Source organism: Stenotrophomonas terrae, assembly GCF_001431465.1.
Classification (GTDB): Bacteria; Pseudomonadota; Gammaproteobacteria; order Xanthomonadales; family Xanthomonadaceae; genus Stenotrophomonas; species Stenotrophomonas terrae.
Map to the genome: position 1 here is coordinate 1 of NZ_LDJJ01000056.1, position 56,744 is coordinate 56,744.

Genomic DNA, 56,744 nt, shown 5'->3' on the forward strand with positions numbered 1-56,744 from the left:
TTACACTTCCGGCTTCGCGGTTCACGCCGACCCTACCCGGTCGGGTTTTCTGGTAGTGCCTCTGCCGAGCATGGCTCGGCACTACGGTTTGAAGTCCTTGCTCAGCAGTCCGTACATGGCGCTGTCGCAGATTTCGTCGAACGCGGGTGCGCGCGAAGAACGCCTACTTCAAATGCTATGCAGCTTTCGTCAATGCGCGGATCAAAATCCTGCGCAGCTACCGATCATCGTTCGGGAAGTCGGATTGAACGAGCAATTCGGATAGCAAGCAGACTCAATGTAGTGCCGAGCCATGCTCGGCAGGGGCTTGCCCAAAAAAACCGTATGTAGGAGCGGCGTCAGCCACGAAGCTGGCGCGAAGAAACCGGGCAAGACGCCTGCAATTGCAACGGGGTCAGGCTGCTTGGGCACTGTCGGCTTCGCGGCTTACGCCGCTCCTACACGCTTGGGTTTGCTGGTAATGCTTCTGCCGAGCATGGCTCGGCACTACGGTTTGAAGTCCTTGCTCAGCAGGCCGTACATGGCGCTGTCGCAGATTTCGTTGTTTACGTTCCAGCGTTCGCGAAACAGGCCTTCGTGGAGGAAACCCTGTCTTTCCACCAGACGACGGGAGGGCTGGTTGCGTGGGTCGATGTCGGCTTCGATGCGGCGCAGACCCAGTTCGTTGAACGCGTAAGCCAGGATCAGCCGTAGGGCCTCGCTGGCCAGGCCGCGGCCCTGCCAGTCGGGATGCAGGCTGTAACCAATTTCCGCGCGGCCCTGTGGGAGGTCGATGGCGAACAGCACTCCGCTGCCTATCAACAGGTCGGTGCTGGCATCGGCAATGGCCCAGATCAGGATGTCCAGCTCGCGACGCTGGCGCTGGATATCGGCAATCTTCTGCTCGGCCTGTTGCAATTCGGTCCAGGCCGGGTAGCTCCAGTAGCGCATTACCTGTGGGTCGCTGTGGATGGCAAACAGTGCCGGGGCATCGTCTGCACGGACTTCGCGCAGGTGCAGGCGGGGGCTGGAGAGCTCGGGTTGCGGCAGGCGTGGCGACATCCATTTCACCTTGGGTTTGCCCCGTTAGGCAGGGCGGGCGAGAATTACGGTTTCCCCATACTCGCGGAGCTGATCCTGCCATGTCCATCGTTCGCATGACCGACCTCGACCTTTCCGGCAAGCGCGTACTGATCCGCCAGGATCTGAACGTGCCGATCGATGAGAGCGGCAAGATCACCTCCGAGCAGCGCATCACCGCGTCGCTGCCGACCCTGAAGCTGGCGCTGGAGGCCGGTGCCGCCGTGCTGGTCACCTCGCACCTGGGCCGCCCCAAGGAAGGCGTGTGGAGCGAGGCTGATTCGCTGGCACCGGTGGCCAAGCGCCTGTCCGAGCTGCTGGGCGTGGACGTGCCGCTGGTCAAGGACTGGGTGGACGGCGTGGATGTGGCCCCGGGCCAGATCGTGCTGCTGGAAAACTGCCGCATGAACGAGGGCGAGGGCAAGGACGACGAGGCGCTGTCGAAGAAGTATGCGGCGCTGTGCGATGTGTTCGTGATGGATGCCTTCGGCACTGCGCACCGCGCCCAGGCCTCCACCCATGGCGTGATCCGCTTTGCCCCGGTCGCCGCCGGTGGCCCGCTGCTGATGGCCGAGCTGGACGCACTGGACAAGGCCCTGGCCAACCCGGCCCGGCCGCTGCTGGCCATCGTTGCCGGTTCCAAGGTCTCCACCAAGCTGGAGCTGCTGTCCAGCCTGGTCAGCAAGGTTGACCAGCTGATCGTCGGCGGTGGTATCGCCAACACCTTCATCGCTGCCGAAGGCCATGGCGTGGGCAAGTCGCTGGTGGAGAACGATCTGCTCGATACCGCACGCAAGATCGATGCCGATGCCAAGGCCCGCGGTGCTGAAATCCCGCTGCCGACCGATGTCGTCGTAGCCCCGGCGTTTGCTGCCGATGCACCGGCCACGGTCAAGGCTGTGGACGCGGTAACTGCCGACGACATGATCCTCGATATTGGCCCGCAGACCGCTGCGCAGTACGCCGAACTGATCGCCAAGGCCGGCACCGTGGTGTGGAACGGCCCGGTCGGCGTGTTCGAGTTCGACGCCTTCGGCAAGGGCACCGAAGCGCTGGCCAAGGCCATTGCCAGTTCCGATGCGTTCTCGATTGCCGGTGGCGGCGACACCCTGGCGGCAGTCGACAAGTACGGCATCGCCAAGCAGGTCAGCTACATCTCCACCGGCGGCGGCGCGTTCCTGGAGTTCCTGGAAGGCAAGACCTTGCCGGCGGTGGCTGCCCTGGAGGCTCGCGGCAAGTGAGAACGCCCTCACGAACCTGTTGCGCTCGACCTGTGCCCCGCGTGCGGTGCTCGCAATGCTCACGTATTCAACATACGTTGCGCTTGCTCCGCTCCACCACGGGGCACAGCTCATCGCTCACGACGGATCGTGAGGACGTTGCATGAGCTGCGATGTCTTCTTCTTCGATCTCGACGGCACGTTGATTGATTCGGCCGTCGGCATCACCCGCTGCGTTGCCTACGCGTTGGAAAAGATGGATCAGCCAGTGCCGGGCGATGCCGAGCTGCGCAAGTGGATCGGCCCGGCGCTGCGTACCAGCTTCACCCCGGTATTCGGCGACGCACAGCGGGTAGAGCAGGCGGTGGAGCTGTACCGTGAGCGTTTCGACGTGCTGGGCTGGCAGGAGCACGAGATCTATGCCGGTATCGGCGAGGTCGTGCAGGGTCTGCACGCGGCCGGTCATCGGCTGGCGGTGGTCACCGCCAAGAACGAGCCACATGCGCGCCGCATCGTTGCCCATCTGCCGTTTGGTGAATGCTTCGAGGACATCATCGGCGCAACACCGGATGGATCGCGCAGCCACAAGCCCGAACTGATCGCCGAGGCCTTACAGCGCTTGTCGCTGCAACCGGCGCCGTGCTGGATGATCGGCGACCGGCGCATGGACATCGAAGGCGCCCGCCACCACGGCATGCGCAATGTCGGTGTGTTGTGGGGCTTTGGTGGCCGCGAAGAGTTGCAGGCTGCCGGGGCGGGTGCCCTGGCAGCGACACCGGAGGAATTGGCCGTGGTGTTGCGCGGCTGATTCGAGTTTTGTTGGGTGTCGTGGCTGCCGATACCGGAGCCACGACACGGTACGACCTTCGGAGAAATCCATTCGTCATCGTCGCCTGCGGGGCAATGACGATCCGCCTTACTTGCCGATGAACTCGCCGGTCTCGGTGGCTTTTGTAATGCCTGTCATCTGATGTCCCGGGCGTGTCTCATTGGCCGCCTGTCTTTGTTGCGGAGCAGCATGGGCTTCCGCTTGAGCTGGCACGCAATCGCAACGCAGCTGTGCTGAGCTATCTCGTCTACTTATTGACCTATGCAAGTCAGCTATAGGTCTTGCGTTGTCATACCGTACGGTATGTCCAGACAGCCTGTCTGGCCTGTCTTTGGGACAGTGCAGAAAGTGTCGTATGAAATCGTATGCGACATCGTTGTCATGCAATAGATATGCTACTTTCGGCGGTCTATTAGGGAGACCACGCACAATGATTGAACGTCAGCGCCGCACCAAGATCCTCGCCACCCTCGGGCCGGCAACTGACGCGCCGGGCGTGCTGGACGATCTGTTCCGCGCCGGCGTCAATGTTGTGCGTTTGAACTTCTCCCACGGTGATCCGTCCGGCCAGGCCAAGCGCGCCGCCGACGTACGTGCCGCCGCGCAGCGTGTCGGTGTGGAAGTGGGCATTCTGGCTGACCTGCCGGGCCCGAAGATCCGCATCGAGCGCTTTGCCGAAGGCAAGATCAAGCTCAAGGCCGGTGATCGTTTCGACCTGATCGCCAGCACCTCGGCGCCGGCTGGCGACACCAACCAGGTGGGCGTGAGCTACCTGGGCCTGCCGCAGGACGTGGCACCGGGTGATGTGTTGCTGCTCGACGACGGCCTGATGCAGCTGCAGGTTGTGGAAGTGCAAGGCGAGCGTATCATCAATACCGTGCTCAACGACGGCGTGCTGTCCGACCGCAAGGGTTTGAACAAGCAGGGCGGTGGTCTGTCGCTGGGCGCGTTGACCGAGCGCGACAAGGAACTGATCGGCATCGTCGCCAAGATCGGCGTCGACTTCATTGCCGTCTCGTTCTGCCGTAATGCGCAGGACATGAACGACGCGCGCGAAATCGCCGAGTCGCACGGTTGCTACGCCGCGCTGGTGTCCAAGATCGAACGCACCGAAGCCATCGAGAACCTGGAAGAGATCGTCGACGCCAGCGATGTGGTGATGGTGGCGCGTGGCGACCTGGGCGTGGAAATCGGCGATGCCGAACTGCCGGGCCTGCAGAAGAAGATCATCAAGGCCTCGCTGGCGCAGAACAAGGTGGTGATCACCGCCACGCAGATGCTGCAATCCATGGTCGAAAGCCCGATCCCGACCCGCGCCGAAGTGCTGGACGTGGCCAACTCGGTCATCGACGGTACCGATGCGGTGATGCTGTCGGCGGAAACCGCTGCCGGCATGTATCCGGTCAAGGCGGTCGAGGCGATGGCCCGCATCTGTCTGGGTGCCGAACGCCAGTTCCAGACCGAGACTGATTTCAACGCCTCGCCGCGTAATCTGGAGCGTGCTGACCAGGCTATCGCCATGGCCACCATGTTCCTGGCCCAGCACGTGGGTGTGCGCGCCATCGTGGCGATGACCGAGTCCGGTGGTACCGCCCGTTACCTGTCGCGCTTCCGTGCCAAGTCGCCGATCTACGCGGTCACCCGTCATGACGGCGCGCGCCGGCAGATGGCGTTGATGCGTGATGTGTTCCCGATCAACTTCGACAGCCGCGGCTTCACCCCGCGTGAAGCGGCGCGTGGCAGCATCCGTCTGCTGGTCGAGTCCAATCTGCTGGAAGCCGGTGACCGCGTGGTGTTCACCAGCGGTGAGCACATGGAAACCCATGGCGCCACCAATACCCTGCGTCTGCTGGAAGTGGGCAACGACGGCCGCGCCAGCGGTCTGGGCGACCTCTAAGCAGCGCCAGCGGCAAGCCAGCGCTCCGGTCATGAACTGATCGGAGCGGACAGGCTTTGTCCTGACATGACAGCCTGAAACCGGTTCCAGACCTTGCGGGCAGCCAGCCGGTGAGCGTGCCGGGCTATAATCCGGGTTTTCCCGCACGCTGTCACAGGAACCTCATGAGCATCGAACTGCTGGCTGAAACCGCACAGGCCATGGTCGCCCCGGGTAAGGGCATCATCGCCATTGACGAATCCACCGGTACGATCGCCAAGCGCTTCGCAAGCGTCGGCATCGAGAACACGGAAGAAAACCGTCGTGCCTACCGCGAACTGCTGCTGACCACGCCGCGTCTGAACGAGCACATCTCCGGCGCGATCCTGTACGACGAAACCATCCGCCAGTCGACCAAGGACGGCGTGCCGTTCGCCAAGTACATGGCCGACAACGGCATGATCCCGGGCATCAAGGTCGACAAGGGTGCACACCCGTTGGCCGGCTGCCCCGGTGAGCTGGTGACCGAAGGCCTGGACGGCCTGCGCGAGCGCCTGCAGGAGTACTACAAGCTGGGTGCGCGTTTCGCCAAGTGGCGTGCGGTGATCAACATCGGCGACAACATGCCGTCGGGTACCTGCATCGAGTCCAACGCCCATGCGCTGGCCCGCTATGCCGCGCTGTGCCAGGAATGCGGCCTGGTGCCGATGGTCGAGCCGGAAGTGATCATGGACGGCGACCACGACATCGAGACCTGCTACGAAGTTACCGAAGCCACCCTGCGCTCGCTGTTTGATGCGCTGTACCAGCAGAACGTGGTGCTGGAAGGCACCATCCTGAAGGCCTCGATGGTCATCCCGGGCAAGACCTGCGACGAGCAGGTGGATGTCGAGGAAGTGGCCGAGTCCACCGTGATGTGCCTGAAGTCGACCGTGCCGGCGATCATGCCGGGCGTGGTGTTCCTGTCCGGCGGCCAGAGCGATGAGCAGTCCACCGCTCACCTCAACGCCATGAACCAGATGGGCAACCTGCCGTGGCCGCTGAGCTTCTCCTACGGCCGCGCCATGCAGCAGGCTGCACTGAAGCTGTGGGCCAAGGACATGAAGGGCAACTACGCTGCCGCACAGAAGACCGTGTTCGAGCGTGCCAAGGAAAACGGCCAGGCTGCACAGGGCAAGTGGGAAGGCTGATAAGCCACCCCGCGTGAGTTGAACGAAACGCCGGCCAACAGCCGGCGTTTTTGTTTTTGTTTTTGTTTTTTTTTTGTGGGAGCGGCGTCAGCCGCGAAGCTGGCAATGCAGCAGCTGTGCAGTTGCAGCCATGCTGGCGGTTTGTTTGCCACCAGCTTCGCGGCTCACACCGCTCCCACAACAACCAACCCCGGTACTCCCCCTACAATCGGCCTTTGTGTCTGGGAGTGAGCAAATGCATCGCAGTATCACGCTTGGGCTGTTTGCATCGACGATGGCGGTATCGGCTCTCGCTGCGGAACCACGTGGTTTTGATGTACAGCACTACGCAACCACTCTGGATCTGGATATCGCAGCCGCTCAGCTGCGCGGCGAAACCCTGGTGCGCTTCAATGCAACGGCGCCGCTGAGCCAGCTGGTTCTCGATAGCGGCGAGCTGGTCATTGACGCGGCCACGCACGCGGGTGAGCCGCTGCGCTTTCAGCAGGCCGATGGAAAGCTGACCGTCGACCTCGCGCAGCCCCTGGCTGCCGGTGAGCACGCCAGCGTGCAGCTGCGTTACCACGGCAAGCCGCGCTTCGGCCTGGAGTTCGCGCCGGCGCGCAACGAGGTTTACACCGTCTTTTCCACCGACCAGTGGATGCCATCGATCAATGCGCCGGACGAGCGCGCCACCTTGCTGTTGGCGCTGCGCCTGCCCCAGGGGCTGCGGACAGCCGCCGTCGGTGATGCCTTGCCGTCACGGCAGTTGCCCGATGGCCGTATCGAACACCGCTGGCAGCTGCGCACGCCCATGCCCGGCTATGTCTACGGCTTCGCAGCGGCGCCTTATCGGCATGTGCAGCAGCCGCATGGCACCGGCATGCTGCATTACTACGCGCTGGACCGTTCCGAGGCGGAGCTGAGCCAGTTGTTTGCCGCCACCGGCGAGATGCTCGACTTCTTCGCCGAACGGGCCGGGTTGGCCTATCAAGGTGACTATCGCCAGGCGTTGGTGGAACGCACCATCGGCCAGGAGATGGCGGGGCTGTCCTTGATGTCGGAGGCCTATGGAAAGCAGGTGCTTGCCGATGCCAGCCAGACCGGCTTGATCGCGCACGAGGCTGCACATCAATGGTGGGGTAACCGTGTCACCTGCGCCGGTTGGGAACACTTCTGGCTCAATGAAGGTTTCGCCAACTTCATGACGGCTGCATGGCTGCAGCACAGCCAAGGCGAGGCGGCCTATCAAGAAATGGTGCAGGGCTGGGAGCAGCGCTTGCGGGCGTTGCGCGAGAAAGGAGCCGATAGGCCATTGCAGTACCCGGACTGGAACAAGCCCAGTGTCGATGATCGCGCGGTGGTCTACAAGAAGGGTGCCTATGTGCTGCACCGGCTGCGCCTGGAGTTGGGCGAAGAGGTGTTCTGGCGCGGGCTGCGCCAGTACACGCAGGCCAATGATGGAAAGTCGGTGGTGACAGCGGACTTCCAGCAGGCAATGGAAGCGGCGGCAGGGCGCTCGCTGCAGGCGTTCTTTGCTGCCTGGGTTTATGGCGTGGGGGGTGAGCTGGGGTGATGGGCTTGCTGCTGCGAAGAGCTACCCCTCCCCAACCCTCCCCTTGCCTGCGGCAAAGGGAGGGGGCTGTTCATGCAGGTCGGGTCGATCGCGGGTAGCCGCTCTCACTCCCTCCCTTTCGCGCAGCGAAGGGGAGGGTTGGGGAGGGGGAGGTTTTGATTTTTGCTCGGCCAGAACAGCCAAAAACCTCAATGCGCAGCCGCAAACCCGCCGCCAAATGACGCCAGCACCGGTGTCGCCTGCTCTGGCGCAGGGCCGGCGTTAGCTAGGGCCTGCTGATAGATCTTGAACGCCGCAGCGTTGTAAGCAACCAGCACAATCCGCGAAGGCCGCGCATGGCTCTTCTGCCAGGTCATGGTCTCTGTCGCCGCAATCACTGCCGCCTGATGCAGCGGGTAGCCGTACACGCCACAACTGATTGCCGGGAACGCAATCGATTCCAGGCCCATCTGCTCGGCCAGGCGCAGCGATTGCCAATAGCAATTGGCCAGGAGTGCGGCTTCATCGTGGCGGCCATCGCGCCAGACCGGGCCGACGGTGTGGAAGACATGCCGCGCCGGCAGATCATGGCCGCCGGTGGCACGCACTTCGCCAGTGGGGCAGCGTACGCCGGGGCGCAGCTCCGGTAGCTGCTCGCATTCGCGCAACAGGCCGGGGCCGGCAGCGCGGTGGATGGCGCCGTCCACACCGCCGCCGCCGAGCAGGGTTTCATTGGCTGCGTTGACGATGACGTCAACCGCCAGTTCGGTGATATCGCCCTGCCAAACTTCAATGTTCATGGACGTGATCTTCCGTTGCGATACATGAGAAAAATGTGACGGCTACCGCCGCGCCGGGCACAGCTGCAGTGTGCGCGCATGCCGTCTCACCTGGCGCGATTCACAGGCACAGAAAAGCACAAAGGCCGCATCGGCGGCCTTCGCGTTGCTGACGGGTTAAGTAACGAAGGTTACGGAAGGCCGGCCAACCAGTCGTCGTCCGAGCCATCGTTGACGTCGGCGAACAGCGGCGTGGAGAAGTAGCGCTCGCCGGTGTCGGGCAGCATCGCCAGGATCACCGAGCCAGCCTCGGCCTTGGCAGCCACATCCAGCGCGCTGGCGACGGTGGCGCCGGAGGAGATGCCGACGAAGATACCTTCCTCGGCGGCCAGCCGGCGTGCGGTTTCAATCGCGCGTTCGTCCTGGATGGACAGCAGCTGGTCGTAGACCTGGCGGTTGAGCACTTCCGGAATGAAATCCGGGGTCCAGCCCTGGATCTTGTGCGGGCTGAAATCCTTGCCGGCCAGCAGCGCGGCGCCAGCCGGTTCGGTGGCGATGATGCGGGTGTCAGGCCGGGCCAGCTTGAGTACCTCGCCGACGCCGGTCAGGGTGCCACCCGTACCCCAGCCGCTGACAAAATAGTCCAGGCGCTTGCCGGCGAAGTCGCGCAGGATCTCGGCGGCGGTGGTCTGGCGGTGATAGGCCGGGTTGGCCGGGTTGGCGAACTGGCTGGCCAGGAACCAGCCGTGCTGCTGGGCCAGTTCCTTGGCCTTGCGCACCATGCCGGTGCCGCGCTCGGCGGCCGGGGTCAGGATCACCTTGGCGCCATAGGCACGCATCAGCTTGCGGCGTTCGATGGAGAAGGTTTCCACCATGGTTGCGACGAACTTGTAGCCGCGCGCGGCGGCCACCATCGCCAGGGCGACGCCGGTATTGCCGGAGGTGGCTTCCACGATGGTATCGCCGGGCTTGATCAGGCCCTTTTTCTCGGCGTCGAGGATGATGGCCAGGGCCAGCCGGTCCTTGACCGAGCCGGCCGGGTTGAACGACTCGACCTTGACGTAGATGTCCACGCCGGCCGGCGCCAGACGGTTGAGCTTGACCACCGGGGTATTGCCGATGGTGTCCAGGATGCTGTTGTACAGGGCCATTGAAATCTCCGGGAAGGTGGTCAGGCGGCGTCGGCCAGTGTGGGCGGTGCCGTCTTTGCGGAAAGTGAGGAAACAGTAGGCGTTGCGTGCAGCGGTGCGGCGCCGAACCAGTGCAGTTCGTCGGCCAGTGCCGCCACGTCGCCGAGGATCAGCAGTGCCGGCGACTGCACCTGGTGCTGTGCGGCGGCATCGGGCAGTTGCCGCAGTTGCCCGCTGATCACGCGCTGGTTGGCGCGTGAGCCGTTTTCGATCAGTGCGAAGGGCGTGCTGGCGGCCAGCCCGGCGCCCAGCAGGTGGCTGCGGATCTGCGCCAGCGCGGCCACTCCCATGTAGAACACCAGCGTCTGCCGCGGCTGTGCCAGTGCCGGCCAATCCAGCGTGTCCAGCGAATCCTTGCAGTGCGCGGTGACCAGGCGCAGCTGCTGGGCGTGGTCGCGGTGGGTCAGCGGAATGCCGGCATAGGCAGCGCAGGCCAGCGCCGCGGTGATACCGGGCACCACTTCAAAAGCGATGCCGTGGGAGCGCAGGAACTGCAGTTCCTCGCCGCCGCGGCCGAAGACGAAGGCATCGCCGCCCTTGAGCCGCACCACGCGCTTGCCCGCACGCGCGTGCTCAAGCATCAGCGCATGGATATGTTCCTGCGCGGTGCTGTGGCCCTGCGCGGATTTGCCGACTTCGATGAAGTCCGCATCGCGGCGCGCAAGCTGCAATACATCGGCGCTGACCAGACGGTCATGCAGGATCACATCGGCCTGGTTGAGTGCGCGCAAGGCGTTGAGCGTGAGCAGGCCCGGGTCGCCGGAGCCGGCGCCTACCAGTACCACCGAACCGGCATGCGCAGGTGCTTCGGCGGCCATGTCCAGCAGCAGCTGGGTTTCGGCTGCGATCGACTGGCGTGCGCGTAGCAGTCCTAGCAGCGGGCCTTCGATCAGACGGTCGAAGAAGCGGCGGCGTGCCGCCAGTTCGGGAAAGCGCTCGCGTATCAGTCCGCGCTTGCGGCTTACCAGCTGTGCCAGCTGGCCCCAGGCCTGGTCGAACAGTTCTTCAATCTGCCGGCGCACATGGCGGGCCACCATCGGCGCACCACCGCCACTGGAAATGGCGATCTGCAGCGGCCCACGTTCGACCACCGCCGGCACATGGAAGCCGGACAGCGCCGCATCGTCCACCACGTTGACGAACAGGCGCCTCGCCTCGGCGGCCTCGGCGACGCTGCGGTTGATGGCGTTGTCGTCGGTGGCGGCGATCACCAACCACACAGCCTGGTCCAGCCATGCCGGATCAAACTGGCCGTTGAGCCATTGGATATGGTCGGCGTCGGCCAGCTGTTGCAGGCCTGGGCTCAGGGCGGGGGCGCCAACCCGGGGCAGGGCACCGGCACGCAGCAGCGCCTCGGTTTTGCGTTCGGCCACCGCGCCCCCACCGACGACCAGCACGGCCCGACCTTTGAGGTCGGCAAACAGAGGGAACAAGGGGCTGTCCAAGGCGATGGCGGAGGCTGTCGTAGTAAGGACGATGACCGTAGCGCCGGCCCTGCAGGCCCGGAAATGAAAAGCGGCCCCTATCAGATAACTTTAGGTTATAAGTATCGGGAGCGTTTTGGCCTACATTCTTCACAGTTCCTTACTGAAGATCTCTGCTTACCACTGCGATGACACTTACCCAACTGCGTTACCTCGTTGCTATTGCCGATGCCGAGCTGAACATCACGCTCGCCGCGACACGGGTGCATGCCACCCAGCCGGGGTTGTCGAAACAGCTCAAACAGCTTGAAGACGAGTTGGGGTTCTTATTGTTCGTGCGAAAAGGGCGCAGCCTGGAATCGGTGACGCCGGCAGGTGAGGAAGTCATCAGCCGTGCGCGCTCGGTACTGGCCGAGGCCAACAACATCCGCACCTACGCGGCCAACCAGCGCCGCGAAAGCCATGGCCAGCTGATTCTGACCACCACCCACACGCAGGCGCGCTTCGTGCTGCCGCCGGCCGTGGCGCGGATCAAACTGGCCTATCCGCAGGTCAGCGTGCATCTGCAACAAGCCGCTGAAAGTGACGCGCTGGATTTGTTGAGTCAGGGTGATGCGGATATCGCCATCATCAGTACTGCCGGTGGCGAGCCCAGCACCGGTATCGCTGTGCCTTTGTACCGCTGGCGCCGGCTGGTGCTGGTGCCCAAGGGGCATCCACTGGATCGCGCCAATACGGCGCCGGACATGGCCGCATTGGCCAGCCACCCGCTGATCAGCTACGAATCCTCCACCCGCACCAGTTCCTCGCTGCGCCGCGCCTTTGCCGCGCTGGATCTGGAGCCGGACCTGACCTTGACCGCATTGGATGCGGATCTGATCAAGACCTATGTACGCACGGGCCTGGGTGTGGGCCTGCTGGCGGAAATGGCGGTGAGCGCCAACGACACCGACCTGCGCGCCTGGCCGGCGCCGGCATCGATCCCCGAGTGCATTGCCTGGGCGGTATTGCCACGTGATCGTGTATTGCGTGACTACGCCTTGGAATTGGTGCACGTGCTTGCCCCGCAGATCGACAAACGCGACCTGCGCCGCGTGCTGGATGGCAACCAGCAAGCCGATTGGCCAGTGCCGCCGACCTGGGAATCGTTGACGCAGACGATTACGGTTTAAACGCGGCAGATCATCGGTAGAGCGGAGCCATGCTCCGCTGGGGCGTTACCGATAAATCTTCACCGATCTTGTGGGAGCGGTGTAAGCCGCGAAGCTGATGGTGCATCGGCGCACAGGAATTTTTGTAGCTTCATTGAATCCAGCTTCGCGGCTAACGCCGCTCCCACAATTCGTGGGTGCTGATGTGGTGCCGGGGAAGCCCCTTGCCGAGCATGGCTCGGCACTACCGTGAATGGGGTGTGCGGCAAACGGTCGCACCGTGCGTGAGGGCTTCAGCATTTGCCTGCCGATAAACTGTGCGGGTCATGCGTTCGCTTCGCTTCCAATCCTTCGTGCTTCTGCTGGCCTTTGCCGCTGCCTTGCTGATGGCGGTGGCGCCGGTGGTCAGTCGCTGGCTGCAATCGCAGCAGCTGCCGAACCAGGGAATGGATCATGCTGCGCACGAGATCGCGATGCAGATGCCGGTGGAAGGGCATCCGGGTCATCACGGCATGCAACACACGTCGCACGCAGGGCATGAGGCAGTAGCGGCCGGCGAAAAGTCGGCGCCCGCGCAGGCCGATCCGCACGCCGCCCACGGCGAGGCCTGCGACTACTGCACCATGGCCTCGCGTCTATTGCCATGGCTGGCGGTGATGCTGGTGCTGGCACCGCTGCTGTATCGGCTTGCCCCACAATCACCGCGTAAAACCCATCGCCCTGCCAGCCTGCGCTGGCCGGCGCATCCGCCGCGCGGGCCGCCAGCTCTCTCCAGCTAACGTCACCTTTCTTGTTTGCCGCGCGCAGCTCTGGGCAGCGCGTGGTCGTGTCGTATTGGAGAACTGCATGAAATCCCTTTCCCGTATGCCGGGTGCACCGGCATGCCTGTCTGTCTGTGTCTGTATCGCCTTGTTTCCGCAGCTGGCGCACGCCGCCGAGCGTGATCTGACCAGAACCCTGGATACCCTGGTGGTCACCGCCGCAGCGCCGTCCTCGCCGCTGCAATGGGTGACCGATCCACGCGTGCCACGGCAACCGGTGCCGGCCAGTGACGGCGCCGATTATCTGAAAACCGTGCCCGGCTTCTCGGCCATCCGCAACGGCGGCACCAATGGTGATCCGGTGCTGCGTGGCCTGTCCGGCTCTCGACTGAACATCCTCAGCAATGACGGCAATCTCATCGGTGCTTGCCCGGCGCGGATGGACAACCCGCTGTCGTATATCGCACCGGAGACCTACGACCGTTTGACCGTCATCAAGGGCCCGCAGAGCGTGCGTTGGGGGCCGGGTGCGTCTGCCGGTACGGTGCGTTTCGAGCGCGAGACACCGCGCTTCGACAGCCCCGGCATGGAGCTGAAAGCCAGCGCGCTGGGTGGTTCCAACAACCGCAACGACCAGATGCTGGACGCCAGCTTTGGCAGCACGCCGGGCTATGTGCGGGTCAATGGCAACCGCTCCGAGTCCGACGACTACCGCGACGGCAATGGCGATGTGGTGCCCTCGCGTTGGCGCAAGTGGAATGCCGATGCCGCCATTGGCTGGACGCCGGACGCGGATACGGTGCTTGAGCTCAGCGCCGGCCGCGGCGACGCCATCGCCCGTTATGCCGGCCGCGGCATGGATGGCGCCGCGTTCAAGCGTGACAGCTACGGGCTGCGTTTCGAGCGCGACAACCTGCCCGGTGCATGGGACAAGCTGCAGGCCAATCTGTACTACAACAACGCCGATCACCTGATGGACAACTACACGCTGCGCACGCCCAACCCGGCCAGCAGCATGCCGATGGCCTCGAACGTGGAGCGGCGCACCACCGGCGGCCGCGTCAGCAGTGAATGGCGTTGGCAGGATGTGGCCATCGTTGCCGGTGTGGACGCGCAGGACAGCCGCCACCGCAGCCGTAACGGCATGGGACGCAACACCTGGCGGCAATCGCCCTGGAAGCGAGATGCCGACTTCAGCAGCCAGGGGCTTTTCAGCGAGCTGACCCTGGGTGAAGGCACCGCGCAGCGTTGGATAGGGGGGCTGCGTGTGGACAAGGCGCAGGCCAAGGACAGGCGTGCCACCACCGGCATGATGAACATGCCCAATCCCACCGCCGGGCAGAAGCGCAAGGAGAATCTTGGCAGTGGCTTCCTGCGCTACGAGCGGGATCATGGCCAGGCCTGGACCTGGTATGCCGGTGTCGGTCACAGCGAGCGCATGCCCGACTACTGGGAGTTGTTCTCGGCCAATGCGGGCCCGGCTGGCAGCGTCAATGCCTTCACCGGGGTCAAGCCGGAGAAAACCACCCAGCTCGATCTGGGCATGCAGTTCCGCAGTGAAAAGCTCGATGCCTGGGTATCGGCGTATGCCGGGCGGCTGCAGGATTACATCCTGTTCCAGTACCGCAGCGGCGGCATGATGGGCAGCAGCACCCAGGCGCGCAATGTTGATGCGCGCATTGCCGGGGCCGAGGCCGGCCTGGAGTGGCGTCCGGCGCAGGCGTGGAAGCTTGGCAGCACCCTGGCTTACGCGTGGGGCGAGAACCGCAGCGAGAACCGTCCGCTGCCGCAGATTCCGCCGTTGGAAGGGCGTTTCTCTGCGGCCTATGAGCAGGCGCGTTGGTCTGCCGCCGCCTTGTTGCGCGTGGTCAGCCGGCAAAGCCGGGTGGCGCAGGATGAGGGCAACGTGGTGGCGCGTGATCTGGGGCCGAGTGCGGGTTTTGCCACGTTGTCACTCAATGGCGCGTATCGGATCAATGATGGGCTGCGCGCCAGCGTGGGCGTGGACAATCTGTTTGATCGTGCCTACGCCGAGCATCTGAATCTGGCCGGTAGTGCGGATTTTGGTTTTCCTGCCGATCCGGTCCGCATCAATGAGCCGGGGCGCACGTTCTGGTTGAAGCTGGATTACCGGTATTGAGGCAACGACGCCCGCCTCGGTGAGGCGGGCGTCGAGATTGCCGTAGTGCTGTTGTGGGAGCGGCGTGAGCCGCGAAGCCATTGCTGCATCCAGTCGTGCGTGCAATTCGATCTGGATGGTCAGCTTCGCGGCTCACGCCGCTCCCACACAAGCCGGCGGGTTCCGCAGCGCTTGCTCAAATCTCTTCGTGCAGGCCGCATTCGCGTTTCAGGCCGAAGAAGCGGGTGTCTTCCTCGCGCATGCCCGGTTCCCAGCGGCGGGTGGTGTGGAAGTCGCCGATCGATACGTAACCCTGCTCCCATAGCGGGTGATAGGGCAGCTGATGCTGCTGCAGGTAGTTCCACACGTCGCGGTCGTTCCAGTCGGCAATCGGGTTGACCTTGTAGCGTTCGCCGCGCCGCTGCAGCACCGGTGTATTGGCGCGGCTGGCGGACTGGCTGCGGCGCAGGCCGGTGAACCAGGTGCCTACCTGCAGGTCGTCGAGGGCGCGCTTCATCGGTTCGACCTTGCGCAGGTTGTTGTACTGCTCGATGCCGACCACGCCCTGTTCCCACAGGCGGCCATGACGGGCTTCCATCCATGCGCGGCTGACCTGCGGGCGGTACACCTTGAGGTTGAGCTTGAGCCGGTCGGTCAGCTCGTCGGCGAAGCGGTAGGTTTCCGGGAACAGATAGCCGGTATCGACCAGGATCACCGGAATGTCGGGGCGCTGGCTGCTGAGCAGGTGCAGGGTTACTGCCGACTGTGCGCCAAAGCTCGATGACAGCACGTGCGCGCCGGGGGCGTTTTCCAGCGCCCATGCCACGCGCTGCTGCGCATCCATGGATTCGAGCAGCGTATTGAGCGGGCCCAGGTCCTCCGGCAGGGTGGCCGGGGCGGTGTTCGATGTCTTGGGCAGGGCGCTCATGCTTGCAGTTCCACGGAAATCTGGCGGTGGGTGGGGTAGGGCGGCAGGGCTACGATGCCGCTGCGGTGCAGGAAGTCACCGAAGCCTTCGTCGGCATCGCGCTCGCCTGCGTAACGGGCGAACAGCGGTTCCAGTGCAGCCAGGATGTCCGGCTCAGCGATGTTTTCGCGGTACAGCGTGTTCAAGCGCTGGCCGCGATGGTCGGCGCCAAGCATCAGGTTGTAGCGGCCCGGTGCCTTGCCGACCAGGGCGATCTCGCCTAGATACGGACGCGAGCAGCCATTCGGGCAGCCGGAGATGCGCAGCAGGATCGGCGCTTCAGCCAGGCCGTGCTGCTCCAGCAGCGGCTGCAGCTTGGCGCTGAACTCGGGCAGGTAACGCTCGGCCTCGGCCATCGCCAGCCCGCAGGTCGGCAGCGCCACGCAGGCCATGGCCGCGCGGGCCAGTGCGGTCGGTGCGCGGTTGCCCACGTCCAGGCCTGCGCCCTGCACGATGGCATCGATCTGCGCGCGCTGTGCGGCGGGCACGCCGGCGATGACCAGGTTCTGGTTGCCGGTCATGCGGAACTCGCCTTCAAGGATGCGGGCGATCTCGCGCAGGGCGGTGAGGTGCGGCGCGCCGGGCAGGTCGGCGATGCGGCCGGCCTGCAGTGACAGGGTCAGGTGCCAGCGGCCATCGTCGCCCTCGACCCAGCCGTAGCGGTCGCCGTTGTGGGCAAAGGCAGCCGCGCGTGCAGGCGCGAAACGGATGCCGGCGCGACGTTCGATCTCGGCAACCACCGTGTCCAGGCCATGGTCGTCGATGGTGTACTTGAAGCGGGCGCGCTTGCGCAGCTCGCGGTTGCCCAGGTCGCGCTGGGTGGTGACCACTGCGGTGGCCACATCCAGCAGCGCGTCGCGTGCAATGAAGCCGACGCTGTTGGCAATGCGCGGGTAGGTTTCGGCATCGCCATGGGTGGCGCCCATGCCGCCGCCGATCGTCACGTCATAGCCGAGCAGTTCGCCGGCAGCATCGAGCACGCCGATGAAACCCAGGTCATTGGCATAGACGTCCACGTCATTGAGCGGCGGCAAGGCAAAGCCGATCTTGAACTTGCGCGGCAGGTAGCGCTCGCCGTAGATCGGTTCTTCCTCGGCACCACTGCCGGCCACGCGCTCTTCATCCAGCCAGATTTCGTAGTAGGCGCGGGTGTTGGGCAGCAGGTGCTCGGAGGTGCGCGCGGCATCGGCATATAGCGTGGCATGCGCGCTGGACAGCAGCGGGTTGGCCGCGACCAGCACATTGCGGTTGACGTCGCCGCAGGCAGCCAGGGTGTCGATCAGGGCGGCATTGATGGCCTGCATCGTGGCCTTCAGTTCGCGCTTGATCACGCCATGGAACTGGAAGGCCTGGCGGGTGGTGATGCGTAGCGAATGGTTGCCGAAGCGGGTGGCGATGGCGTCGAGCTTGAGCCACTGCTGCGGGCTGATCACGCCGCCGGGGGTGCGAGTGCGGATCATGAACTGGTAGGCCGGTTCGAGCTTCTGCCGGCGGCGCTCGTCGCGTACGTCGCGGTCGTCCTGCTGGTAGCTGCCGTGGTACTTGATCAGGGTCTGGTCGTCTTCGCGCAGGGCGCCGGTGACGGGGTCGGCCAGGCTTTCCAGCAGGGAGCCGCGCAGGCGGTTGCTGTCGGCCTTGATGTTTTCAACGGAGTGGGTGCTCATTGCATTCGCTATCTGAAGTCGGAGGTCGTAGGAGCGGCGTAAGCCGCGAGGCCACTGCGGTGTCAGCCCGCAGGGCCATCACCAACAACGCCTAGTACACATCCCGTCCATAGCGCCCCTCCGTGTGCAGTCGTGTCAGATAGTCGCGGGCGTCGTCCTCATCCAGCCCGCCGTGTTCGCGCAGTACATCCAGCAGCGCTGCATGCACGTCCTTGCCCATGGCGATGGCGCCGCACACATACAGGTGTGCGCCGTTCTGCAGCCAGTCGTACAGATCGCGGCCGCGCGTGCGCAGGCGTTGTTGCACGTAGATCTTGTCGGCCTGGTCGCGGGAGAAGGCGAGGTCCAGGCGATGCAGTTCCTTGCGCCGCAGCGCATCCTGCCATTCGGTCTGGTAGAGGAAATCGGTGTTGAAATGGCGTGCGCCGAAGAACAGCCAGTTGCGGCCGGTCGCGCCGATCTCGGCGCGTTCCTGCACGAAGCCGCGGAATGGGGCGACGCCGGTACCCGGCCCGATCATGATGATGTCGCGGCTGCTGTCGGCCGGTACCCGGAAGCGCTCGTTGGCTTCCACATACACCGGTAGCTGTGCGCCTTCTTCCACGGCGGTAAGGAAGCCGCTGGCTGCCCCGACGTGCTCGCTGCCGTGGGCGTGGTAGCGCAGTTCATCGACGGTGAGGTGCACTTCCTCGCCGACCCGCTTGCGGCTGGAGGCGATCGAGTACAGCCGCTGGGTGGCAGGGCGCAGCGTACCGAGCAGGTCCTGCGCATTCCATTCGGCCGGCCAGCGGCGCAGCACGTCGACCAGCTGGTGGTTGTCGAACACAGCGGCCAGCTCGGTCTTCTGCGCCGGATCCAGCAGCCGCGCCAGCTCCGGATGCGCGCTGCGCTCAGCCACGGCGGCCAGCAGCGGGCGTGAGATACGGGTCAGTTCACGGTGCTCGCCCAGCCACTGGCTCAGGGAGCGCTGGTGGCCGTCGTGTTCAACCTGCAGCGCGCCATCAAGGCCGGTGACATCCAGTACCGCTTCGACCAGCTCGGCCGGGTTGCGGTGCACGATACCCAGCGCATCGCCGGGTTCGTAGTGCAGGCCGCTGCCTTCCAGCGACAGCTCAAGGTGTTGCACGGACTTGGCGGCGATGCCGTAGCGGGCATACGCCGGCCCCTTGAAGTCGCGGCCGCTGATGACCTCGCGCGACAGCAGCTCGGCGGTGAACGGATGCTGGGCGGTCCAGGCGCCGGCATGGCGCAGCGGCGTGACATTGCTGGGCAGGGCGGCGGTGACGTTTTCGCCGATCACCGTGCGCGCATTGCTCAGCGCCTGAGCGCGCCAGGGCGTGACCACGGTATCGATATCCAGATCGGCCTCGCCGACTGCCTGCAGGCGGGTAGCGCCCAGCTCGGCCAGGCGGCTGTCCAGCTTGCGGGCGATGCCGCAGAACTCCACATAGCTGGAGTCGCCCAGGCCGAGCACGGCGTACTTCAGCTCCGGCAGCTTGGGGGCGCGCTTGCCGGCGATGAATTCGACCAGGCCGATGGCGTCGTCCGGGGGATCGCCCTCGCCCTGGGTGCTGATCACGATATACAGCAGGCGCTCGTTGGCCAGTTCACGGGTGCCGTAGGCATCGGCGCGGACGACCCGCACCGGCAGACCGGCGGCTTCGGCCTCGGCGGCCAATTGCTCGGCGGCGCGGCGGGCGTTGCCGGTCTGGCTGCCGTAGACCACGGTCAAACGGGTCTGCGCTGGCTGTGCGGCTTGGCCACCGGGGATGACGGCAAGGGAGGGGGGGGGATTTCCCTGCGCCAACCCGGCCGCAAAGCCGGACAGCCACCACAGGCTGTTCCCATCCAGACCGTCGACCAGTCGCGTCAGCAGGACCCTGCGGTCTTCAGGCAAGGGGCTGGGTGGCACGGTGGCGGCGGCGGTCATTTCCATTCCGGTCTGGGTAGGGATGACCGATGCTAGGTACAGCCCGCCATCAGGGGAAAGGAGCAGCGGTTATCGCTTCATGCCTTGCGTTTATTTCAATCAGTGCAATGGCCCCTCCACACTCGGCGGACAGTCCGGAGTCTCGCCCGGCTTCACTGCTACCCTTGCCCTCGGGCCCCGCCTCCTTATTTCGGCACGCAATGACCGCCACCGTACCCCTGTCCCACCTCGACCGCCTGGAAGCGGAAAGCATCCATATCCTGCGCGAAGTTGCCGCCGCCTTTGACAACCCGGTGCTGATGTACTCGGTGGGCAAGGACAGCTCGGTGCTGCTGCACCTGTTGCTGAAGGCGTTTGCGCCGGGCGTGCCTCCGATCCCGTTGCTGCATGTGGACACGCGCTGGAAGTTCGGCGAGATGATTGCCTTCCGTGACCGCCGCGTGGCCGAGACCGGCACCGAGCTGCGGGTGCATATCAACCCGGACGGCATTGCCCGCGACATTGGCCCGATCAGCCACGGCCCCAGCGTGCATACCGATGTGATGAAGACCCAGGGCCTGAAGCAGGCGCTGGACAAGTGGAAGTTCGATGCGGCCATCGGTGGTGCGCGCCGTGACGAAGAGAAGTCGCGGGCCAAGGAGCGGGTGTTCTCGTTCCGCAACGACCGCCACCGCTGGGACCCGAAGAACCAGCGCCCTGAATTGTGGAACCTGTACAACGCCCGCATCCACCAGGGCGAGAGCGTGCGTGTGTTTCCGCTGTCCAATTGGACCGAGCTGGATATCTGGCTCTATATCTATCGCGAGAAGATCCCGGTGGTGCCCTTGTACCTTGCCGCCGAACGGCCGGTCGTCGAGCGCGACGGCAGCCTGATCATGGTCGACGATGAGCGCCTGCCGCTGCATCCGGGCGAGGTGCCGCAGCTGCGCAAGGTGCGCTTCCGCACGCTGGGCTGCTATCCGCTGACCGGTGCGATTGAATCCGAAGCGGACACGCTGGAGAAGATCATTGCCGAGATGCTGGTTTCCACCAGCTCCGAGCGCCAGGGCCGGCTGATCGACCACGACCAGTCCGCCTCAATGGAGAAGAAGAAGTTGGAGGGGTATTTCTGATGAGCGCCGTGACTACTTCTTCCGACATCGCTGCCTACCTCAAAACCCACGAAACCAAGCCGCTGCTGCGTTTCATCACCTGCGGCAGCGTCGACGACGGCAAGAGCACCCTGATCGGGCGCCTGCTGTACGAAAGCAAGCGCCTGTTCGATGACCAGTTGTCCGCGCTGGAGGCAGACAGCCGTCGCCACGGCACCCAGGGCGAACGCATCGATTACGCGCTGCTGCTGGACGGTCTGGCCGCCGAGCGCGAGCAGGGCATCACCATCGACGTGGCCTACCGCTACTTCGATACCGACCGCCGCAAATACATCGTTGCCGATTGCCCCGGGCATGAGCAGTACACCCGCAACATGGCCACCGGTGCGTCGACCGCCGATGTGGCGGTGGTGTTGGTGGATGCGCGCAAGGGTCTGCTCACGCAGACCCATCGTCACAGCTACATCATTTCGCTGCTGGGCATCGGCCAGGTGGTGCTGGCGGTGAACAAGATGGACCTGGTCGATTACGACCAGGCCGTATTCGAGCGCATCGTTGCCGATTACCAGGCGCTGGCGACGCAGTTGGGTATCGCCAATGTGCAGGCGATTCCGTTGTCGGCGCTGGAAGGGCAGAACCTGTCCACGCGCTCGTCGGCAATGCCTTGGTACACCGGCCCCAGTCTGATCGAGCATCTGGATACGGTCGAACTGACTGCGCACGATGCCGCCAGCGGGCTGCGCCTGCCGGTGCAGTGGGTCAATCGGCCGAACCAGGATTTCCGTGGTTTCGCCGGCACCATTGCCGCCGGCCAGGTGCGCGTCGGTGATGAAGTGGTGGTGCTGCCATCGGCGCGTCGCTCCACGGTCAAGCAGGTGCTGGGGCCGGACGGTCCGCTGGCCGTGGCCTCGACCGGGCAGGCAGTGACGCTGACCCTGGACGATGAGGTCGATGTCAGCCGTGGCGATGTGATCGCTGCCGCCGGCGACCCGCCGGAAGTGGCCGATCAGTTTGCCGCCCATGTGCTGTGGATGGACGATGCCGCGCTGCTGCCGGGCCGGCCGTATTGGCTGCAAATTGGCAGCCGCACCGTGGCCGCCAACATCAGCGAGATCAAGCACCGCGTCGATGTGAACACGCAGGAGCGGCTGGCGGCGAAGCGCCTGGAACTGAACGAGGTCGGCTACTGCAACCTGTCGCTGGATGAGCCGGTGGCGTTTGCCCCGTATGCGCAGAACCGCGCCTTGGGCGGCTTCATCCTGATCGACCGCCAGACCAATGCCACCGTCGCCGCCGGCACCCTGGATTTTGCCCTACGCCGCGCAGGCAACGTGCATTGGCAGCATCTGGACGTGGACAAGGCCGCACGGGCACGGATCAAGGGCCAGCAGCCCAAGGTGTTGTGGTTCACCGGTTTGTCGGGCGCGGGCAAGTCCACTGTCGCCAACCAGGTCGAGAAGCGCCTGCATGCGCAGGGCGTGCATACCTTCCTGCTGGATGGTGACAACGTCCGCCACGGTTTGAACCGTGACCTGGGCTTCACCGACGAGGACCGGGTGGAAAACATCCGCCGCGTGGCCGAGGTCGCGCGCTTGATGGCCGATGCCGGGCTGGTGGTGCTGGTCAGCTTCATCTCGCCGTTCCGCGCCGAGCGGCAGATGGCGCGTGAGCGCTTCGACGACGGTGAATTCATCGAAGTCTTCGTTGATGTGCCGCTGGCTGTTGCCGAAGCGCGCGATGTGAAGGGCCTGTACCGCAAGGCCCGTGCCGGGCAGATTCCCAACTTCACCGGTATCGATTCGCCGTACGAAGCCCCGGAGACCCCGGAGCTGCACCTGCGCGCTGACACCGACAGCGTGCCGGAGATGGTGGAGCAGGTACTGCGGGCGCTGCGCTGATCTTCGCAGGAGCGCTGCAGATCCCGGTTTGTGGGAGCGGCGTAAGCCGCGAAGCTACAGCGCTGTCAGCTCCGGATTGATCGACAATCGCAGCTTCGCCCCTCCCTTGCGCCGAAGGCGGAGGGGGAAGATTGCCTGCTTGCGCGCCATTGCCGCGCGTCCTGATGAACGACCGAAGGCTGCGCCTTCGGCCGGACGGGTTGGGGCGGGGGTAAGAGTTGCGCATCACCGGTGAAGGCCCCTGCCGAGCATGGCTCGGCACTACCGCCGCTCCTGCAACCAAGAGCAATCCCGCCGCCGCCCGTACAACAAGCCGGCACCCCACAAAACGCACAGTACCCCCCTAACGGCACATCCGGGCGTCATCTGGCACCGCTAGACTGCTTGATCGTGTATCAGATGGGACTGTGTATGTTCGCGCGATTTGCCGTCACCGTTGTCGGTGGCACTGTCTTGGCGCTGGCGCTGGCCGGATGCAACCGCAAGAACGCCGAGGCGCCCCGGCAAGCTGCCGGCGCGGTGCTGGTTACTACCCAGATCGTCGAAGCCGCGCCCTGGAGCGATTCCTTGCAGGCCAACGGCACCGCCAAGGCGCGCGAATCGATCATCGTCACCGCCAAGGTCAGCGAGATCATCGACAAGGTGCACTTCGAAAGCGGCCAGCAGGTGGCCGCCGGTGCGCCGCTGGTGACCCTGCGTGGCCAGGCACAGCAGGCCGCGCTGGCCCAGGCCCAGGCCACCTTCTCCGAGGCGGACCGCCTGTACAAGCGCCAGCGTGAACTGGCTGCGCAGCAGCTGGTTGCGCATTCCACCCTGGATACCCAGCAGTCGATCCGTGATGCCGCCGAAGCCCGCGTGCAGCAGATGCGCGTGGATATCACCGACCGCCAGGTGCGTGCGCCATTCGCCGGCGTATTGGGTATCCGCCAGGTCAGCCCGGGCTCGCTGGTCACCCCGACCACCGCCATCGCCACCCTGGACGACATCTCGCGCATGCATGTCGATTTCCAGGTGCCGGAGGCGCAACTATCCTCGCTGCAGAATGGCGACAAGGTCAGCGGCAGCAGCATCGCCTACCCGGGGCGCAGCTTCGAAGGTGAAGTGAGCACCATCGATGCCCGCGTCGATCCGGGCAGCCGCGCGATCACCGTGCGCGCCGATTTCGACAACGCCGACCATGCGCTGCGCCCGGGCATGTTGCTGGATGTGCGGCTGTATCGCCCCGAGCGCAGCGCGCTGGTGATACCGGAGATCGCCGTGGTCCAGGTGGGCCGCGATTCCTACGTATTCCGCGTCAAAGCGGATGACAGCGTCGAGCGCGCCGATGTCAAAACCGGCACCCGTCGCGCGGGCGTGGTGGAAATCATCGAAGGCCTGAAGGCCGGTGAGCGCATCGTGGTTGACGGTACCGGCAAGTTACGGCCGGGTATCCGCATCCAGGACGACAAGCCTGGCAAGACGGCGGCACCGGCGCAGGCAAGCACAGCGGCCAACAAGGCGAGCGCCGGATGAAGCTGTCCGATCTTTCGATCAAGCGGCCGGTGCTGGCCGTGGTGATGAGCCTGTTGCTGCTGGTGCTGGGCGTGATGTCGTTCAACCGCCTGACCCTGCGCGAGCTGCCGGCCATTGATCCGCCCATCGTCTCGGTGTCGGTGGATTACACCGGTGCCTCGGCGGCGGTGATCGAAAGCCGCGTCACCCAGGTGCTGGAAGATGCGCTGGCCGGTATCGAAGGCATCGATACCATCAATGCCCGCAGTACCAATGGCCGGGCCTCGGTCAGCATCGAGTTCAATGCCAACCGTGATATCGAAGCGGCCGCCAATGACGTGCGCGATGCGGTCAGCCGCGTTGCCGACCGCATGCCCGAGGAGGCACGGCCGCCGGAAATCGCCAAGGTCGAGAGCGATGCCGACCCGATCATCTGGTTCAACATGACCTCCTCGACGATGGACACGCTGGAGCTCAGCGACTACGCCGATCGTTATGTGGTGGACCGTTTCTCCAGCATCGACGGCGTGGCCCAGGTGCGTATCGGTGGCCGCCAGCGCTATGCCATGCGGGTGTGGCTGGACCGCGACCAGCTGGCCGCGCGCGGCCTGACCGTCACCGAGGTGGAGACCGCGCTGCGCAACGAGAACGTGGAACTGCCGGCGGGCCGCATCGAGTCGACCGACCGCGATTTCACCTTGCGCGTGGAGCGCAGTTATGTGGCGCCGGCGGATTTCGCCAGCATTCCGCTGGGCAAGGGCGCCGATGGCTACGTGGTGCGGCTGGGCGATGTGGCCAAGGTTGAACTGGCCTCGTCCGAGCGCCGCGCCTACTACCGCAGCAATGGCGAGCCGGGCATCGGCCTGGGCATCGTCAAGACCTCCACCGCCAACGCGCTGGACGTGGCACGCGATACACGTGCCGAGGCCGAGCGGGTTGCGCAGACCCTGCCCAAGGGCACCAACATTTTTGTCGCCTTCGACAACACCACCTTCATCGAGGCCGCGGTGGAGCGCGTTTACGCCACCCTGGTGGAAGCGATGCTGCTGGTGCTGGTGGTGATCTGGCTGTTCCTTGGCAGCCTGCGCGCGGCCTTGATTCCGGCAGTGACGGTGCCGGTGTGCCTGGTGGCAGCCTTCATCGCGCTGTTTGCGTTTGGCTTCTCGATCAATCTGTTCACCCTGTTGGCGCTGGTACTGTGTATTGGTCTGGTGGTGGATGACGCCATCGTCGTAGTTGAAAACGTGCAACGCCGCATCGATCTTGGCGAACCCCCCTTGGTTGCGGCACGCCGCGGCACCGCCCAGGTGGCGTTCGCGGTCATCGCGACGACTGCGGTGCTGGTGGCGGTGTTCCTGCCGGTGGGTTTCCTGGAAGGCAACACCGGCCGTTTGTTCCGCGAGCTGGCGGTGGCCTTGGCCGCAGCGGTGGCCTTGTCGGCTTTCGTCGCCTTGACGCTGACGCCGATGATGGCGTCCAAGCTGCTCAAGCCGCATAGCGAGCAGAAGGTCAGCCGCCTGCATGGTTTCATCAACCGCCAGCTGGAACGGCTGTCGGCCGCCTATGGGCGGGTGCTGGACCGCCACGTGCAACGCAGCTGGGTGTTCGGCCTGGTGATGTTGGCTGCGCTCGGTGCCAGCTGGGGCCTGTTCAAGCTGATTCCCTCCGAGCTTGCCCCGGCCGAAGACCGCGGCTCGTTCCAGATCATGATCGATGGCCCGGAAGGTGCCGGCTACGACTACACCGTGGACCAGGTGCAGCAGGTCGAGAAGATCGTCTCGCGCTTCGTCGGTGCCGATGAACCCATCGTCCGTGCCAACCCGCGCGTGCCCGGTGGCTGGGGCAACAGCGAGGAAATGCATACCGGCCGTATCAGTGTGTTCCTGCAGCCGTGGCGTGACCGCAGCGAGGCCACCAGCGATGTCGCCAACGAGCTGCAGAAGGAGCTCAACGACCTCAGTGGCGTACGCGTGCGCACGATGGTCGGCGGCGGCCTGGTGCGCAGCATGGGCCAGCCGTTCCAGATCGTGCTCGGTGGCCCGGAATATGCCGAGATCGCGCAGTGGCGTGACCGCCTGCTGCAGCGCATGGAAGCCTATCCCGGCCTGGTCGGCGCGGATTCGGATTACAAGGAAACCCGGCCGCAGATGCGCGTCAACATCGACCGCCAGCGTGCGGCCGACCTCGGCATCTCGGTCACCGACATTGGCCGCGCGCTGGAAACCATGATGGGCTCGCGCCGCGTCACCACCTTCGTCGATAACGGCGAGGAATATGACGTGCTGGTGCAGGCCGGTCGCGAAGGCCGTGCCTCGCCGGCCGACCTGTCGGCAATCCAGGTGCGTGCGCGTTCGGGCGAACTGGTGCCGCTGTCCAACCTGGTCACGCTCAGCGAAGTGGCCGAGGCGGGCAGCCTCAATCGTTTCAACCGGCTGCGCTCGATCACCATCAGTGCCAATGTCGCCCCCGGCCACACGCTGGGTGAAGCCATTGCCTGGGCCAAGCAGGTCGCGGCCGAGGAACTGCCCGAGTACGCGCAGATTGAATGGAAGGGTGAGTCGCGTGAGTACCAGAGCGCCGGTGGCGCGGTGCTGCTGACCTTCGCCATGGCCTTGCTGGTGGTCTACCTGGTGTTGGCCGCGCAGTTTGAGAGCTTCATCCATCCGCTGGTGATCATGCTGACCGTGCCGTTGGGTGTGCTGGGTGCGTTTGTCGGCCTGTACCTCAGTGGCGGCACGCTCAACCTGTTCAGCCAGATCGGCATCGTCATGCTGGTCGGCCTGGCGGCCAAGAACGGCATCCTGATCGTCGAGTTCGCCAACCAGCTGCGCGACGAAGGCCGCAGCGTGCACCAGGCCATCGTCGAGTCGTCGATGGTGCGCCTGCGCCCGATCCTGATGACTTCGATCGCCACCGTGGTGGGCGCGATTCCGCTGGTCGTGGCCGGCGGTCCCGGTTCGGCCAGCCGCGCCACCATCGGCATCGTGGTGATCTTCGGGGTCAGCGTGTCCACCTTCCTGTCGCTGTTCGTGGTGCCGGCGTTCTATGCGCTGCTGGCGCCGTACACGCAGTCGCCGGAAACCGTGGCCAATGAATTGAACCGGCTGGAAGCCGATACACCGTCGGTGGGTGGCCATGCGTGAGGCATTGCTCGGCGGTCGCGTCCAGCTGCGTCCCTGGCAGGCCGGGGACCTGGACGCGCTGGTCGAGCACGCCAACGACGCGGCGGTATCGCGGGGGCTGGGCACGCGCTTTCCCTACCCGTATACCCGCGCCGATGGCGAGGCGTTTCTGGGCGGACAGGTGCTGGACCTGCGCGCGCCGGTGTTTGCGCTGGTCATCGACGGCCGCGCCGGCGGTGGCATCGGCGTCACCCAGGGCCTGGCTGAACGCCGCTACGGTGCGTCCCTGGGATATTGGCTGGGCCAGCGCCACTGGGGGCAGGGCATCATGACCGCCGTGGTCGGGGCCTACGTGCCGTGGGTGATGGATACGCTGGAACTGGCCCGGCTGTCCGCCCAGGTGATGGCCCGCAACCCGGCCTCGGCGCGGGTGCTGTTGAAGAATGGATTCGTCGAGGAGGGCACCGAGCGCCAATCGGTGTTCAAGGACGGGCAGTTGCATGACATGCGCTGCTTCGCCCATATCAGGACTTGGCTGCAATCCGCGTAGTGGCCCTGCACAACCGGGCTTAATCGTGGAAAAATCGGCCAGCCCCGGGATTCCGGGCTTTGGCTACCTTTCAGCTTTCCGGGGAATTACGTGGAATCCATCGTCGAATACGTAAACGGCATCATCTGGAGCAACGCGCTCATCTTCATGTGTCTTGGCGCCGGCCTGTGGTTCAGCCTGCGCACCCGCTTCATGCAGATCCGCGGCTTCGCCGAGATGTGCCGGCTCACCGTGCGTGGCGAGAAGTCCGACGCCGGTGTCTCCTCGTTCCAGGCCCTGGCCATGTCGATGGCCGGGCGCATGGGTATCGGCAACATCGCCGGTGTGGCCACGGCCATCGCCTATGGCGGCCCCGGTGCCATCTTCTGGATGTGGGTGATGGGCTTCCTCGGCGCCGCCACCTCCTATGTGGAATCGACGCTGGCGCAGATCTACAAGACCAAGGATGCCGAAGGCCGCTACCGCGGTGGTCCGGCCTACTACATTGAAAAGGCCATGGGCCTGAAGTGGTATGCGGCCGTTTTCGCCGTGGCCACCGTCATTGCCGCGGGCTTCCTGCTGCCGGGCGTGCAGGCCAACGCCATCGCCGACAGTGCGGTCAACGTGCTGTGCACCGGCGCTGACGCCTGCGCATCGGTGGGCGGTGCCGCCAGCATGAAGCTGTGGATCGGCCTGACCGTGGCGGTGCTGCTGGGCATCATCATCTTCGGTGGCGTCAAGCGCATTGCCAGCTTCGCTGAGGTGATCGTGCCGTTCATGGCGCTGGGCTTCATCCTGATGGCGGTCGTGGTGATGATGCTCAACGCCAGCAAGGTGCCGACGATGTTCGCGGACATCTTCTCCAGCGCCTTTGGCGCGCATGCGGCCTTTGGCGGCATCATCGGCCAGGCCATCGCTTGGGGCGTCAAGCGCGGCATCTACGCCAACGAAGCCGGCCAGGGCACCGGCCCGCACGCTGCCGCTGCCGCCGAGGTCTCGCACCCGGCCAAGCAGGGCTATGTGCAGGCTTTCGCGATCTATTTCGACACCATGCTGGTGTGCACCTCGACCGCATTCCTGGTGCTGTCCACCGGCATGTACAACGTGTTCCGTGAAGTGACCGAAGGCGGCGTGACCAAGCTGGAGGCCATCATTACCGGCGTGCCGGGCGTGCAGCCTTCCGAAGGTGCGCTGTTCACCCAGGCAGCGGTGGAATCGGTGTTGCCGGGCTGGGGCGCGGGTTTCGTGGCATTGGCGCTGTTCTTCTTCGCCTTCACCACGATCATGGCCTATTACTACATGGCCGAAACCAACCTGACCTACCTGGCAGGCAGCAACCGCACCCACCCGGCAGCGATGCTGGTGCTGCGCCTGGGCATCATGGGCATGGTGGTGTTTGGTGCCTACCACAATGCGAAAATGGCCTGGGCGCTGGGTGATATCGGGGTGGGCTTGATGGCCTGGCTGAACGTGGTCGCCATCCTTATCCTGCAAAAGCCTGCCATGCTTGCACTGACCGACTATGAGCGGCAGAAGAAGCTGGGCCTGGACCCGGTCTTCGATCCCGATGCGCTGGGCATCAAAAATGCCGATTTCTGGCGTAGAAACAAGTAATTCAAAGGAACCGCTGTGAGTAATCCCTGGAACAACCGTCGCCCTTCTTCGCGGCCACCCCGCGCAATTCCGGCTGCGCCGTCAGCTGCGCGTGAGGGCGATGGTGTACCAGTACGCGGCGGTGATGAAATGCGTCTGTACGGCGTCAACGCCGTGCAGGCGATGTTTGCCAAGCGCCCGCAGGCGCTGCGCAAGCTATACCTGACCGAAGAGATGATCCCGCGCCTGCAGCCGGTGCTGAAGTGGTGTGTGGCCAACCGTGTGGGTTACCGCGTGGTGGGCGATGGCGACCTCAACAAGCTGGCCGCCACCACCCACCACGAAGGCCTGGTGGCCGATGTGCAGAAGCAGGAGCCGCTGCCGCTGGCGACCTGGCTGGCCTCGTTGCAGGATGGCCCGGCGCTGGCCTTGTGGCTGGACGGCGTAGGCAACCCGCACAATTTCGGCGCGATCCTGCGCTCGGCAGCGCACTTCGGTGTTGCCGCGATCCTGTTGCCGGCCGACTCGACGCTGGCCTTGTCCGGCGCTGCCGCACGCGTCGCCGAAGGCGGCGCCGAGTCGGTGCCGCTGGTGCGTCTGCCGGCCTTGCCGCAGGCCGTTGCACAGCTGCGTGATGCCGGTTTTGGCCTGGCCGCGACGCTGGTTGCTGATGGCCAGAACGTGTTCACCACCGAGCTGCCGGACCGCATGGTCTACGTGATGGGTGCCGAAAGCGAAGGCATGGACCGTGACTTCGCGCAGAGCTGCGACCTGCGCCTGTCGATTCCGGGCAGCGGCGCGGTGGAAAGCTTGAATGTGGCCTCGGCAACCGCCGTATTTCTGGCCAGCTGGAGCAGCCGCAAGCAGCGCTAAAGCGCTGCGTAGTGCCGAGCCATGCTCGGCAGAGGCCTTCCCGGCAATGCCAAAGACGCCGGGGTAGTGCCGAGCCATGCTCGGCAGAGGCCTTACCGGTGAAGCCCCTGCCGAGCATGGCTCGGCACTACAGGAAATCAAGAACAACAAAGGCGCCTTGCGGCGCCTTTGTTGTTTCCACCGGCGAAGCAATCACTCCCTCGGCGGCACCACGTCCTTGGCTTCGCTGCCGAAGCTGCCGTCCGACTCCGCGGCCAGATAGGCGAATACCGTGTAGGCGGCCACGTTCTGCGCCAGCGCCTTCGGGTCGATCTTGTCCAAGGTGTCGTCCGGGGTGTGGTGCAGATCGAAATAATCGGTTCCATCCTGCGCCAGCCACGCCCAGGCGCCGCCCTTGGCAGCCAGCGGGCCTACGTCGGGGCCGGGGCCGCCTTCGTTGGCGCGGTACTCGATGCCCAACGGTGCCAGCGCCTCGCCGATCTGGCGGGTCGCCTCGCGTGATTCGGCCGGATTACCCGAACCTGTGTTGAAGGCATAGATGCGGCCGGCACCAAAATCGCTTTCGGCAGCAATGTGCTGCTGCACGATTTCGCCGGCCGCCACGCGCGCAGCGGCATAGGCCTTGCCGCCATGCAGACCCTGTTCTTCATTGGCAAAGGCGATGACGCGGATGGTCCGCTTGGGCGCCTGCTTGAGCTGGCCGATCAGGTGGCCGGCAGCCATGGTGATGCCAACGCCGGCGCCATCATCAATGGCACCGGTGCCCAGGTCCCAGGAATCGAGATGGCCGCCGATCACCACCACTTCCTTGGGCAGGCTGCGGCCGGTGATCTCGCCGATCACGTTCTGCGAGGTATAGCTGCCGTCCCAGCCGCAATCGAGCGAGATGCGGATGCGGGTAGGGCCGCGCGCCACCAGACGGTTGAGCTGGTCGGCGTCCGGCCCGGACAGCGCCGCTGCCGGCACCGGCGTCAGGCCTTCGTCAAAACGGGTGATGCCGGTATGCGGCATGCGGTGCGAGTCGGTACCGGCCGAACGCATGATGTAGCCGATCGCGCCCTTGCGGATCGCCTCGGACGGGCCGCGGCTGCGCACCGTGCCGCCAATACCGTAGTCGGCACCATCACGCTTACGGGTCATGGTGAAGTCGACATAGGCGATCTTGCCGGCCAGCGAACCCTCCGGTGCCGCCTTCAGCGCGTCCAGGCCATCGAAGCGCACGACTTCGGCCTCAACCGTGCCGGCCGGGCTGCCGCCCAGCGCGGTGATGGTCAGCGGTTGCGGGTGCGCGCCGATAACTGAAGCGTGCTCGCTGCGGCGCTCCCACTTCGGGAACGTCACCGGCTCGGTCCATACCTTGTCGAAGCCCAGTGCCTTGAACTTGGCTTTGGCCCATTCCACCGCGCGCGCATCCGCCTCGCTGCCGGCCATGCGCGGGCCGATCTCGGTGGTCAGCGACTCGACCACCTGCCAGCCGGTGTTGTCGGCCAGCGCCTGCGCGCGCAGTTCGGCAGCCTTGGCCAGCGCCTGGTCTGAAATATGGGTGGGAGCGGCGGCAGCTGTAGCGGAAGTGCAGAGCAGCACGATGGCGAGAGCAAGGGCACGGCGGCGCATGTTCGATTCCACGGTGGATTGAGCTGTCAGAGTAACAGTGAGCCTCGTTCGGGGAATGTGCCAGTTGGTATGGGGGAAATGCTGAATTGATGCAGGTGATTTCCTCATGGCGCCGTCTTTCTGCATCGGCTAGAGCATAGGTACGGTGAAAAGCGCTACGACGTAAACAGGAGTTTTCCTGTGTTTCTGATGTTGCTCGCGGGCGAGCCTGAGTTTTCCACCGATGGGGTGGATGAACCAGGACGTTTTGATGACATTGGGAAACAGGGCTGCAGGGATGCTGTTGGTGGTGATGTTGGCACCCGCTGTTGGGGCACAGGCGCACTCGCTGGAGGATGTGCGCTTCACCGGACCGCTGCTGACGCCTTCGCCGTCGACCCTGCCGCAGGGAAGCTTCGTCGCCCAGCCCTATTGGATCCAGACACATACCAGCGGACGCTACGACGGCAAAGGTGATCGGCATGCCTTGGACGATTCGGTGGATACCTCGTTGCTGAGCTTGCTGCTGAGCGGCGGCATCACCGACCGTTTGACGGGTGAACTGGTGCTGGACAGTGCCAGGACCTCGCAGGGCGGGCAGCACAGTGGCGGCTTCCGTCTTGCAGACAGTACGCTGCGCCTGCGTTACCTGCTGCGCGAAGGTGATGCGCTGAACAGCAAGTCGGCCCTTGCAGTGATGCTCGGTCAGTCCCTGCCCACCGGACGCCATGACGGGCTGGGAGACAACCTGCTCAACGGCCAGGGCGAGGGCGCCTGGCGCAGCCATGTGTCCTTGTTGGGGCAGAACTATCACTGGCTGCCAAATGGGCGGCCGCTGCGCTGGCGTTGGCAGGCGCGGTGGAGCCCGTCACCGCGCGATGTCTCAGTGCATGGCCGCAGTGTCTATGACACCGACCGCAGCTTTCACGGCCATCTGAGCCCGGGCGCTGCGTTCAGTGCGTCGTTGGGACTGGAATACAGCATCAATGCGAACTGGGCGCTGGCCCTGGACCTGAGCGCAAGCCGTCAATCAGGCGCCGTGCTGGATGGCACTGCGCTGGATGTGGAAGGGCAGCGTGAGCATGTTCGGTGCCACGATGGGGCAAGCCGCAGCTTCAGCATCGCACCGGCGCTGGAGTACAACGTCAGTGACCATCTCGGCTTTCTGGTCGGCGTGCAGGCCTCGCTGCCCGGCGGGCGCAATAGTGCTGCCTATATCAGCCCGCAGGCGTCGATGACGGTGTCGTTCTAGGCGGCGCAAACGGCAACGGCCGGGCGAAGGCCCGGCCGTTGAGCAGGTAAGCCGCGAGCGCTTACTGCTTGTTGAGGCTGTCGCGGATCTGCCGCAGCAACAGCACTTCTTCGCTAGGCTCGGGCGGTGCAGCCGGTGCCTCTTCCTTCTTGCGTGACAGGCGGTTGACCACCTTGACCAGCATGAAGATCGCGAAGGCGACGATGATGAACTGGATCAAGGTATTGATGAAATCACCGTAACCCAGCACCACGGCCGGGATTTCCTTGCCGTCGGCGCCGATCTTGGCCGGTGCCAGGGTCCAGGCAAGGCTGGAGAAGTCCACATTGCCGACCAACATGCCGATCGGCGGCATGATCACCTTGTCCACCAGTGAGGTGACGATTTTGCCGAACGCGCCACCGATGACGACACCGACCGCCAGGTCGATGACGTTGCCGCGCATCGCAAATTCCTTGAATTCGCTGATCATTCCCATGTGTTTGTCCTAGCTGTGCATGAAAGGGAGCTGGCGCAGCCTACTCCAGTGGATGTCATCAGGCGATCAATCCGTCGCGTTGTGCGACTTTTCCCAAGCGGGCGCTGAAGCGGTCGCCTGGCTGCAGTGCGGCCACGCCTGCCGGGGTGCCCATGAAGATCAGGTCACCAGCGCGCAGGGCGTACAGCTTGGACAGCTCATGCAGGATATCGGGGACGTTCCAGATCATCTGGTCCAGGGTGGACTTCTGCCGCAGCTGGCCATTGATCTCCAGCGACAGTTCCAGTGATGCCAGGTCGGGGACTTCCGACGCCAGTACCAGGGTGCTGACCGGCGCGGAGTGGTCAAAGCCCTTGGCGATATCCCAGGGGCCACCCTTGGCTTTGGCGGCGGCCTGCAGATCGCGGCGGGTCAGGTCCAGGCCGACGCCATAGGCCAGCACCAGCGCCATCGCCTGCTCGGTGGCGAGTACGCCCGCAGGTGCGTCCTTGCCCAGGGCGACCACCAGCTCCACTTCGTGGTGCAGGTCGGAAGTGGAAGTTGGATAAGGCACCGGTGCATCGCCGACCACGATGGCGTCGGCCGGCTTCATGAAGAACATCGGCTGGCCGCGCTCGGCCGCTGCGGGCACGGCAGCGCCCATTTCACGGGCGTGGTCGGCAAAATTGCGGCCTACGCAGTAAATGCGGTGCACCGGGAACGTGCCGCCACCGGCGACCGGGATGCGGGGCTGGGGCAGGGCGGGGATCAGATCAGTCATGTTTGCGTCCAGGTGAAACGACGCAAAAGTCTAGCGGACGCGGGTGCGTTCTGTGGAGCGCTGGCTGGCTGCGCCGGGCGGGCTTGTAGGAGCGGCGTAAGCCGCGAAGCCGGTGGTCGGTCAGATTGCGGGCATGGCTGTGGTTTCGATAGCGCCGGCTTCGCGGCTTACGCCGCTCCCACAACCTGGGCGGGCACCGGTGAGGCTGCTGCCGAGCATGGCTCGGCACTGCGGCTCTACGGGGAAAGCTTTTGCCGAGCATGGCTCGGCACTACGGCTCTACCGGGAAAGCCTCTGCCGAGCATGGCTCGGCACTACATCAGGACGCTTCGGTCCTCAAGGATGCCTTAGCGGGCGTGCGGCAGCGCCGCCTTGCGCACCACACGATATTCGGCATCGACCACGGTCGGGTCGGCCTTGCGCGTGGCGCGGGCCTTGCGCGATGCCAGCAGCTTCCAGGTGATGCCGCCCAGGATCATCGCTGCGCCAATGAAAACGCCGCCGACCACCAGCACTGCAAGAATGGCGATACCGAGCAGGCCCAAGGCGATGCGCACCAAGGGATTGCGTGGTTTGCGCGGTTCAAACAGGTTGCGCAGCTTGGCGAATTGGACGTAACGGATATTCATGAAGGTTGGATGACGTTGAGTCTGCAGTGGAGTATCAGGGGCGAGGGGGCCAATTGCGTGAAGTTGTCGTTAATTTGTATCTGAATAGGGACATCGACAAGGCCATGAGTCAGCTTTGTCTTGGCCTTGGTTGCCCATGCGACAATGACTCGCTTTCTCGTATCGGTGTTTCAATGTCCAGCGCCATCGCTTCCGGAATCGAACTTTGCCCCTTGGCCGCAGTGCCTGACCAAGGTTTTCACTCGGTGGTGGCGGTGCTGGATGGCGACGCCGAAACGCTGGTGCTGTATCGCGACGGGGATCAGGTGCGGGCGTGGTTGAACGTCTGCCCACATGCCGGGCGTGCGCTGGATTGGGCGCCGGGCCAGTTCCTGAAGAGTCGCGAAGGGCACCTGGTATGCGCGGTGCATGGGGCCTCGTTCGAACTTGAGGGCGGCACCTGCGTGGCGGGGCCGTGCAAGGGCGATGCGCTGCGCGCGGTACCGCTGCGGGTGCAGGACGGAATGGTGTTTCTGGGCTGAGAGCGATCTGGCCGCTCTTGTGGGAGCGGCGTAAGCCGCGAAGCCACGGATGCCTGGCAGCGAGGGACGTTGGCAATTGCAGTGCTGCGGATGGCGCTTGGTCATTGCCGCCGGAAGAATCGCCAGTTTCGCGGCTTACGCCGCTCCTACAAAGCCACCGCCGTTGCTCAGAACATGATGTTGATCATGATCACCACGATCACAGTGTAGAGCAGCGATAGCGGCCCGCCGACGCGCCACATTTCGCGCGGCGTGTATTTGGCCGGGCCCATCGCCATCGAGATGACCGGGTTGGAAGCGGTCATCAGATTGTTGGAGGCCGACAAGGCCACGATCAATGCGAACGCGGTGGGATTGCCACCAGCGGCGAGCGCAAGATTGACAGCGATGGGCACCATCACGATGGTGGCGCCGACATGGCTGATCACCAGCGAGAACGCGGTGGTCAACAATGCCAGAGCGATTTCCAGTACCCACACTGGAATGCCGGTAGGCAGCTTGTCGATGGTATGGCCGGCGATCCATGCCGCCGCGCCGCTGCTGTCCATGGCCCAGCCCAGTGGAATCAGGCCGGCCATCATGAAGATGGTCTTCCAGTTGATCGCCGCGTAGGCCTCGTCCATGCGCAGCACGCCGGTCAGCAGCATGCCGGCCACGCCGGTCAGCAGGGTCAGCGCCACCGGTAGGTGTGAGGTGAGGGCGATGATGATGGTGATGGCGAAAATGGCCATCGCGATCTTGAACTTGTGCGGGCGCTGCTCGCCCTTCGGATAGTCGGTGACCACCACGAAATCGCGGGTTTCCGCCGCCGCGGCAAGGTCCTGCCAGATGCTGTGGAAGACCAGCATGTCGCCGGCACGCAGCGGCGTGTTGCGCACGTCCTCGCGTATCACCTGCTTGTCGCGGTTGATCGCCAGCAGGCTGATGCCACGTTCCTTGCGCAGGCGCAACTCGCCAGCGGTCTTGCCGATCACCTTCGAGGTTGGCGGCACCACCGCCTCGGAGATGCCAGCGCGGGCGGGATTGAACAGATCGCCCAGCTGCTTCAGCCGTGAGGACATGCGCAGGAACTGGTTCTGCGCGAAGTCCGACACCTGCTGGCGCGGGCCCATGGCACCGATCACGCTGCCGACCCAGATGCGCATGTCCGCCGGTGGCGACAAGCGGGTGTCATCGCCGGTTTTCAGCGCCAGCAGCAGCGGTGCATCGAACAGGTTCTCGGCTTCGCCGACGGTCATGCCAACCAGCGGGCTTTCGGCGGTAACCAACAGTTCGAAGACGTCGCCTTCGATGCCATAGGACTTGGCGAAATAACTTTCGGTGCGGGCCGGTGCCTGGCCGTCCTCGTTCTCGCTTTCTTCTTCCTTGAGCTTGCGGCTGCCGTAAAAACGGAAATAGGCCAGCGAGGCGATCAGCAGGGCAACGCCGATCGGCAACGGCGCGAACATGCGCAGTGGCTCGATGGTGGCGGTACCCGAGGGCAGGTTGTTATTGGCCGACATCAACAAATCGTTGAGCAGGATCAACGGCGAGTTGCCGACCATGGTCAGCGCGCCGCCCATCACGATTGCCGCCGAGATCGGCAGCAACTGGCGTTTCAGGGTGAGTGCGGTACGTGAGGCCAGGCGCGAGGCGACCGGCAGGTACAGGGCCATCACCGACGGGTTCTGCATGAACGAGGAGTTCAAGCCGGCGGTGGCGCTGGTCAACAGCAATAGCCGCTGTTCCAGCCCATGCGAGCGCCGCAGCAACCAGCCCGCGAGCCGGTTCAAGGCGCCGGTGCGATCCAGGCCGGCGCCCAGAATGGTGGTGGCGATGATGCTCATCACCGCATTACCGGAGAAGCCGCCGAAGATTTCTTCCGGGGCGATCAGGCCGGTGACACCCAGCACCACCATCACCACCAAGGCGACCACGTCGGCGCGGATGCGCTCGAACAGGAACATCGCCATCGTGAAACCCACCAGCCCGAGTACGAGCTTCATATCGGTGGTGAGCGTCAGCGCGGTATCCATCAGGGCAGGGACTTGGAGAAGAAAAGCAGGGACGGGATGACAACGCAGTCTGCCATCAACGCTGCATGGCCAGCGTGTGGATCAAGCGGGTTGCGGCTTGCAGCTGTCATCACGCCCTCACTCCTTGTCAGCCAGCGCCGGTGGCGTCTGGCTTGTCGTACAGCAGGTCCCAGACGCCGTGGCCGAGCTTCTGCCCGCGGGTCTCGAAGTGGGTCTGCGGGCGCCAGTCCGGACGCGGCACTGCGCCGCGCGGACCGGCACGGTTGACCAGCCCTGCGGTGGCATCGAGCACTTCCCACATCTGTTCGGCGTAATCCTCCCAGTCGGTGGCGCAGTGCAGGCGGCCACCCGGGCGCAGCTTGCGTACCAGCAGCTCGGCGAAGGCTGGCTGTACCAGACGGCGCTTGTTGTGGCGCTTCTTGTGCCAGGGATCGGGGAAGTAGATACGTACTTCGTCCAGCGCGCCGTCGGCGATTTCCTTCTCCAGCACCTCGACCGCATCGTGGTGGTAGAGCTTGACGTTGTCGGCATTGTCATCGGCCAGCGCATTGAGCAGGCGGCCAACGCCCGGTGCATGCACCTCGATGCCGATGTAGTCCTTGCTGGTATCGAACTGGGCGGCGTAGCGCAGCGCGGCGCCGTTGCCGAAGCCAATCTCCAGCACCTTGGGCGCGTTGCGGCCAAAGGTGGCGTCCAGATCGCGCGGCTCGCCATTGAAGTCGATGCCGAAGCGCGGCCAACGGTCGTCGAACGCGCGCTGCTGGGCAGGAGTGAAGCGGCCCTGGCGCAGGACGAAACTGCGGATCTCGCGGCGGCCTTCGGTCACGGTGAAGGGCTTGGGCGGCGCCTTGGAGCCTGCACTGTCAAAAGGATTGGTCATCAGCCGATCAGCCCATCTAGCGGGGAGGATGCGCTGGCATAGCGCTTGCGCGGGATGCGCCCGGCCAGGAAGGCCTCGCGGCCGGCTTCCACCGCCTTGCGCATGGCACTGGCCATCAGGACCGGATTGCGGGCACCGGCAATGGCGGTGTTCATCAGCACGCCGTCGCAGCCCAGCTCCATCGCGATGGCTGCGTCGGACGCGGTGCCGACGCCGGCATCGACAATGATCGGTACCTTGGCGTTCTCGATGATCTCGATCAGGTTGTACTTGTTCTGGATGCCCAGGCCCGAACCAATCGGCGCGGCCAGCGGCATCACCGCAGCGCAGCCGATTTCTTCAAGGCGCTTGGCCAGAATCGGGTCGTCGGAGGTGTAGACCATGACGTCGAAGCCGTCCTTGACCAGCTGTTCGGCGGCCTTGAGCGTGGCCATCACGTCCGGGTACAGGGTTTTCTGGTCGCCCAGCACTTCGAGTTTGGTCAGGTTGTGGCCGTCGAGCAGCTCACGGGCCAGGCGGCAGGTGCGCACGGCATCCTCGGCGGTATAGCAGCCGGCGGTATTGGGCAGGATGGCGTAGCGGTCCGGCGGCAGCATGTCGAGCAGGTTGGGCTCGCCGGGGTTCTGGCCGATATTGGTGCGGCGGATGGCCACGGTGACGATCTGGGCGCCGGCGGCCTCGGTGGCCAGGCGGGTTTCTTCCAGATCCTTGAACTTGCCGGTGCCGGTCAGCAGCCGGGATGAATAGGTCTTGCCGGCAATGACCAGCGAGTCGGTGGGGGCATGTGCATTCATGCGTGAATTATCACCCATCCCGCCGACCTGTAGTGCCGAGCCATGCTCGGCAGGGGCTCAACCAGCCCCGTAGTGCCGAGCCATGCTCGGCAGAGGCTTCACCGGTAATGCCCAGCGCAGCCAGCCGGTAGTGCCGAGCCATGCTCGGCAGGGGCTTCACCGGTAATGCCCCAGCGCAGCATGGCTGCGCTCTACAGGTGAAGCCAGCAAGCAAGCAGCCGCTCCCACAAGCATTACAAACATCGCGTGGAAGGCCCCTGCCGAGCATGGCTCGGCACTACCGGCAGCCCTCAACCACCACCCAACGCATGCACAATTTCCACCACGTCACCGTCCTGCAGTGGGTGGGACGCATGCTGGCTGCGCGGCACGATCTGGCTGTTGATCTCAACTGCCACGCGGCGCTCGGCCAGCCCTTCGGCGGCCAGCAGTTCGATCAGCAGCAGGTTGGGCTGTACCTGGCGGAGTTCGCCATTCAGATGGATATTCATGCCGCCATTCTCGCCAGCGCTGGTGCAAAAGCCCAGCCGCCAGACAGTTTGCGGCGGCGCAGCGTGTGTGTCTTACGCAGTAATGAAAACATAACAACGTGCGGCGGCGTATGTCCGCCGGCTTTCCCCACCCAGGAGTTGAACATGTCCCTATCTCTTCGCCCGCTGCGCGCTGCCGTGGCTGTTGCCATCGCCCTGGCTGCAGTGCCGGCCATGGCGCAGTCGCCGTATTCCAAGACGGTGTTCTTCGGCGACAGCCTGACCGATACCGGCTACTTCCGCCCGGTGCTGATGAAGTTGGACCCGAATGCTGCCCTTGTTGGCCGTTTCACCACCAACCCGGGTTGGGTGTGGGCGGACTATGTAGCCGACCAGTACGGCACCAACGCCAGCCCCAACGGCAACGGCCAGACCGGTGACAACTATGCCGTCGGTGGCGCCCGCGTGGGTGTGGACGCGGTGGGTGCGCTGGGCGCGACGCCGTCGATGAAGACGCAGATGGCCACCTACCTGGCGGCCAATGGCGGCAAGGCTGATGCCAATGCGCTGTATACGGTGTGGGGCGGTGCCAATGATCTGTTCGCGGTGCAGGCCGCACCGGCGCAGGCGCAGGCCATCATCGGTGCTGCCGTGACTGACCAGATCGGCATTGTCGGTACGTTGAAGGCGGCCGGTGCCGAATACGTGATGGTGCCGAACCTGCCCGATATCGGTTTGACCCCGGCCTCGCGTGCGGGTGGTGCAGTGGGCATGGCGCAGGGTACCGCGCTGGCCAAGGCTTACAACGACGCCCTGTTTGGTGGCCTGAAGCAGGCCGGGCTGCAGGTGATCCCGGTGGATACCTTCACCATCCTGCAGGAAATCGTCGGCAATCCCGGCACCTATGGTTTCACCAATGTCAGCAACATGGCCTGCACCTCGGCCTCGTCGGTTACCTGCTCGCCGCTGAGTCTGGCAGCGCCGAATGCAAACAACACCTATGTGTTTGCCGATGGCGTGCACCCGACCACGGCTGCCCACCAGATCCTTGGCGAATACGCCATCTCGGTGCTGGAAGCGCCGCGCCTGCAGCAGGTGCTGAGCCATTCGGCACAGACCACCGGCCGCGCTCGCGCCGATCAGGTGGGCGCGCACGTGGGTTCACAGCCGGCCGATGGCCTGAGCTGGTGGGGCAACCTGCGCGGCGACATGCAGCGTTATGCGCATGCCGACCTGTACGACGGCATGGCCCCGGCCGGCCTGTTTGGTGTGGATTGGACACGTGATGGTCTGGTGCTGGGTGGCTTTGCTGGCTACGGTCGCATGGACGCCGACTTCGGCAACAGCAAGGGTGACTTCACCCAGGACGACACCACTCTGGGTCTGTTTGCCGGCTGGTACGGCGAGCGCGCCTGGGTCAACGGCCAGTTGAGCTACAGCTGGTTGGGCTATGACGTGACCCGCAAGGTGCAGCTGGGCCCGGCCACCCGTGAGCACAAGGGCTCGCCGGACGGCAGCAACCTGACCGCTGCCATCAATGCCGGTTACGAGTTCGGCCAGGCCGGTGGCTTCCGCCACGGTCCGGTAGCGGCGGTGATCTGGCAGAAGGTGAAGCTGGACGGCTATGTGGAAAGCAACGCCAACGCCACCGCGCTGGGCTATGCCGACCAGGAGCTGGATTCGACCGTGGGCCGGATCGGCTGGCAGGCCCGCTTCGACGGCGCCAGCGTGCAGCCGTACGTGCAGGTCACCTATGACCACGAGTTCGAGGACGGCAAGCAGGCCAGCGCCTGGTTGCAGACCATGGCCGACGTGGGCACGTACAAGGTGCCGGGGCTGGAGTTCGACCGCAACTACGCTACCGCTGTGCTCGGCGCCCGTCTCAAGCTGTGGGGCCTGGACAGCAATATCGGCCTGAGCACCACGACGATGCAGAAGTCGGCACGTGATGCCACCGTGTTCGCCAGTTTCGGTGGCAGCTTCTAAGTTGACGTAGTAGCAATTGATTACGACGTTGTGTGTGGGAGGCGGTGCCGCATCTGCGGCATCGCCTCTTTTTGCATGTGGGGCAGGGGAACCGCTGGAGCGCCCGCAGGACGGCGGTTTGCAACGCTCTGCGACGGGGTGCCAGTGCCAGGGAAACACCTGCCCAGGCCGGGTTCTGTGCGGCGGAAACCGGCAGTTGCGGGCGTTGCTTTGTCCCAGCGTGGCGCATAGACTTCACCCTCGCCAACGCGGGCGTAGCTCAATGGTAGAGCTGTAGCTTCCCAAGCTACTGACGAGGGTTCGATTCCCTTCGCCCGCTCCATGGCTTGGCCGATTGTTGACGGGATCGGGGCAGTAACAGGCCTGCCAACCGCGCGCTGAAGTCCAGCTCCCAACTCCTCGATTCAGATCATCCGGAACCGGTAACGCCGCGATATGCTGCGCGCCTACCGACCACTCCCGCCGCGATGAAACTGGCCATTCTTTCCCGTAATACCAAGTTGTACTCGACCCGCCGCCTGGTCGAAGCTGCCCGTTCGCGTGGCCATACGGTGCGCATACTCGATCCGCTGCGCTGCTATATGCGCATCACCTCCAGCGGCTTTGGCATGCATTACAAGGGCAAGGCGCTGACCGGGATAGATGTGGTGATTCCGCGTATCGGTGCGTCCATCACCCGCTACGGCACGGCGGTACTGCGGCAGTTCGAGATGATGGGTGCACGGACCCCCAACCCTTCCGATGCGATCCTGCGCGCACGCGACAAGTTGCGTGCCCACCAATTGCTTGCCGCCAAGGGCATCGACATGCCGGTGACGGTGTTTGGCGACAACCCGGACGATACCGACGACCTGCTGTCGATGCTGGGGCCGCCGCCGCATGTGGTGAAGCTCAGCGAAGGCACCCAGGGCAGGGGGGTGATCCTCACTGAAAAGCTCAGTGCATCCAAGGGCACCGTCGAGGCCCTGCGCGGGCTGTACGCCAACTTCCTGGTGCAGGAGTTCATCGCCGAGGCCCAGGGCGCGGACCTGCGCTGCCTGGTGGTGGGCGACCAGGTGGTGGCGACCATGCGCCGGCAGGCGCAGGAAGGTGACTTCCGCTCCAATCTTCACGCCGGCGGCGTTGCCGAACGGGTGCAGTGCAGCAAGGCCGAGCAACAAGTGGCGATACGCTCCGCCAAGGCCTTGGGGCTGGGGATTGCCGGCGTCGACCTGATCCGCTCCAAGCGTGGGCCGCTGGTGTTGGAGGTCAATTCGACCCCTGGGCTGGAGGGCATCGAGGGGGTGTCGGGGGACGATATTGCAGGGCGGATGATCGAATACGTGACCAGCCTCAAGCGCTGAGGCCGGGGGATGCAATTTGTTTGCATGGTTTTAACAAGCCTTTAATCCGGCGGGCCCTAGCCTGTTTCCACTGTGCCCAGCCCTCCTCAGTGGGTCCGGTGATCGGGAATTTTTAAGGCCCTGGCGGTTTTCGTCAGGGCCTTGTTTTTGCCCGATTGCCCAGCTGTTGTTGTACGGCGACGGCAGCGCTAGAGTTAGTCAAATCCACTGAGAGAGTCGGTATGGCACGGAAGTTATTGCTTTTATTGGTTTTGGCTACCCCCGTAGTGGTTTTTGCGAAGCCTGCAGAGCTTCCCTTGCGCTCCGGCGAGTCTTTCCAGGTCCAGCAGCAGAAGGTTCAAGCCGATCTGCGGGGTGGGGAGGTTTATAGCGAGATATCTGCCGAGAACCGCGGCCGGGTGCTCGAGGCGCTTGAGCGCATGTCCTCACTCATCGGTGAAGGTAGCGTCGAGTCGCTTTCACCGGAGAAAAAGGTCGCGGCCTTCAACGATCAGGAGCTTGTCAATAATTTGCTTACCCAGGCACGGGAAGACAGCCGGCTGATCTGTCGCCGTGAGAAGACTCTTGGCTCGCAGATGACAACGAGCCAGTGTTTTACAGTCGCCGAGCGTGAGCGCATGAAGCAGAACTCTCAGAGCTATATGCGGTCTATGCAGAGTGGCAAGGACGTAAAAGTCGGCAACTGAGTGTTGATTGGCAGGTGGGTAGCTGCATAAATGTGTGGCTACCTGCCGTCATCCGGATGTAAGAAGTTAACGATGGGTGTGCTGTAATTCCTCGCAAGCGGACTTCTGAGTCCGCCTGTACTTTTCAAGACATAAGGTAATCGCCCACGTGCGCATTCTTGTAATCGAAGACAACAGCGACATTGCAGCCAACCTTGGTGACTATCTCGAGGATCGCGGGCATACGGTCGATTTCGCTGCTGATGGCGTGACCGGCCTGCATCTGGCCGTGGTGCATGAATTCGACGCGATCGTGCTCGATCTCAATCTGCCGGGCATGGATGGCATCGAGGTCTGCCGCAAGCTGCGCAACGATGCGCGCAAGCAGACGCCGGTGCTGATGCTCACCGCCCGCGACTCGCTGGACAACAAGCTGGCCGGCTTTGATTCCGGTGCCGATGACTACCTGATCAAGCCGTTCGCGCTGCAGGAAGTGGAAGTGCGGCTCAATGCATTGTCGCGGCGTGGAAAGGGTGCACACACCCGCGTGCTGGAAGTGGGTGACCTGGAATACAACCTGGACACGCTGGAAGTACGCCGCCAGGGCAAGCTGCTGCAGCTCAACCCGACCGCGCTGAAGATCCTGCAGGCATTGATGGAGGCCTCGCCGGCAGTGGTTACCCGGCAGGAGCTGGAAACCCGCGTCTGGGGCGAGGAACTGCCGGATTCGGACTCGCTGCGTGTGCATATCCACGGCTTGCGCGCGGTGGTGGACAAGCCGTTTGAAGTGCCGATGATCCAGACACGCCACGGCATTGGTTACCGCATCTCTGCACCCGATGCCTGAAACAGCCCTGCCTGAGGTCGTGCGCAGGCGCGGACGCTATCGTCGGCGCCTGCGCAGCCGCATCATCCTGTCGTTCGTCCTGTTGGGCTTCTGCCTGACCACGCTGTTCGCCTTCGCGACGAACTGGGCGCGGATGCGCGTGGAAAACCAGCTGGTTGAGGACGTGATGAATCGCAACCTCGACGCTTCCTGGCAGAGCTACATGCGCAGTGGCGGCACTGATGTGGTTGCGCCGGTGCAGCAGATGCGGGCCTTCCTGTTCAGGCCGGACAAGCTCGAAGGGCTGCGTCGTGACTACCCAGAATGGGAAGGGTTGCAGGACGGCATCCATACGATCAATGGAGAGGATGCCGAAGGCAAACCTTTCTCCTACAAGGTAGGTGTTCGTAAAACACCGGATGCCTGGTTTTTTATTGCTTACGACATGGGCCAGGCGCTTCGTGGTGAGCAGCAACTCAACCGCGCGCTGTTCCTGTCGGTAATCATCTTCAGCCTGCTGTCCTGGGTGTTGGGCTGGTGGTCTGCCTCGCGCGTGATGCGGCCGGTATCGGACCTGGCCTCCCGGCTGCGGGCCTACCGCGGCGGTGCCAAGCATCCCGAACCTTTGGCGCCGCGTTTCCCGGACGATGAAGTTGGCCAGCTGGCCGAGGCTTTGGATGACTATTCCGAGCGCCTGACCGAAGTGGTCCAGCGTGACCGCGAGTTCAATGCCGACGTCAGCCATGAGCTGCGCACGCCGCTGGCGGTGATCCGCGGTGCTACCGAGCTGCTGTTGGCGCGGCCCAATCTGGATGAAAAAGTGCTGCAGCGCTTGCAGCGCATCCAGCGCGCAGAGCAGCAATGCAGTGACTTGATCGGCTCGTTGTTATTGCTGTCGCGCAATGAACGCGCGCAGGGCAGCAGCAATGTCGCCCGGGTTGCCGAGCAGCTGCTTGAATCCCATCGTGCCCAGCTCGGTGGCAAGCCCTTGGAATTGGTGCTGGAAGGATCGCGCGAGCTGGTGGTCGATGCGCCTGAGTCGGCGCTGTCGGTGGCGCTGGGCAACCTGATCGGCAATGCGGTGAAGTATTCGCAGGAAGGTCGGGTGCTGGTACGAGTGGGCGCAAATGCGGTGGAAGTGATCGACAACGGCCCGGGACTGAGCGAAAAAGATGCTGCCAGTCTGTTCCAGCGCGGCTACCGCGGCACGCATGCTGGCCATTCGCAGGGCGGCGGGATCGGTTTGTCGATCGTCAGTCGACTGTGCGCGCTATACGGCTGGCAGGTGGACATCCGGCCGGGCAAGGAGCGCGGTGTGATTGCGACGCTGACATTTGCGCCTGAGCAGCCTTGAGTTGGAATCGAGTGCTCCGGCCTGCTTGAGCTGGCTGGCGGATGGCGGATGGCGGATGGCGGACGGCCAAGTGGCGCCGAATGACCCGCTTTTAGCCCCTCTCCCGCCAACGGGAGAGGGGTTGGGGTGAGGGCGCTCTCTGCGCGTAGTTGAAACTGCGGTCAGGCCGACGCCCCAGCAAGCTTCCGATAGCGTGCATCCAGTGCATCGATATGCAGCTGTAGCGCATCCGGATGCCCGTCATTGACGATCACATCATCAGCTAGCGCCAAGCGCTGCGCGCGGCTGGCCTGCGCCTGGATCATGCGCTCGGCCAATGCCGCATCGATGCTGTCGCGGTTGAGCAGGCGTGCGTGCTGCACCTGTTCCGGGGCATCGACGACAAGGATCCGGTTCAACCAGGGATAGGTCGGGCGGCCACCCGCTTCGGTAAGTAGAGGAATCGCGGCGATCGCATAAGGACTGCTTGCCGCTTCGCAGATGCCGCGCACTCTTGCGCGGATGGCCGGATGGGTGATCGCTTCCAGTGCGCGGCGTTCATCGGGATTGGCGAATACACGCTGACGCAGGTAGGCCCGGTCCAGGCTGCCATCGGCCTGCAGAACCTCGGCACCAAACAGTTCGGCAATCGCCGCAAGAGCAGGGCTACCAATCGCAACAACCTCGCGCGCTGCGATATCCGCATCGGCCACGGTAATGCCCAGGGCCTCGAAACGCCGGCTGACTTCACTCTTGCCCGAGGCGATGCCGCCGGTCAGTCCGACGATGAAATTGCTCATGCAATGTCTCCAAAACAACAATGGCCCTCGAAGGGGCCATTGTCGCTGGTGATTGTTTATTGCTGTAGCCCAGCCAAGCGCATGTAGCCGCCTATCATCTGGTCGCCCCACATGAAGACCAGCCAGCCTGCGATGGCCAGGTAGGGGCCGAATGGAATCGGCGTGGCACGGTCGCGCCCGCGAGAGTACAGCCAGATCGAGCCGATGATGGCGCCGACCAGGGAGGACAGCAGGATGATCGGCAGGATGCCCTTCAGTCCGCACCAGGCGCCCAGCGCGGCCAGCAACTTGAAATCGCCATGACCCATGCCTTCCTTGCCGGTGATCTGCTTGAACAGCCACCACACCGTCCATAGCGACAGGTAACCGACGGCGGCACCAATCAGCGCCGGCTTGGCGGGCATGTACAGGTTGTCCATGCTGCCTATCAGGCCCAGCCACATCAGCGGCAGGGTGAGCTGGTCGGGCAGCAGCTGGGTGCGCAGGTCGATGCCCGAGAGTGCGACCAGGAAGCAGCTCAGCACGATGGCGCCAAAGCCCTGCCAACCGAAGCCGAATTGCCAGACGCTGGCCAGCACCATCAGGCTGGTGACCAGTTCCACGATCGGGTACTGGATGGAGATGGGCGCCTGGCAATGGCGGCACTTGCCGCGCAGGAACAGCCAACTGAACAGCGGGATGTTCTCGTACCAGCTCAGCTTGTGCTTGCAGTGCGGGCAGTGCGAAGGCTCCACCACGATGCCCGGCGGCGGCGGCTCGTAGATATCGGGCTCTTCGAGGATTTCGCGCGCATCGCGCTTCCACTGCCACTCCATGCGCTTGGGCAAGCGCAGGATCACTACGTTGAGGAAGCTGCCGATCAGCAGTCCCAGTCCGGCCGCGGCGGGATAGCCGAGACCGGGATGCTGGTCGAGAAATGCCATGTGTTAAACCACAGATGCCAGTTTGAAAATGGGCAGGTACATGCCGATGACCATGCCGCCGACGATGGTACCGATGAACACCATGATCATCGGTTCCAACAGGCTGCTCAGCGCGTCGACGGCGTTGTTCACTTCCTGCTCGTAGTACTCGGCGACCTTGAAGAGCATGGCATCCAATGCGCCGGCTTCCTCGCCGATGGCGGTCATCTGGATGACCATGTGCGGGAACAGGTTGACCTGCTTCATCGCCATGTTGACCGGGTAGCCGACGGCGACATCGTCACGCATGCGGAAAACCGCTTTTTCATAGACGCTGTTGCCGGTGGCGCCGGCAACGATGCCTAGCGCTTCAACCAGCGGGACACCGGCCTTGAAGGTCACGCCAGTCGTACGCGCGAAACGCGCGATTGAACTGTTGTGCATGATCTGGCCGATAACAGGCACCTTCAGGATCAGCTTGTCCATCGTGTGCTGCATGCCCGGAGAGCGCTTATACGCAAACAGGAAGCCAACGATTGAGCCAACAATCACGATCAGGATGAGCCACCACCAGGCGACCATGAACCGTGAAAGGGCGACAATCATCTGGGTAAAGGCGGGCAGTTCCGCGCCAAAGCCCTTGAACACGTCCTCAAATTGCGGAACCACCCAGACCAGCAGGATGGAGCTGACCAGCAGCGCTACCGCGACAACCATGGCGGGGTAAAACAGCGCCTTCTTGATCTTGCCCTTCAGGGCTTCGATGTTCTCTTTATAGTTGGCAACCGTATCAAGCACGGTTTCCAACACACCGGCGCCTTCACCGGCCTTCACCAGGTTGCGGTAAAGCTCATCGAATTGCACCGGATGCTTGCTGATGGCCTCGTAAAGCGAGGAGCCGCCCTCGATGTCGGCCCGGATCTGGCCGACCATCTTCTTCATGCGCGGGTTTTTCTGCCCGTCGCCGATGATCTCCAGCGAGCTCACAATGGGTACGCCGGACTTCATCATGGTCGCCATCTGGCGACTGAAGAAGGCGATATCCTTGGCTGTGATTCTGGAGCCGGTAGCGCCAAACAGAGGCTTCTGTTTTGGCTTTACAACGGTCGCGGTGATTCCCTGCTTGCGCAGTTCGGCACGAACCATGTTCAGGTTCTTTGCCTGCTGCTCACCCTTCATCTTCACGCCGCGTTTGTCTGTTCCCTCCCAGACAAACGGCAGCAACTGATTGGTGTTGCGCGCTATGGGGTCGTTCTTGACTGCATTACGAGTGGCGGACATCGGTTTGGGCTCCCCGCCCAAGCCTTCCCCAGGCCGGGCATCTGTCTGCATGGTATCTGCTTCGAAACGAACTGGCACGCATCCAATAGCAGGCTGAGTACGCTTGCAGCTATCGAAAGGCGGGGTGCGTCACAAAGTGACGCATTGCGTCACAAAGAGGTATGGCGGGCAAAACCGGCGACAGGGGCTTCCATTCCTCAGCGTTGCTGCCATCATTGTAGCGGGGAGCTGGGGAGCTGTCTGAAACTTGGCACGCATCCTGCTTTGCACTACCCCGCATGGGAGGGAGTCTGCCTATGCGGCTTTCACCCTCGTCAACTTTCAAAAACCTCTAGGGGATGTACCTAATGAAGAAGCAGCAGGGTTTTACGCTGATCGAACTGATGATCGTTGTTGCGATCATCGCCATCCTGGCCGCCATCGCGCTGCCGGCTTACCAGAACTATGTTGCCAAGTCGCAGATCACTGCGGGTCTGGCCGACATCCGTGGTGGCGTGACCGCGTTTGAAGAAGCCATTCAGGCTGGCACCCAGACCGGCGCTCCGGCAGACCCGGCTGCGATTGGTTTGTCTGCTAGTACCGCTCGTTGTGCTATCGCAGCAACGGGTAACTATGACGATGCCCAGGGTCAGGCAATCACCTGCACCGTGAAGGGTAACCCGAGCGTTGTCGGTGCGGAAGTTGCTTTGACCCGTACTACCTCGGGCGCATGGGAATGCAGCGTCACCGATGGCGCTGTCGTGCTGAAGGACTCGTTCATTCCGGCTGGCTGCACGCACTAATAGTGTAGGTAGTTGCTTTGAAGAGGCCCCGTAATGCGGGGCCTCTTCATTTCCGGCGTTCATCGCCAAGGTTCAAGGGTGCTATTGGGGGGCATCATGAAGAGACAGCGCGGCTTTACATTGATCGAGTTGATGATCGTGGTTGCCATCATTGCCATTCTGGCTGCCATTGCCTTGCCTGCGTATCAGCAGTATGTGGCGAAGTCCCAGTTGACGGCGGGTCTGGCGGAGATCAGGTCGGGCCAGGCGGGCTTCGAGTCGTTCGTGCTGGTGGAAAACGTGAACACCTTCGCATTGGCTGATATCGGGCTGAATGCGAGCACGGCGCGCTGTGATATCAGTATGACGCCCGGTGATACGGGATTCATCCGTTGCAGATTGAAAGGTAATCCGCAGGTTTCCGGGAAAAGCATCGAGCTTGAGCGCGCTGCGTCGGGGGAATGGTCCTGCAAGGTAGATGCGTCCATACCGACGAAGCTGTGGCCTTCCGGATGTCAGTGATTGTTCGATTGCCAACGTTGGTGGGCAATCGCCAGGTAGGGAAGGTGTGATGCGGCTGGTCTGGTCTAGGGTGGTTGCAGCGCGGGGCGCTGGATGGGTTGCATTGTTGGGGTTGGTGGCGCTCACGCTGCTGGTGTATTGGCCAGGCTTGGGCGGGTCCTTCCTGTTTGATGACTTTCCAGCGCTGGTAAGCAATTCGCGTGTGCATGTGCAAGCTGGCGATTGGCCGGCTTTGTGGCGCGCGGCCACCAGTTTCGACCCGGGCGGAACTGGCCGCCAGTTGGCGATGGCCAGTTTTGGCCTTAATCATATGCTCGGTGGCTTGGATCCCTGGGGATGGAAGTTGGGTGGGGTGCTGGTGCATCTGCTCAATGTTGTCCTGGTCTATCTGCTTTGCATGCGTTTGTTGGGTCTAGCTGGGGTGCGTGAATGGTTGCGGCCTGCGGCTTGGACGATCGCGCTGCTGTGGGCGGTGCACCCCCTGCAGGTTTCCACTGTTCTGTACGTGGTGCAGCGAATGGAAACGCTGTCCCTGACCTTTGTCTTGCTTGCTCTGCTGGCATATCTACGCGGCCGGCGTGCGCAGATGGATGGTTCTCGCGCCTGGCCTTGGTTGCTGGCATGTGTGCCACTGCTGCTGCTGGCGCTGGGTTCGAAAGAGACCGCGCTGTTGTTTCCTGCATACACGTTGGCGCTTGAGCTGACCTTGCTTGGCTTCGGTGGTGCCACGCTCAATCAGCGGCGTTTCTGGCGGTGGGGATACGCCTTGGGGGTTGGTTCGGCCTTGGTGCTGTTTGTGTGTGTGGTGGTTCCGTACTACGCAACGCCCGAGGTTTATGCAATTCGTGATTTCAGCGCGCTGGAGCGGGTGCTCACCCAGCTGCGCGTCCTGCCCTTGTATCTGGGGCAGATGTTGTTCCCGAATTCGGCATGGATGACCTTCTATTACGACGATCTGGCGGTGTCGCATTCATTGCTGTCGCCGTTGTCGACGCTTTGGGGGGGATTGCTGCTGGCTGCACTATTGGTGTTGGCCACGGCGCTGCGTCACCGCGCGCCCTTGTTTTCGTTGGGCGTGCTGTGGTTTTTCGCTGCCCATCTGATTACCAGCAATGTGATCCCTCTGGAACTGGTGTTTGAGCATCGCAACTATTTCGCGTTGCTGGGCGTGTTGCTTGCGCTCGCTGACCTCGTGCGGCGCATTCCGGTGCGCGATGGGCCCGCGATCAAGATGGCTGCGATTGCTGGCCTGGTGCTGATCGTTGGCTTTCTGGGAATGGTGCGGTCCGCGATCTGGGGTGATGGCCTGCTTCTATCGACGGAGCTGGCAGCCATCAATCCGCAGTCTTCCCGGGCGGCTCATGAATTGGGTATGCGCTATTACGAAATGGCGGATGGCTCGGCCAACTCACCTTTCTTCAGCTTTGCGGCGGCCGAGTTCGAACGCGAATCCAGTTTGCCGACCGCCAGCATTCTGGCCGAGCAGTCACTGATCTTGATGCATGCCGGGCGGGGGCTGGCGGTAGATCCCAAGTGGTGGAGCCGACTGCATTGGCGCCTGCGTGAGCGGCCGGTTACACCTGAGACAACGGCGGCGATGTTTGGGCTCCTGGGAAATCGCTTGAAGGGAGTGGAGTTGGATGATGCCGCCTTGGGGGATGCTTTCCTGCTGATGTTCGACAAGGTTGTGCTACCGCCTTACAGCTACCTGCAGGTTGCGGCGCACGCACGCGACTATCGGCACGATCAGGCCTTGGAATATCGGTTGTTGACGATGGCTGTAGAACAGTCGACTGATCACCCTGGCTACGTGGCACATATGGCGGATGGGCTGCGGAACGAAGGTCATGTTCAGCAGGCTGATTTCGTGCTGGCCAAGGCAAAGGCTTTGGGTGTCAGGCCTTGATGAGGTTATGCGTTCTTGCAGGGTAAGATTGTTGCCTAAGTCCGCGCTCATGTTTGTGCGCGCGTTGCTACCCGCGAAAGTCTAGAGTGCTGACAAGCGATGACATCAACAGAGCCGTTTCTGGTTTTCGGATCCCCGCTGATCGAGCAGGCCGAGATCGACGAGGTATTGGCTTGCATGCGGTCATCCTGGCTGGGTACTGGCCCCAAGGTGGCGCAGTTCGAGCGTGACTTCGCCGACTATCAGCATTTGCCGCCGTCACGCGTTGCTGCTGTCAACTCCTGCACTGCTGCCTTGCATGTCAGCATGGTTGCTGCAGGTTTGGAACCTGGGGCAGAGGTGATTACCACCCCGATGACGTTCTGTGCGTCCGTCAACGCTATCATCCATGCCGGCTTGACGCCGGTGCTGGCCGATGTGGACCGGCAGACCCAGAATATCGATGCTGCGGCGATCGAAGCGGCGATCACCCCGCGGACGCGGGCGATTGTGTTGGTTCACTTTGCAGGACGCCCCTGTGAGATGGATGCGGTGATGGCCATCGCCCACAAGTACAACCTCTGTGTGATCGAGGACTGCGCGCACGCAATTGAGACCTCTTGGAAGGGGCAGAAAGCAGGCACATTTGGTGACTTTGGCTGTTTCAGCTTCTATGCGACCAAGAACGTAACGACTGGCGAAGGCGGCATGGTGATTGGGCGCGATGAAGCACTGATCGCCCGGGCCAAAGTGCTGGCGCTGCACGGGATGAGCAAGGATGCCTGGCATCGTTTCGGCGACAGTGGCTATAAGCACTATCAGGTTGTCGAAGCCGGATTCAAGTACAACATGATGGATCTGCAAGCCGCCATAGGTAGCCCGCAGCTTGCCAGGGTCGAGCGCAACTGGTTGCGGCGGCAGCAGATCTGGCGGATGTATATGGAAGCCTTTGCCGATTGCCCGGTCTGGCTGCCTGCGCCCCCCGCAGCGGATACGCTGCATGCCTACCATCTGTTCACCATCATGGTGGATGAGGAACGTTGCGGTATTTCTCGCGATGCTTTTCTTGATGCGATGAATGATCTTCGCATTGGTACCGGCGTGCACTATCAGGCAATCCCGGAGCATCCTTACTACCAACAGCGCTTTGGCTGGCGACCGGAGCAGTGGCCCAATGCGATGTGGCTGGGTCGTCGAACCGTCAGTTTGCCTTTGTCACCGAAACTCAGCGATGCAGACGTGGCTCGCGTGATTGCCGCTGTTCGGGGAATCCTGGGGTGAAGGCGCCGCGGAGTAGCCGGGGAGTCCAGCCGTGACTGCTGACTCACCATCAATTTTGAAAGCAGGTATCTGGCGGTATGCGCGTGTCGCTGCGGCGTGCATCTTGATTGCATCGGCCTTGGTGTTCATCTGCTATTCGATGAGATCCCAGTTACCGCTGTTCACCCGGGCGATGCGCGACATCGAATGGTGGAAGGTTGCGGCAGCGGTTCTGGCAGCCGTACCAATGTATCTGGTCAAGGCTATCTACCACATCAGGCTGCTGGAGCGATTCTCCGGTGTGAAGATGGCGCGCGGCAAAGCTGTCACCGTCTATCTTCAGGCGCAGGTTGTGCGCTACCTGCCTGGCAAAGTCTGGGGTCTGTTGTATCAGAGCGGGAGAATGGCTGCGGCTATCCAGCCCGGTGTCGTGGTCGCTGCAAATCTCTGGCAGATGCTTATCACCAATGTGCTTGCGCTTGGTGTTGTTGGCGGCTTGTTGCTGTGGGGCAATCATTCGCCGGGCTGGCTGTTGCTTGCTGTTGGCAGCATTGTGCTGGTTGAGTTGTTGCATCGATGGCCCATAGTCGAGTCTTTCGGGCTCGGGTTGGTCGTGCGCATCTTCCCGAAGCTGGGGGTCACTTTACCGCAAGGCCGCTTGCTTCCAATGCGTTGGACGGGTACCGCGATGCTCTGCGCGGAATGGATTTTCTTTTTCCTCGCTTTCATGATCCTGCTCAACGGGAAGCAAACCGTGGCCGATGCGATCATCCTGGGTGCCTGGTATGGCGGTGCATCAATCGTCGCGCTGGCTGCGTTCGTAGTGCCGGCGGGTATAGCTGTACGTGAGGCAATCTTTGTCGCTGCTCCGAGTGTCGTTGATCTGGATGCTGCTTATCTGATGCTTGTGGCGGCATTGGCGCGGGTTGTTTTTTTTGGCGCCGAGATTGTGGCAGCGCTTGCGGCGACATTTTTTGGAGCTTTTCGACGCCATGAGTGATGCGCGGAAAAAACAACGTTCGTATTGGGATGCGCTAGCAGATTCAGATCCTGATGCAGCGGTAATTGATCCCAATGACAAACGCGGACTGAAGAACCGATATCTGGCCGAGATTCGCGATTTGGCATTTCTCCAGACGCTTGCAGCCCGCAACGTAGCAAACGGCATGCTGCTTGATGTTGGTACGGGTACCGGCAGCGCGGCGCTTCCGCTGCTCGATGCTGGTCATCGTGTTTTAGGGGTCGACATTTCATTCGGGCTGCTGCGTCACGCGCAAGCGCGGTGCGGGGCCAAGGATGGATTGTTTGTCCTCACCGACGGGCGCGAACTTCCGGTAAGGGCGCAAGGCTTCGATGCGGCAGTTGTCTATGTCGTGCTCAGCTATCTTGTGGATGACGCTACTGCACTGGCGCTGTTGGAGAATATCCGAACGGCGCTCAAGCGCGGGGCGGTATTGGTAATGGTCGAGCAGGTCCGGGCAAATCGTCGGATTTGCGAGGACGGGCTGAAGGTACAAAGAACCATCTCGCAGTGGCGAAGGATGCTGGAACAGGCAGGATTTTCATCAACAACCTGTACGGTCCTTCGGCATGGGCGGTTTCCCTTGACGCCTCTGATCAAGGCAGGATTGATTCCTCGACGACTATGGCCGCGGGTGCGTAGCATTGAGACGTGGGTAGGGAGGCACTTGGGTGTTCTCAAGTGGGATTATGCAGAGGTCAAGTTCGTGGCTGTAGCACCATGATTGCCATTATTGGCGGTGGCCCAGCGGGTATTGCGCTTGGGTTGGAGCTGGACAAGAGATCCATTGCGTACGATCTGTTCGAGGCTCGACAACTTGCTTCTACCTGGCGATCAGTACCATCCGGACTGCATGTGCTGAGCCCTTGGTGGACCAATGTGCTGCAGTTCCGGCATGCATTGGCTGGTAATCCGTTGCGCAAGCCGCGTGCCGAGGTTTATCTGGCGCACCTGGATGCGATGGCAAGGCGGTTGAAGGGGCAACTGTTTACGGACTGCCGGGTTGATGGTCTCCGGCCAGATGGATCTGGACGTTGGGTTCTGGATACGGCACAAGGGCGCAGGGGGCCTTATTCGACTGTCGTGTTGGCGACAGGCTACTTCTCCACGCCTCGTCCGGCCGACCCGCTCATCAATACGGATGGTTCATTGCCGATGGTACATGCAGCGGAGGTCACTGATTACGCTGCACTTGAAGCAATGCGTGACGGGGATTTGCCGGTTGTCGTGGTTGGGCGGCGGGTGACGGCAGGTCAGCTGCTTTTGGAGTTGGAAGCGCGGGATATTCCGGTCGCGTTGAGCACCCGCTCAGCGATGGAGTATCGGCGCCACGGGGTGTGGGCGTCGATTCGCGAGACCGCCTATTTTTTCTGGGAGGAACTGCAGGCGCGCCTGATTCCAAATCTACGACGGCCGTCGTATCCCGTGATGGAAGGAGGGCCCACGGAGTCGCTGGTTGCCTCCGGAAAAGTGGCTGTGTTGCCGCGCATTCGATCCATCGTGGAGGGGGCGTTGTTGCTTGATGATGGCAGGAAGGTCCGAGCGGCAGCGGTGATATTGGCAACTGGCTATCATCCGGGCCTGGGCTTGTTACCCGACAGCTTGGACATGGATGAATATGGGATTCCAAGCAGCCAGGATTTCCAGATATCAGCGATGCCGGGTGTCCACCTGCTGGGTTTTGACAACGTGTATGACCATCGAAGCAGATATTTGAGGGGAATCCGTGCTGACGCGGGCCGGCTCGCTGATCTGCTGGTGGTCAAGCGCGGCGGCGTTGGGCCGAAATAAGGTTGGCCGCCTTGACGGCGGCGAGGAAGCCGCGGGCACGCAGTGGATTCAGGGCAAGGTCGTAGGTGGTGAAGCGATGGGCCGATGCGCCCCATAGCAACTTGTACGACGTCAATGTTGGTTGATCTGCGGGCGAAGGCAGGAAATCGAAGGTCGTCATGCCAGCTTCTCGCGCCTGTCTGAGCATGGCGAGGAAGAGCAGGTCGGACACGTAGTGATTTCGGGCCTCGATGGCGTGTGCGCCATGCATGTAGTAGGCGGCTTTGTTCCGGAATCCTACGCAGACGAAGCCGCAAAATTGCCCGTCCAACTCGGCAACGATAGCGGCATCTTCGGCGATCAATTCAAAGTAAGTCTGGTTGTAACGTGCCGCACCGCCGTGTCGCCGGATCGTCGATAGATACAGCCGGTGCATGCACTTCCCGTCGCTCTGCCGGCCCTTCCGCAATTGCAGCGATGATCGCTTTTCACGATTGCTGGTCCTGCGGGCCTTGTCGAAATTGCGCTCGTCCCAGGTGTTCAACGAGGAGATGATGCAACTGCCCAGCTCATGGGTTGCCAGCGGTTGCATAGCCGCTTGCATTTCACCGGTCTGCAGCCGAACGATATCTGCCTTGAGGGTTCGCGCCATCTGCATGCGGATGGCGAGCTCGTCCGTGCCAACAGGGCCTTGGGTTCCAGTAAAG

General features: G+C 63.4%; 49 protein-coding genes and 1 tRNA gene (1 of these 50 running past the window's edge). 31 read left to right on the top strand and 19 right to left on the bottom strand.

The features are described 5' to 3' along the window. Nucleotides 1–265: hypothetical protein (locus ABB27_RS20230; protein ID WP_211263721.1), on the top strand; the 265-nt coding region annotated here is incomplete at its 5' end. Nucleotides 266–486: 221 nt separating this feature from the next. Here ABB27_RS20230 and ABB27_RS15610 read toward each other — a convergent pair. Beyond that, nucleotides 487–1,041, bottom strand: coding sequence for a GNAT family N-acetyltransferase (locus ABB27_RS15610; RefSeq protein ID WP_057629712.1), 555 nt, complete (start codon nt 1,039–1,041; stop codon nt 487–489). Nucleotides 1,042–1,121: 80 nt separating this feature from the next. Between ABB27_RS15610 and ABB27_RS15615 the strand changes: the two genes are divergently transcribed. The 5 genes from ABB27_RS15615 to ABB27_RS15635 all read left to right on the top strand — a co-directional run bounded on the left by ABB27_RS15615 (nt 1,122) and on the right by ABB27_RS15635 (nt 7,729). Continuing rightward, nucleotides 1,122–2,300 (top strand): phosphoglycerate kinase, encoded by a 1,179-nt coding sequence (locus ABB27_RS15615; protein WP_057629713.1) that lies wholly within the window; start codon nt 1,122–1,124, stop codon nt 2,298–2,300. A 142-nt stretch (nt 2,301–2,442) separates the two neighbouring features. Beyond that, nucleotides 2,443–3,087 (top strand): HAD-IA family hydrolase, encoded by a 645-nt coding sequence (locus ABB27_RS15620; protein ID WP_057629714.1) that lies wholly within the window; start codon nt 2,443–2,445, stop codon nt 3,085–3,087. Between the two features lie 451 nt (nt 3,088–3,538). Further along, nucleotides 3,539–5,005: a pyruvate kinase gene (gene pyk / locus ABB27_RS15625; RefSeq protein ID WP_057629715.1), complete on the top strand. Its 1,467-nt coding sequence runs from the start codon at nt 3,539–3,541 to the stop codon at nt 5,003–5,005. Nucleotides 5,006–5,169: 164 nt separating this feature from the next. After that, nucleotides 5,170–6,174: a class I fructose-bisphosphate aldolase gene (locus ABB27_RS15630; protein ID WP_057629716.1), complete on the top strand. Its 1,005-nt coding sequence runs from the start codon at nt 5,170–5,172 to the stop codon at nt 6,172–6,174. Between the two features lie 235 nt (nt 6,175–6,409). Continuing rightward, nucleotides 6,410–7,729, top strand: a complete 1,320-nt coding sequence (locus ABB27_RS15635; protein WP_244479253.1) for a M1 family metallopeptidase — start codon at nt 6,410–6,412, stop codon at nt 7,727–7,729. Nucleotides 7,730–7,917: 188 nt separating this feature from the next. Here the strand turns inward: ABB27_RS15635 and ABB27_RS15640 are convergent, their stop codons facing one another. The 3 genes from ABB27_RS15640 to cysG form a co-directional block, all read right to left on the bottom strand. Then, entirely contained in the window at nt 7,918–8,508 is a 591-nt protein-coding gene (locus tag ABB27_RS15640; protein ID WP_057629718.1) for an O-acetyl-ADP-ribose deacetylase, read from the bottom strand. Between the two features lie 170 nt (nt 8,509–8,678). Continuing rightward, on the bottom strand, nt 8,679–9,638 hold the full coding sequence (gene cysK / locus ABB27_RS15645) for a cysteine synthase A (RefSeq protein ID WP_057629719.1): 960 nt from the start codon (nt 9,636–9,638) through the stop codon (nt 8,679–8,681). Between the two features lie 20 nt (nt 9,639–9,658). Then, nucleotides 9,659–11,110, bottom strand: coding sequence for a siroheme synthase CysG (gene cysG, locus ABB27_RS15650; protein WP_425477550.1), 1,452 nt, complete (start codon nt 11,108–11,110; stop codon nt 9,659–9,661). Nucleotides 11,111–11,289: 179 nt separating this feature from the next. Here cysG and ABB27_RS15655 point away from each other — a divergent pair, with 179 nt between their 5' ends. From ABB27_RS15655 to ABB27_RS15665, 3 genes are all read left to right on the top strand, one after another. Continuing rightward, on the top strand, nt 11,290–12,273 hold the full coding sequence (locus ABB27_RS15655; RefSeq protein WP_057629721.1) for a LysR family transcriptional regulator: 984 nt from the start codon (nt 11,290–11,292) through the stop codon (nt 12,271–12,273). Between the two features lie 305 nt (nt 12,274–12,578). After that, nucleotides 12,579–13,031, top strand: coding sequence for a DUF2946 family protein (locus tag ABB27_RS15660; protein ID WP_083491347.1), 453 nt, complete (start codon nt 12,579–12,581; stop codon nt 13,029–13,031). A 67-nt stretch (nt 13,032–13,098) separates the two neighbouring features. Continuing rightward, the gene (locus ABB27_RS15665; RefSeq protein WP_057629722.1) at nt 13,099–15,153 is read left to right on the top strand and encodes a TonB-dependent copper receptor; all 2,055 of its coding nucleotides are present in this window, start codon (nt 13,099–13,101) and stop codon (nt 15,151–15,153) included. 175 nt (nt 15,154–15,328) lie between these two features. Here ABB27_RS15665 and ABB27_RS15670 read toward each other — a convergent pair whose 3' ends face one another. The 3 genes from ABB27_RS15670 to ABB27_RS15680 all read right to left on the bottom strand — a co-directional run bounded on the left by ABB27_RS15670 (nt 15,329) and on the right by ABB27_RS15680 (nt 19,693). Continuing rightward, nucleotides 15,329–16,060 (bottom strand): phosphoadenylyl-sulfate reductase, encoded by a 732-nt coding sequence (locus ABB27_RS15670; protein ID WP_057629723.1) that lies wholly within the window; start codon nt 16,058–16,060, stop codon nt 15,329–15,331. Beyond that, a complete protein-coding gene (cysI, locus tag ABB27_RS15675; RefSeq protein ID WP_057629724.1) occupies nt 16,057–17,763 on the bottom strand; it encodes an assimilatory sulfite reductase (NADPH) hemoprotein subunit in 1,707 nt (568 codons plus the stop codon). Before cysI ends, ABB27_RS15670 begins: the two co-directional genes overlap by 4 nt. Nucleotides 17,764–17,854: 91 nt before the next feature. Further along, the gene (locus tag ABB27_RS15680; protein WP_057629725.1) at nt 17,855–19,693 is read right to left on the bottom strand and encodes an assimilatory sulfite reductase (NADPH) flavoprotein subunit; all 1,839 of its coding nucleotides are present in this window, start codon (nt 19,691–19,693) and stop codon (nt 17,855–17,857) included. A gap of 200 nt (nt 19,694–19,893) precedes the next feature. Between ABB27_RS15680 and cysD the strand changes: the two genes are divergently transcribed. The 7 genes from cysD (at nt 19,894) to ABB27_RS15715 (ending at nt 30,290) form a co-directional block, all read left to right on the top strand. Continuing rightward, a complete protein-coding gene (cysD, locus tag ABB27_RS15685; protein ID WP_057629726.1) occupies nt 19,894–20,805 on the top strand; it encodes a sulfate adenylyltransferase subunit CysD in 912 nt (303 codons plus the stop codon). Between the two features lie 8 nt (nt 20,806–20,813). Continuing rightward, a complete protein-coding gene (cysN, locus tag ABB27_RS15690) occupies nt 20,814–22,682 on the top strand; it encodes a sulfate adenylyltransferase subunit CysN (protein WP_338061725.1) in 1,869 nt (622 codons plus the stop codon). A gap of 411 nt (nt 22,683–23,093) precedes the next feature. Continuing rightward, nucleotides 23,094–24,194 (top strand): efflux RND transporter periplasmic adaptor subunit, encoded by a 1,101-nt coding sequence (locus ABB27_RS15695; RefSeq protein WP_057629728.1) that lies wholly within the window; start codon nt 23,094–23,096, stop codon nt 24,192–24,194. Beyond that, the gene (locus tag ABB27_RS15700; RefSeq protein WP_057629729.1) at nt 24,191–27,316 is read left to right on the top strand and encodes an efflux RND transporter permease subunit; all 3,126 of its coding nucleotides are present in this window, start codon (nt 24,191–24,193) and stop codon (nt 27,314–27,316) included. Before ABB27_RS15695 ends, ABB27_RS15700 begins: the two co-directional genes overlap by 4 nt. Beyond that, nucleotides 27,309–27,845, top strand: a complete 537-nt coding sequence (locus ABB27_RS15705) for a GNAT family N-acetyltransferase (RefSeq protein ID WP_057629770.1) — start codon at nt 27,309–27,311, stop codon at nt 27,843–27,845. Before ABB27_RS15700 ends, ABB27_RS15705 begins: the two co-directional genes overlap by 8 nt. Before the next feature lie 147 nt (nt 27,846–27,992). Beyond that, nucleotides 27,993–29,438: an alanine/glycine:cation symporter family protein gene (locus ABB27_RS15710; RefSeq protein WP_425477551.1), complete on the top strand. Its 1,446-nt coding sequence runs from the start codon at nt 27,993–27,995 to the stop codon at nt 29,436–29,438. A gap of 15 nt (nt 29,439–29,453) precedes the next feature. Then, nucleotides 29,454–30,290, top strand: coding sequence for a TrmH family RNA methyltransferase (locus tag ABB27_RS15715; protein WP_057629731.1), 837 nt, complete (start codon nt 29,454–29,456; stop codon nt 30,288–30,290). Nucleotides 30,291–30,482: 192 nt separating this feature from the next. On the opposite strand, the gene ABB27_RS15720 is transcribed toward ABB27_RS15715, so the two are convergent. Further along, entirely contained in the window at nt 30,483–31,904 is a 1,422-nt protein-coding gene (locus ABB27_RS15720) for a M28 family peptidase (protein ID WP_057629732.1), read from the bottom strand. A 250-nt stretch (nt 31,905–32,154) separates the two neighbouring features. On the opposite strand from ABB27_RS15720, the gene ABB27_RS15725 reads away from it, so the two are divergent. Then, entirely contained in the window at nt 32,155–33,135 is a 981-nt protein-coding gene (locus tag ABB27_RS15725) for a hypothetical protein (protein WP_152984626.1), read from the top strand. Nucleotides 33,136–33,196: 61 nt separating this feature from the next. Here the strand turns inward: ABB27_RS15725 and mscL are convergent, their stop codons facing one another. From mscL to ABB27_RS15740, 3 genes are all read right to left on the bottom strand, one after another. Then, a complete protein-coding gene (gene mscL / locus ABB27_RS15730; protein ID WP_057629734.1) occupies nt 33,197–33,613 on the bottom strand; it encodes a large-conductance mechanosensitive channel protein MscL in 417 nt (138 codons plus the stop codon). Between the two features lie 58 nt (nt 33,614–33,671). Then, the gene (locus tag ABB27_RS15735) at nt 33,672–34,373 is read right to left on the bottom strand and encodes a fumarylacetoacetate hydrolase family protein (protein ID WP_057629735.1); all 702 of its coding nucleotides are present in this window, start codon (nt 34,371–34,373) and stop codon (nt 33,672–33,674) included. A gap of 347 nt (nt 34,374–34,720) precedes the next feature. Beyond that, nucleotides 34,721–35,002, bottom strand: coding sequence for a hypothetical protein (locus ABB27_RS15740; RefSeq protein WP_057629736.1), 282 nt, complete (start codon nt 35,000–35,002; stop codon nt 34,721–34,723). 173 nt (nt 35,003–35,175) lie between these two features. Here ABB27_RS15740 and ABB27_RS15745 point away from each other — a divergent pair, with 173 nt between their 5' ends. Beyond that, nucleotides 35,176–35,523, top strand: coding sequence for a Rieske (2Fe-2S) protein (locus ABB27_RS15745; protein ID WP_057629737.1), 348 nt, complete (start codon nt 35,176–35,178; stop codon nt 35,521–35,523). A 167-nt stretch (nt 35,524–35,690) separates the two neighbouring features. Here the strand turns inward: ABB27_RS15745 and ABB27_RS15750 are convergent, their stop codons facing one another. The 4 genes from ABB27_RS15750 to thiS form a co-directional block, all read right to left on the bottom strand. Beyond that, nucleotides 35,691–37,538, bottom strand: a complete 1,848-nt coding sequence (locus ABB27_RS15750) for an SLC13 family permease (RefSeq protein WP_057629738.1) — start codon at nt 37,536–37,538, stop codon at nt 35,691–35,693. Between the two features lie 127 nt (nt 37,539–37,665). Further along, nucleotides 37,666–38,418 (bottom strand): tRNA (guanosine(46)-N7)-methyltransferase TrmB, encoded by a 753-nt coding sequence (trmB, locus tag ABB27_RS15755; protein ID WP_057629739.1) that lies wholly within the window; start codon nt 38,416–38,418, stop codon nt 37,666–37,668. Continuing rightward, nucleotides 38,418–39,212 (bottom strand): thiazole synthase, encoded by a 795-nt coding sequence (locus ABB27_RS15760; protein ID WP_057629740.1) that lies wholly within the window; start codon nt 39,210–39,212, stop codon nt 38,418–38,420. Before ABB27_RS15760 ends, trmB begins: the two co-directional genes overlap by 1 nt. 290 nt (nt 39,213–39,502) lie before the next feature. Continuing rightward, nucleotides 39,503–39,703: a sulfur carrier protein ThiS gene (gene thiS / locus ABB27_RS15765; protein WP_057629741.1), complete on the bottom strand. Its 201-nt coding sequence runs from the start codon at nt 39,701–39,703 to the stop codon at nt 39,503–39,505. A gap of 177 nt (nt 39,704–39,880) precedes the next feature. Here thiS and ABB27_RS15770 point away from each other — a divergent pair, with 177 nt between their 5' ends. From ABB27_RS15770 to ABB27_RS15795, 6 genes are all read left to right on the top strand, one after another. Then, on the top strand, nt 39,881–41,668 hold the full coding sequence (locus ABB27_RS15770; RefSeq protein WP_211263722.1) for an autotransporter domain-containing protein: 1,788 nt from the start codon (nt 39,881–39,883) through the stop codon (nt 41,666–41,668). Nucleotides 41,669–41,916: 248 nt separating this feature from the next. Next, a tRNA-Gly gene (locus tag ABB27_RS15775) sits at nt 41,917–41,990 on the top strand. A 145-nt stretch (nt 41,991–42,135) separates the two neighbouring features. Next, complete coding sequence (gene rimK, locus ABB27_RS15780; RefSeq protein ID WP_057629743.1) at nt 42,136–43,011, top strand: 30S ribosomal protein S6--L-glutamate ligase; 876 nt, start codon at nt 42,136–42,138, stop codon at nt 43,009–43,011. Between the two features lie 221 nt (nt 43,012–43,232). Then, nucleotides 43,233–43,697 (top strand): hypothetical protein, encoded by a 465-nt coding sequence (locus ABB27_RS15785; RefSeq protein ID WP_057629744.1) that lies wholly within the window; start codon nt 43,233–43,235, stop codon nt 43,695–43,697. Nucleotides 43,698–43,845: 148 nt separating this feature from the next. Then, nucleotides 43,846–44,523, top strand: a complete 678-nt coding sequence (locus ABB27_RS15790) for a response regulator transcription factor (RefSeq protein WP_057629745.1) — start codon at nt 43,846–43,848, stop codon at nt 44,521–44,523. After that, nucleotides 44,516–45,856: a sensor histidine kinase gene (locus tag ABB27_RS15795; protein WP_057629746.1), complete on the top strand. Its 1,341-nt coding sequence runs from the start codon at nt 44,516–44,518 to the stop codon at nt 45,854–45,856. The genes ABB27_RS15790 and ABB27_RS15795 overlap by 8 nt, the downstream gene beginning before the upstream one ends. A 161-nt stretch (nt 45,857–46,017) precedes the next feature. Here ABB27_RS15795 and coaE read toward each other — a convergent pair whose 3' ends face one another. From coaE to ABB27_RS15810, 3 genes are read right to left on the bottom strand one after another with little or no spacing between them, the layout of a single operon-like run. After that, on the bottom strand, nt 46,018–46,635 hold the full coding sequence (gene coaE / locus ABB27_RS15800) for a dephospho-CoA kinase (protein ID WP_057629747.1): 618 nt from the start codon (nt 46,633–46,635) through the stop codon (nt 46,018–46,020). 56 nt (nt 46,636–46,691) lie between these two features. Next, complete coding sequence (locus tag ABB27_RS15805) at nt 46,692–47,558, bottom strand: prepilin peptidase (protein WP_057629748.1); 867 nt, start codon at nt 47,556–47,558, stop codon at nt 46,692–46,694. Nucleotides 47,559–47,561: 3 nt separating this feature from the next. Next, nucleotides 47,562–48,818 (bottom strand): type II secretion system F family protein, encoded by a 1,257-nt coding sequence (locus ABB27_RS15810; RefSeq protein ID WP_057629749.1) that lies wholly within the window; start codon nt 48,816–48,818, stop codon nt 47,562–47,564. Nucleotides 48,819–49,165: 347 nt separating this feature from the next. On the opposite strand from ABB27_RS15810, the gene ABB27_RS15815 reads away from it, so the two are divergent. From ABB27_RS15815 to ABB27_RS19425, 7 genes are all read left to right on the top strand, one after another. Beyond that, nucleotides 49,166–49,600 (top strand): pilin, encoded by a 435-nt coding sequence (locus tag ABB27_RS15815; RefSeq protein ID WP_057629750.1) that lies wholly within the window; start codon nt 49,166–49,168, stop codon nt 49,598–49,600. Between the two features lie 96 nt (nt 49,601–49,696). Further along, nucleotides 49,697–50,101: a pilin gene (locus ABB27_RS15820; RefSeq protein ID WP_057629771.1), complete on the top strand. Its 405-nt coding sequence runs from the start codon at nt 49,697–49,699 to the stop codon at nt 50,099–50,101. Between the two features lie 49 nt (nt 50,102–50,150). After that, nucleotides 50,151–52,007: a hypothetical protein gene (locus tag ABB27_RS15825; RefSeq protein ID WP_152984627.1), complete on the top strand. Its 1,857-nt coding sequence runs from the start codon at nt 50,151–50,153 to the stop codon at nt 52,005–52,007. Nucleotides 52,008–52,106: 99 nt separating this feature from the next. Then, nucleotides 52,107–53,267 carry a DegT/DnrJ/EryC1/StrS family aminotransferase gene (locus tag ABB27_RS15830; RefSeq protein ID WP_057629752.1) on the top strand — a complete coding sequence of 387 codons (1,161 nt, stop codon included), beginning with the start codon at nt 52,107–52,109 and terminating at the stop codon, nt 53,265–53,267. Between the two features lie 31 nt (nt 53,268–53,298). Beyond that, nucleotides 53,299–54,246, top strand: a complete 948-nt coding sequence (locus ABB27_RS15835) for a hypothetical protein (protein WP_152984628.1) — start codon at nt 53,299–53,301, stop codon at nt 54,244–54,246. After that, the gene (locus ABB27_RS19420) at nt 54,239–54,991 is read left to right on the top strand and encodes a class I SAM-dependent methyltransferase (RefSeq protein WP_083491348.1); all 753 of its coding nucleotides are present in this window, start codon (nt 54,239–54,241) and stop codon (nt 54,989–54,991) included. The genes ABB27_RS15835 and ABB27_RS19420 overlap by 8 nt, the downstream gene beginning before the upstream one ends. After that, nucleotides 54,988–56,058 carry an NAD(P)-binding domain-containing protein gene (locus ABB27_RS19425; protein WP_083491349.1) on the top strand — a complete coding sequence of 357 codons (1,071 nt, stop codon included), beginning with the start codon at nt 54,988–54,990 and terminating at the stop codon, nt 56,056–56,058. The genes ABB27_RS19420 and ABB27_RS19425 overlap by 4 nt, the downstream gene beginning before the upstream one ends. On the opposite strand, the gene ABB27_RS15855 is transcribed toward ABB27_RS19425, so the two are convergent. Continuing rightward, on the bottom strand, nt 56,030–56,744 hold the 3' portion of the coding sequence (locus ABB27_RS15855; RefSeq protein ID WP_057629757.1) for a GNAT family N-acetyltransferase. The gene runs 134 nt beyond the window's last position; only the last 715 of its 849 coding nucleotides appear in the window; its start codon lies off the right edge, out of view — the gene reads right to left on this strand; the stop codon is at nt 56,030–56,032. The genes ABB27_RS19425 and ABB27_RS15855 overlap by 29 nt on opposite strands.

What these genes read in the sequence shown, in the direction of transcription:
- ABB27_RS15610 (WP_057629712.1), bottom strand. Translation starts at nt 1,041, where the DNA reads ATGTCGCCACGCCTGCCGCAACCCGAGCTCTCCAGCCCCCGCCTGCAC.
- ABB27_RS15615 (WP_057629713.1), top strand. Translation starts at nt 1,122, where the DNA reads ATGTCCATCGTTCGCATGACCGACCTCGACCTTTCCGGCAAGCGCGTA.
- ABB27_RS15620 (WP_057629714.1), top strand. Translation starts at nt 2,443, where the DNA reads ATGAGCTGCGATGTCTTCTTCTTCGATCTCGACGGCACGTTGATTGAT.
- pyk (WP_057629715.1), top strand. Translation starts at nt 3,539, where the DNA reads ATGATTGAACGTCAGCGCCGCACCAAGATCCTCGCCACCCTCGGGCCG.
- ABB27_RS15630 (WP_057629716.1), top strand. Translation starts at nt 5,170, where the DNA reads ATGAGCATCGAACTGCTGGCTGAAACCGCACAGGCCATGGTCGCCCCG.
- ABB27_RS15635 (WP_244479253.1), top strand. Translation starts at nt 6,410, where the DNA reads ATGCATCGCAGTATCACGCTTGGGCTGTTTGCATCGACGATGGCGGTA.
- ABB27_RS15640 (WP_057629718.1), bottom strand. Translation starts at nt 8,508, where the DNA reads ATGAACATTGAAGTTTGGCAGGGCGATATCACCGAACTGGCGGTTGAC.
- cysK (WP_057629719.1), bottom strand. Translation starts at nt 9,638, where the DNA reads ATGGCCCTGTACAACAGCATCCTGGACACCATCGGCAATACCCCGGTG.
- ABB27_RS15655 (WP_057629721.1), top strand. Translation starts at nt 11,290, where the DNA reads ATGACACTTACCCAACTGCGTTACCTCGTTGCTATTGCCGATGCCGAG.
- ABB27_RS15660 (WP_083491347.1), top strand. Translation starts at nt 12,579, where the DNA reads ATGCGTTCGCTTCGCTTCCAATCCTTCGTGCTTCTGCTGGCCTTTGCC.
- ABB27_RS15665 (WP_057629722.1), top strand. Translation starts at nt 13,099, where the DNA reads ATGAAATCCCTTTCCCGTATGCCGGGTGCACCGGCATGCCTGTCTGTC.
- ABB27_RS15670 (WP_057629723.1), bottom strand. Translation starts at nt 16,060, where the DNA reads ATGAGCGCCCTGCCCAAGACATCGAACACCGCCCCGGCCACCCTGCCG.
- cysI (WP_057629724.1), bottom strand. Translation starts at nt 17,763, where the DNA reads ATGAGCACCCACTCCGTTGAAAACATCAAGGCCGACAGCAACCGCCTG.
- ABB27_RS15680 (WP_057629725.1), bottom strand. Translation starts at nt 19,693, where the DNA reads ATGACCGCCGCCGCCACCGTGCCACCCAGCCCCTTGCCTGAAGACCGC.
- cysD (WP_057629726.1), top strand. Translation starts at nt 19,894, where the DNA reads ATGACCGCCACCGTACCCCTGTCCCACCTCGACCGCCTGGAAGCGGAA.
- ABB27_RS15695 (WP_057629728.1), top strand. Translation starts at nt 23,094, where the DNA reads ATGTTCGCGCGATTTGCCGTCACCGTTGTCGGTGGCACTGTCTTGGCG.
- ABB27_RS15700 (WP_057629729.1), top strand. Translation starts at nt 24,191, where the DNA reads ATGAAGCTGTCCGATCTTTCGATCAAGCGGCCGGTGCTGGCCGTGGTG.
- ABB27_RS15705 (WP_057629770.1), top strand. Translation starts at nt 27,309, where the DNA reads ATGCGTGAGGCATTGCTCGGCGGTCGCGTCCAGCTGCGTCCCTGGCAG.
- ABB27_RS15710 (WP_425477551.1), top strand. Translation starts at nt 27,993, where the DNA reads ATGTGTCTTGGCGCCGGCCTGTGGTTCAGCCTGCGCACCCGCTTCATG.
- ABB27_RS15720 (WP_057629732.1), bottom strand. Translation starts at nt 31,904, where the DNA reads ATGCGCCGCCGTGCCCTTGCTCTCGCCATCGTGCTGCTCTGCACTTCC.
- ABB27_RS15725 (WP_152984626.1), top strand. Translation starts at nt 32,155, where the DNA reads ATGACATTGGGAAACAGGGCTGCAGGGATGCTGTTGGTGGTGATGTTG.
- mscL (WP_057629734.1), bottom strand. Translation starts at nt 33,613, where the DNA reads ATGGGAATGATCAGCGAATTCAAGGAATTTGCGATGCGCGGCAACGTC.
- ABB27_RS15735 (WP_057629735.1), bottom strand. Translation starts at nt 34,373, where the DNA reads ATGACTGATCTGATCCCCGCCCTGCCCCAGCCCCGCATCCCGGTCGCC.
- ABB27_RS15740 (WP_057629736.1), bottom strand. Translation starts at nt 35,002, where the DNA reads ATGAATATCCGTTACGTCCAATTCGCCAAGCTGCGCAACCTGTTTGAA.
- ABB27_RS15745 (WP_057629737.1), top strand. Translation starts at nt 35,176, where the DNA reads ATGTCCAGCGCCATCGCTTCCGGAATCGAACTTTGCCCCTTGGCCGCA.
- ABB27_RS15750 (WP_057629738.1), bottom strand. Translation starts at nt 37,538, where the DNA reads ATGGATACCGCGCTGACGCTCACCACCGATATGAAGCTCGTACTCGGG.
- trmB (WP_057629739.1), bottom strand. Translation starts at nt 38,418, where the DNA reads ATGACCAATCCTTTTGACAGTGCAGGCTCCAAGGCGCCGCCCAAGCCC.
- ABB27_RS15760 (WP_057629740.1), bottom strand. Translation starts at nt 39,212, where the DNA reads ATGAATGCACATGCCCCCACCGACTCGCTGGTCATTGCCGGCAAGACC.
- thiS (WP_057629741.1), bottom strand. Translation starts at nt 39,703, where the DNA reads ATGAATATCCATCTGAATGGCGAACTCCGCCAGGTACAGCCCAACCTG.
- rimK (WP_057629743.1), top strand. Translation starts at nt 42,136, where the DNA reads ATGAAACTGGCCATTCTTTCCCGTAATACCAAGTTGTACTCGACCCGC.
- ABB27_RS15785 (WP_057629744.1), top strand. Translation starts at nt 43,233, where the DNA reads ATGGCACGGAAGTTATTGCTTTTATTGGTTTTGGCTACCCCCGTAGTG.
- ABB27_RS15795 (WP_057629746.1), top strand. Translation starts at nt 44,516, where the DNA reads ATGCCTGAAACAGCCCTGCCTGAGGTCGTGCGCAGGCGCGGACGCTAT.
- coaE (WP_057629747.1), bottom strand. Translation starts at nt 46,635, where the DNA reads ATGAGCAATTTCATCGTCGGACTGACCGGCGGCATCGCCTCGGGCAAG.
- ABB27_RS15805 (WP_057629748.1), bottom strand. Translation starts at nt 47,558, where the DNA reads ATGGCATTTCTCGACCAGCATCCCGGTCTCGGCTATCCCGCCGCGGCC.
- ABB27_RS15810 (WP_057629749.1), bottom strand. Translation starts at nt 48,818, where the DNA reads ATGTCCGCCACTCGTAATGCAGTCAAGAACGACCCCATAGCGCGCAAC.
- ABB27_RS15815 (WP_057629750.1), top strand. Translation starts at nt 49,166, where the DNA reads ATGAAGAAGCAGCAGGGTTTTACGCTGATCGAACTGATGATCGTTGTT.
- ABB27_RS15820 (WP_057629771.1), top strand. Translation starts at nt 49,697, where the DNA reads ATGAAGAGACAGCGCGGCTTTACATTGATCGAGTTGATGATCGTGGTT.
- ABB27_RS15825 (WP_152984627.1), top strand. Translation starts at nt 50,151, where the DNA reads ATGCGGCTGGTCTGGTCTAGGGTGGTTGCAGCGCGGGGCGCTGGATGG.
- ABB27_RS15830 (WP_057629752.1), top strand. Translation starts at nt 52,107, where the DNA reads ATGACATCAACAGAGCCGTTTCTGGTTTTCGGATCCCCGCTGATCGAG.
- ABB27_RS19420 (WP_083491348.1), top strand. Translation starts at nt 54,239, where the DNA reads ATGAGTGATGCGCGGAAAAAACAACGTTCGTATTGGGATGCGCTAGCA.
- ABB27_RS19425 (WP_083491349.1), top strand. Translation starts at nt 54,988, where the DNA reads ATGATTGCCATTATTGGCGGTGGCCCAGCGGGTATTGCGCTTGGGTTG.